Source organism: Rhodococcus sp. 14-2496-1d (assembly GCF_002259365.1).
Taxonomy (GTDB): Bacteria; Actinomycetota; Actinomycetes; order Mycobacteriales; family Mycobacteriaceae; genus Rhodococcoides.
This window is the reverse complement of sequence record NZ_NPFV01000016.1, coordinates 53030-110074: the sequence shown is the minus strand read 5'-3', so window position 1 is coordinate 110074 and position 57045 is coordinate 53030. Positions and strand designations below refer to the sequence as shown.

The window sequence follows — 57045 nt, the reverse complement described above, 5'->3', positions numbered from 1 at the left end:
GCGTGCACCAGGTGTGCGATTCCGAGCGATCGGCGACCTACATGCGCATCGGCCCCACCCGCTACCGCTGGGAATTCCGTCTGCACGACGACGAGACCATGGACGCCTTCACCGACCTGGCGTCGATCGGTCCACTGATCGCGCCGTGGCTGGAGTCTGTGGACGAGCCCGAGATGGAGCTGATTCGCTGCGCCGAGTACACCTTTCGGGCACAGGTGGCCGACCGGTGGCGTGATCGCCGGGTTTTCCTCCTGGGCGATTCCGCGCATCTGACGCCGCCCTTCATCGGGCAGGGGATGGGCGCTGGGCTCCGAGATGCGCGCAACCTGGTCTGGAAGATCGTCGGCGTGCTCGACGGGCATCTGAAGGAAACCTCGCTCGACAGCTACGAGACGGAACGAAAGACGCACGCCAAGCAGATGATCGAGTTGGCGGTCGCGATCGGATGGGCCATGACCGGCGGCAGCCGACTCACCGGCATCATGCGCACGAACATCGCACCCGCTCTGGGGTATCTGCCGTTCATCGGCGCGAAGGTCACCGCCAGCACCACGCCGTCACTCGGCCGATCGCAGTACGTGTTGCGTTCGCCCGTGCCGGTTCGCACTCTGGCCGGAAAGCTCTGCCCCAACAGCACATTGGACAATGGAATGCGCCTGGACGACCTCGCGCCCGGCCAATTCCTGTTCGTCTCGTCGACGCCCTTGTCCATCGGGCACCGTCGAGAGGTCGAACGTCGCGGAGCCGTCGTCGTCGAGGTGGCGGCGTCGTCGGATCTCGGGGCCTGGCTGCGCAGCGGGCATGCTGTCGCTGCCATAGTCCGACCGGACCGCACCGTCATGGCGTCGGGCACCTCGGTACCTTCCCTGCACACCAAGGTACCGACCACCGCTTTTCGTCGGCGAGACTGCCCGGCACACGTTGCGACGAAGCCGCGCCCTACCCGCACAGCAACAAAGAGGCGTAGATGAACACTGCACTTGTCACCGGAGCGACGTCGGGAATCGGCGAGGCCGTCGCCGAAACTCTCATCGCCCGCGGCTATCACGTCATCGGCACCAGCCGTAACAGCTCGAAGGTGGCCACCCCGATCCCGGGGGTCGACTACCGCGATCTGGACCTGACGGATCCGCAATCGATCCGTGCGTTCGTGGACGAACTCGGCGACTCCCCGATCGATGTGCTGATCAACAACGCAGGCGAAAGCCAGTGCGGCCCACTCGAAGAACTCCCCATCGAGGCGATCACTCGGTTGTTTCAGCTCAACGTGTTCGGCGCGATCGAGTTGACCCAGGCCGTATTGCCGGCCATGCGTGAGCGCGGCCGCGGCAGAATCGTCAACATCGGCTCGATGCTCGCGAGCTTCCCCCTGGCCTACCGTTCCTCGTACGCCGCAACCAAGGCCGCGATCAAGGGCTTCAGCACGGCGGCACGGTTCGAGCTCGAACCGTACGGAATCGACATCACCACAGTCGAACCCGGCTCGATCGCCACCGGCCTGTCCGCCCGTCGCACCAAGTACTGCGGACCGCATTCGCCCTACCTACGCGATTTCACCACGGTGATCGCGAAGCTCGACGCCAAGGAGGCACAGGGCATTACGGCCGAGACGGTCGCGAAGACCGTGCTGAGAGCGGTCGAGGACAAGAAGACCCTCCCGATCTACGCCGTCGGCAGCAATGCGCCCGCAGTGTTTCTCGCCAAGCGGTTGCTACCACGCACCGTGCTCGAGAAGTTCACGGCCCGCGCATACGGATTGCCCGGCAAACGCCCGGTCGGCTAGCGAAGCAGTCCTGCGACGAACGGGATCGTGTCGGCCTGTGACTGGACGAGGGCTCCACTGTGGTCGGTGTTGTAGGCCCGGAACGTCACCGGCTGACCGTTGGCGGTCAGACGCGCGACGTAGGCCGCGGTGGTCGGAAACGGAACGTCGATGTCCTGCAGACCGTTTCCCATGAAGAAGGGCTTGTCGAATCCTGTTTCGGGCATCGCCATGTAATCGTCGAGCACGGCCGTGAAATTGGGCAGGCTCGTCAGTGGCGCGGTGAAGAAGTCGCCGATCGTCACACCGTCGAGTTGTTCCTCGAAGTCCGATACGCACTCCGTCTCGGCCAGGTCTGCGTACTTCTTTCCGAGCGGGGTCAGGATGTTGTCCAGTCCGAGCTCGGGATGCGCGTAGCGCAGTGATGCGCCGATGTACGCGACGTAGGCGGTCAGTCCCGACGGCAGCTCCACCGGCGGAACGCCCGGTGCACCGATCGAGACCAATTTCTCGATGTACGCGGGAGTACCGGTGCCGACCGCCCCTCGGTAGTCGAGCTCGGGGCCGCCGAATTCCGTTGCGTACCGCGCGGTGTAGATCGCTGCTCCGCCGCCCTGCGATTGGCCGACGGCCACCCAGGATCGCGACAGGGCTTCGCTGTGGTTGCGGCCCGCCTTGACCATGTCCACGACGTTGTGTGCCGTGGTTCGACCGTCGAGATACGTCGGCAAGCCGGGTGTTCCGAGGCCGGCATAGTCGCTGGCCACGATGGCGTAACCCTGCGCGAGCCAGTTTCCCAGGTACGGCAGATCGCGCTCGGCGTACGCCGGACCGATCATCGACGGCGCACACGAATCCCCAAGACCGGATGTGCCGTGGGCCCACGAGATCACCGGCCAACCACCCGCGGGCGGCGTGCCGGGCGGCAGGAAGACGGTGCCGGTGCTCAGCGCTTTGTCGCCGAACGTGTCGGTGGTGACGTAGGTGAGCACTTCGGCCGAGGCCGCGCCGGGAACCCACAGTTCCTGCGGCAGATCACGAGTCGAGACGACGTCGCCGATCTCCTGAGTGATCGCCGGTGCTGCGGAAGCAGGTGCGGCCAGCAGCACCGTCACCATGCTCGACGCGACAGTCGCGGCAACTGCGAGAGCACCGATCCGACGACGAGAGGTCACTGGGTCTCCATTCCGTTCGAGTGCGCGAAGCCACCGCGTTCGTCGATGCGCGCCACCTTGTAATACACGACCGCACCGATCCACACGACGAAGAACGTGCCGACGACGAGTTGGCCGGCCAGATTGAGATCGATGACGGCCAGCGCGTCCCACAGGCCGCCGGTCAGCTCGAACTGCTCGGCGAGCAGCGACAACAACTGCACCGTGCCGATCACCAATGCCACGAAGACGGACAGTCCCGTCATCGTCATGTTGTAGTAGATCTTGCGCACCGGCGTCACGAACGCCCATCCGTACGCCTTGGACATGAAGATGCCGTCGATGGTGTCCATCGTGGTCATGCCCGCGGCGAACAGAACCGGCAGCGCGATGATCGCCATCGGCGGAAGTCCGCCTGCCATGGCCGTCGTGCCTGCGATCGCAAGCAGACCGACCTGAGTAGCGGTGTCGAATCCCAGCCCGAACAGCAGACCCAGCGGGTACATCTGCCACGAGTGGTTGATCAGCTTGTCGTAGCGGCCGCGGAACAGTCGATTCATCAGTCCACGCTTGGCCAGCAACTCGTCGAGGCCGGCTTCGGTGAACTCACCTCGTTTCGCGCGTCGCCAGACTCCGACGATTCCCGCGAGCACGGCGATGTTCAACGCTGCGATGAGATACAGGAACGTTCCGGACACGAGCGTGCCGATGATGCCGCCGACTCCGGCGAATGCGTCCTGGAACGCCGTGGCCTGGGACGCGACGAAGGCGATAGCGGCGACGAAGACGAACACGACCGTCGAATGACCGAGTGAGAAGAAGAGCCCGACGGCCAACGGCCGCTTGCCCTTCTGCAGCAGAAAGCGGGTGGTGTCGTCGATGGCCGCGATGTGATCGGCGTCGAAGGCGTGCCTGAGTCCGAGTGTGTACGCCAACACGCCTGCTCCGGCGTACACGAGGGTGCCGTCGGCCCCGGTGAGTCCATGGATGCTCGGGATGGAGTCGTAGTGCGTGAACAACCCCCATCCGATCACGTGCAGAGCGGCTACGAAGCCTGCCATCGCCAACAGGCGGGGAATCTCGTCGAGAGTGAATCGACTCTGCCGTCGGCCGACCTCGGCGCGCGAAAGCTCAATCGTCATGGAGACATTGTGGCCGACGACAACGAATTACTCTTCCTGCGCGGCCGCGGCCAGGACGCGTCGCGCATCGGGTTCGACGGACCAGTAGGCAAGGAGAGCCAAGATCCCGCCGACGGCCAACAGCGGTAGCAGCGGAACCAGGCCGACGGTGAGTGAATCGGCCGCGTCGGACACCACGCCGACCAGAAGCGGCCCGACGGCACCGCCCGCGGTCGCGGCGATCTGAAGCATGCCGAATCCCAGACCCCGATCCCGGGCCGGGACCACGTCGGCGACACATGCGGTGAGCGTGGGGAGGGCAAAAGCCGAGAAGAAGGCGAAGACGGTGAGAAGTACGACGAACACCACCATGGCGTTCATGCCGAGCGCAATCGACATGAACACACTGCCGAGGAGAATTCCGCCACCACCCAGCACTACTCGCCACTGGGCGAGGCTGGTCCCGATCACGGCCCTTCGGGTTGCCATCGCCGCGACGAGCGTGCCGAGAACGATTCCTACAAGCGTCATTCCACCGCCCGCCGTCGCGGCTGCCGATTCGGACAGGCCGTACCGGCGTTGCAGCAGACTCGGAAGCCAGAAGGTCAGGCCACCGATCGACAGGCTCATGACCGTCAGAGCCGCACCGGTGAACCACAGCGTTCGGATGGGCAGCAGTCGGCGGAGCTGGGCGGCAAGCGGGCCGGACGGCGTGGGAGCCTCCAGGCTCGGGTCCGCGCGGGCCGCCAACCTGTCGGCGTATCCGCGTTCCGGTTCCTTCAGACGTGAGACGAGCACTGCGACAAGCAGTCCCGGGATCGTCATGACCATGAACGCCCCGCGCCAGCCCAGCCAGTCCGCCAGCACACCACCCAGAACGATGCCGGCACCGCCCAGATACGCCGAGGTTCGCCACCAACCGAACGCGGTGGATCGTGTTGCGGGCGGATAGAAGTCGGCAAGCAGGCTCGCGCTCGCCGGGTTGTCCACCGCCTCCGCGGCGGCAAGACCGACCCGCACGAGGTAGAAGATCAGGAACGTGGGCGCAAGCGCGGAACCCAGCGTCGCCAGAGACCACAGAACGACCACCCAGGTCACGATCCTGCCGCGATCGTGACGATCGGCGAAATACGCAGCCGGTATCGCCAGAACGCCCGCGGCGATCGCAGATGCACTGGGCAGCGATCCCGCCACTGCGTCGCCGAAACCCCATTCGGCCTGAAGCTGAGGGAGAACGGCGGCAACGAGGCTGAATTCGATCCGGTCCACGAAGGCCACGAGGACCAACACGATCGCCGGTCCCCAGCCGAAGGGAAGAAGAGCAGACCCGGGCCCGGACCGCAGCGTCCCGATGGTTCGCCAACGGCTGCCGCGATCGACCACTGGGCCTGGATCGATACCGGTCGCCATGCGTCGTCCCTCGATTCAGCGTCGTTCGAAACCAGTGTGCACCGCCGGGCACAATCTCAACATCGGTTGATGTCTCTGTCATTTCCCTCGAACGTGCTGACAGGTCACAACGCGGAAGCGGACATTCGACGCTTTCGTCACGGCAGGATGAGAAGGCCGAAGTCGAAAACAGTGGGGACGAAGTTCATGTCACGGGTGAGAATCGCGATGTGCCTGCTCGCAGGTCTGGGATCCTTCGCGATCGTCGTTGCGCTTCTGCTGCCCACCCTCGTGTACGACCGTCTGGCGGTCACTCCCCTCGACATCGCCGCCACGACAGTGGCCACCACGGCAGACGGAGCGGGCGGCGAGGTCCTCGACTCGAAGACGATCGCCGGCCCGGGGCCCTTGTCGATCGCAACCGATGTTCCCCTCGTTCTCCAGCGGTACATCACCGTGGAGGATCCCTCCGACGCAGACCGCGTCACCTTCCAGGTCGGAGCCACGGTGCGACGCGCCGACCGGGGCGGCGATGAAGGCCTGCTGACCGCCTCGGTGGATCGAGTGACCAGCGACCGACGCACCGGCCTACCCGTCGAGCCGGCGGGGTCATTGCAGACCACCGTCGATTCACCCGCTATTCCGCTGCCGCGCAGGGGGTTACAGCATCGATTCCCCTTCGATACCCAGCCGATCACGTACACGGTCTACGACTCGACGGCGTGGACGAGCTTCGAGGCGAACTTCGTCGAGGAGATCACCATGGAAGGTCTGCCGATCTATCACTTCCGATCGATCGTGACCGAAGCCGACCTGTCGACCACGACACAGTCACCGATCAACTCGGTGACCCTCCCGGCATCGAAGTGGGGACTGGGCGACGGGGACGAACCGATCACGATGAAGCGGTGGTACTCCAACGTTCGCGACATCTACGTCGAACCCAGAAGCGGAAGTCTGGTGTGGGGCAGAGAAACCCCGTACCAGTACTTCGCGAGAGATCCGCAGGTCCCCGAGGTCACCATCTTCAAGGCGTCACTCGCTCTGAACGAGACGGGTCGCCTGGAGCAGGTGAACTCCGCACGCGACGCTGCGAACAGCCTGGCCTGGTTGACGTCTCGCGGACCACTCCTGGGATACGCGGTCGGTGGAGCCTGTCTCGTCGGTGCCGTCGCCGCCGGAGTGATCGGATCCCGTCGCGCGCGTTCGCCCGAGCCCACCCCACAGCGAGCGGACGAATCCGAGCGCGCGTCGGTGTAGGTGCGCTCGGCGTCCACTATTCGGATCCGCAAGCGGGATCGCGATCGTGTGGGCACGTTGTGGACACTCAGGTCGGTGCGTCAGGCAGGAAGCCCCAACGCCCTCAGCGCCATTGCTCGCAAGACGGGCCTGGCAGTACGTGACGGACTGCGCCCCGCGCTGTAAGGCGTCGAATTGATCAGACCGAACACGCCGTGTGCCGCAGTGCGAGCGTCGGCTTCGTTCGACGTCGGGTCGACGGCGCACAGGACCTCGACCCACAGTTCGACGTACTCGCGCTGCATTCGGCGTACCTTGCGTCGAGCGCCCTCGGGCAGACTCTGCAGGTCGCGATCCTGGATTCTGATGAAGGCCGGTGTGTCGAAGGCGAAGTCGAGGTGGAACTCGACCAACGCGGACAACGCGTCCACGGCAGCCCCACCACGATCGACCACCGCACGGCCACCGTCGAGCAGATACCCCGAGATCCCGACCATCAGCTCGACGAGCACGGCCTCCTTGTTCGGGAAGTGACGGTAGACGGCGGGTCCGCTGACACCGACTGCCGCGCCCAGATCCTCGAGGCGCACCGAGGTGAATCCGCGTTCGGCGAACAGTGACGCCGCGGCGTCGAGCAACTGCTGCCGACGCTCGGCCTTGCGCTGCTCACGCACCGTGGTGGGCTTCGCCTCCAACTCCTGCACTGACTCCCCCTCGACCCTGGACTCTCGGTTAATCGTAGTTTACTATGATGTCAGTTATCAACCATTAACTGAACTCCTGTGACACCGGCGTCCAACCCCTAAGGCGTGCACCTCATGGCAATCGATATTGCTGCCAACCGGGCAGATCACGAGCTGCTCACCAGCGAGCTGGCCGCACGGCTCGCCGCGGCGGCGCTCGGCGGTAGCGAGAAATCCCGGGAACGACACATCGCGCGCGGCAAACTGCTCCCCCGCGACCGCGTCGACGAGCTGCTCGATCCAGGCAGCCCGTTCCTGGAGATAGCACCACTGGCTGCCAACGGTCTCTACGACGACGAGTGCCCCGGCGCGGGAGTGATCGCCGGCATCGGACGCGTTTCCGGTCGCGAATGCGTGATCGTCGCCAACGACGCCACCGTCAAGGGCGGCACCTACTACCCCATGACGGTGAAGAAGCACCTGCGCGCGCAGGAGATCGCCCTACAGAACACCCTGCCGTGCATCTACCTCGTCGACTCGGGCGGCGCGTTCCTGCCACGCCAGGACGAGGTGTTCCCCGATCGCGATCACTTCGGCCGCATCTTCTTCAACCAGGCGACCATGAGCGCCAAAGGAATTGCGCAGATCGCCGCCGTCATGGGCTCGTGTACAGCAGGCGGCGCCTACGTGCCGGCGATGAGCGACGAGGCCATCATCGTCAAGAACCAGGGCACCATCTTCCTCGGCGGACCGCCACTGGTGAAGGCAGCGACCGGCGAGGTCGTCACGGCAGAAGAACTCGGCGGTGGTGATCTCCATTCGAAGATCTCGGGCGTCACCGACCACCTCGCCGAGGACGACCGAGACGCATTGCATCGCGTACGCCGCATCGTCTCCACGCTCGGGCCCCGCACACCCCGGCCGTGGGACGTCGTCACGACGCGTGACCCGGTAGCCGACCAGACCGAGCTCTACGACGTCGTACCCACCGATCCTCGCACGCCGTACGACGTGCGTGAGGTGATCACCCGGGTGGTCGACGGCGGCGAATTCGACGAGTTCAAGGCCGAATACGGCAAGACACTCGTCACCGGGTTCGCCCACCTTCACGGTCATCCCGTCGGCATCATCGCCAACAACGGTGTGCTGTTCGCCGAATCTGCCATGAAGGGCGCACATTTCATCGAACTGTGCGACAAGCGCAGTATCCCGCTCGTCTTCCTGCAGAACATCTCGGGCTTCATGGTCGGCCGCGACTACGAGGCAGGCGGCATCGCAAAACACGGCGCGAAGATGGTCACCGCGGTGGCGTGTGCCCGCGTCCCCAAGATCACCGTCGTCATCGGCGGTTCCTACGGTGCAGGGAACTACTCGATGTGCGGCAGAGCGTATTCACCGCGCTTTCTGTTCATGTGGCCCAACGCGCGAATCTCGGTGATGGGCGGCGAGCAGGCGGCGTCGGTGCTCGCGACGGTGCGCAGCGAACAACTCGATGCGGCGGGAAAACCGTGGAGCGACGAGGACCAGGAATCGTTCAAGGCTCCGATTCGCGAGCAGTACGAGAGCCAGGGCAACCCCTACTATTCGACGGCCCGCCTGTGGGACGACGGCATCATCGACCCGGCCGATACCAGGCAGGTACTCGGACTGGCCCTCGCAGCGTGCGCCAATGCACCGCTCGAGCCGGTCTCCTACGGCGTTTTCAGGATGTGACGGACATGACCACGATAGACACCGTTCTGATCGCCAATCGCGGCGAGATCGCCGTGCGGGTGGCGCGAACGCTGCGCCGCATGGGGATTCGCACCGTTGCCGTCTACAGCGACGCCGACGTCGACGCCCGCCACGTCCACGAGGCCGATACCGCGGTACGCCTCGGTCCCGCCAACGCCCGCGAGAGCTACCTCGACATCGCCAAGGTGATCGCGGCCGCGAAAGCCACAGGAGCGCAGGGCATTCATCCGGGATACGGATTTCTCTCCGAGAACTCCGAGTTCGCATCCGCCTGTGCCGAAGCCGGAATCGCCTTTCTGGGGCCGCCGGCGAAAGCCATCGAAGTGATGGGCGACAAGATCGCCGCCAAGGCCGCGGTCAGCGCCTTCGGGGTCCCCGTCGTCCCCGGTATCTCCCGTCCCGGCCTCACCGACGCCGACCTCATCGCCGGCGCTCCCGACGTCGGATTCCCGGTGCTGGTCAAACCCTCCGCAGGGGGCGGCGGAAAGGGTATGCGTCTGGTCGAGCGCGCCGAGGACCTACCCGCCGCGTTGACCAGCGCCCGCAGGGAAGCGGCCTCGTCGTTCGGAGACGACACACTCTTCCTCGAGCGATTCGTGTTGCGGCCCCGGCACATCGAGGTGCAGATTCTCGCCGACGAACACGGCAACGTCATCCACCTCGGTGAACGCGAATGCAGCCTGCAGCGCAGGCACCAGAAGGTCATCGAGGAGGCACCGTCCCCCTTGCTCGACGAAGCAGCCCGTGCACGCATCGGCGAGGCGGCCTGCAACACCGCCCGCAGTGTCGACTACTCCGGTGCAGGCACAGTCGAATTCATCGTCTCGGCCGACCGCCCCGACGAGTTCTTCTTCATGGAGATGAACACTCGCCTGCAGGTCGAGCACCCGGTCACCGAGATGGTCACCGGCCTCGACCTCGTCGAATGGCAGGTACGGGTGGCGTCGGGCGAGCCCCTGACTCTCGCGCAGGACGAGATCACGCTCACCGGACATGCGATCGAGGCCCGCGTCTACGCCGAGGATCCCGGCCGCGGATTCCTCCCCACCGGCGGCACCGTTGTCGGACTGCGCGAGCCATCGGCGCCGGGGATTCGAGTCGACTCCGGTCTTGCCGTCGGCACGGAGGTGGGTAGCAACTACGACCCCATGCTCTCGAAGGTCATCGCTCACGGACCCGATCGAGCAGCCGCACTGCGCACTCTCGATCGTGCACTGGCCGACACCGCGGTACTCGGAGTCGTCACCAATATCGAGTTCGCCCGGTTCCTGCTCGCCGACAACGATGTTCGTGCCGGCAATCTCGACACCGGACTGCTCGACCGTCGCGTCGAGGACTTCGCAGCGGCCGAGGCGACCGACGAGGCGCTGATCGCCGCCACCGCCGTGCAGTGGCTCGACGCGTGGCAGGCTGCGGGACAGGATATCTGGGCAACACCATCGGGTTGGAGAGTCGGCGCGAAGGCTTCGTTCCACCGTCGCGTCGCGTCCGGAGGTCGGACGGCGCACGTGTCCATCGCCGGATCACTCGACGCGGCGACGGTCGTCGTCGACGACGGATTGCCGCGCACCCTCCGGGCAACGGCCACCGAGGATTCCGTGAATCTGGCGATCGACGGTCTACGCGAGTCGATGACCTTCGCCCGAAGCGGCTCGGCCACCTGGATTTCCAGTTCTCGCGGCACCTGGCGCATCGATCGGATTGCCGAGGCGAGCGTCCGCGAGGACGATGCGCACTCCGGTGACGCCGAAATCCTCTCGCCGATGCCGGGTTCGATCATCGCGATCGGAACGACCACCGGCAGTGCGGTCACCGCGGGCACCGCCGTGGTCGTCGTCGAGGCGATGAAGATGGAACACACTCTGACCACCCCGATCGACGGCACGGTCGAACTCACTGTTGCAGTGGGCGATCAGGTCCGCGTCGATCAGATCCTCGCCCGAATCGTTCCCACACCCACCGAAGAGGACCAGCCATGACCGATCACCTGTCATCCGCGAATCTGCCCGACGAGTACCAGCAACTGGTGAAGTCCGTCGCCGACTTCACCCGGACGGTCGTGGCCCCGGTCTCGGCGAAACACGATGCCGAGCACTCTTTCCCGTACGAGGTCGTCGCCGGGATGGCCGAGATGGGCCTGTTCGGTCTGCCGTTTCCCGAGGAGTACGGCGGAATGGGCGGCGACTACTTCGCCCTCTGCCTGGCCCTCGAGGAGCTCGGCAAGGTCGACCAGAGCGTCGCGATGACGCTCGAAGCCGGCGTCTCGCTCGGTGCCATGCCGGTGTACCGCTTCGGCAACGACGCGCAGAAGGAGCAGTGGCTGCCCAAGCTCACCGCAGGCAAGGCCTTGGCCGCGTTCGGTCTGACCGAGCCGGGTGCCGGCAGCGACGCGGGCGGCACCAAGACCACCGCCAAGCGTGACGGCGGCGACTGGATCATCAACGGCAGCAAGCAATTCATCACCAACTCCGGCACCGATATCACCGAGCTCGTCACCGTCACCGCGGTGACCGGCGTCGACGAGGCGACCGGACGCAAGCAGATCTCGTCGATCCTCGTTCCCACGAACACCCCCGGGTTCGTCGCCGAAGCGGCATACAACAAGGTCGGCTGGAACGCCTCCGACACGCATCCGCTGAGCTTCACCGATGTGCGCGTACCCCAGGAGAACCTGCTGGGCCAGGAGGGTCGCGGGTACGCGAACTTCCTGCACATCCTCGACGAGGGTCGCATCGCGATCGCCGCGGTATCGGTCGGTGCCGCGCAGGGCTGCGTCGACGAGAGCGTGAAGTACGCCAAGGAACGTGAGGCGTTCGGCGCTCCGATCGCGCGCAATCAGGCGATCTCGTTCAAGATCGCCCGCATGGAGGCACGCGCCCACACCGCGCGCACCGCGTACTACGACGCGGCAGCACTGATGTTGGCGGGCAAGCCGTTCAAGAAGGCCGCATCCATCGCCAAGCTCGTCGCCTCCGAAGCGGCCATGGACAACGCGCGCGACGCCACGCAGATCCACGGCGGCTACGGTTTCATGAACGAATACGTCGTCGCCCGTCACTACCGCGACAGCAAGATCCTCGAAATCGGTGAGGGCACAACCGAGGTGCAGCTGATGCTGATCGCCCGGAGCCTGGGACTGTGAGCGACAAGCGGATTCGCCAGCGCGGCCTGTGGTTCGACGAGATGGAGCTCGGCACCGTCTACGAGCACCGGCCGGGCCGCACCATTACCGAGGCCGACAACACCCTGTTCACCACGCAGACGATGAACACTCAGGCCCTGCACCTCGACGCCGCCTACAGCGAGACGACAGCGTTCGGCCAGCGTCTGGTGAATTCGATGTTCACCGTCTCCACCCTTGTCGGACTGTCGGTGACGCAGTTGACCCAGGGCACCATCGTGGCGAACCTCGGCTTCTCGGAGGTGTCGTTTCCCAAGCCCCTGTTCCACGGCGACACCCTGTACGCCGAGACCGTGATCTCGGACAAACGCGAATCGAAGTCCCGACCCGGCGAGGGCATCGTGACGTTCACGCACACCGGCCGTAATCAGCACGGGGACATCGTCGCAGTGGCGGTGCGCAAGACGCTCGTCCGCATGCAACCACCGGAGGACGCGTCGTGAGCTGGGTTCCGCCGGGGCCGGCGTGGCTGTTCTGCCCGGCCGACCGTCCCGAGCGCTACGAGAAGGCCGCAGCGCGAGCAGATGTGGTCATTCTCGATCTGGAGGATGCCGTCGGTGCAGCGGACAAAGCGGGTGCTCGTGAGTCCGTGGCCACTACCCCACTGGACCCGTCGCGCACTATCGTTCGAGTCAACGCACACGGCACCGACGAACAGGCTGCGGACCTCGAGGCGCTGACGCGCACCGGATACACGACCGTCATGCTCCCCAAATGTGAATCGGCCGAACAGATCGCGGCCCTGGCTCCGCTGAATGTCGTCGCGCTCATCGAGTCCCCGCTCGGTGCGATGACGGTGTTCGACGCCCTCTCCGCCGACAATGCGATCGGTGTCATGTGGGGTGCCGAGGATCTGGTGGCCGCCATGGGCGGTAACTCGAGCAGGCAGGCCGACGGCTCGTACCGCGATGTCGCACAGCATGTTCGGTCGCAAACGCTACTGGCCGCGAAGGCACGCGGGGTGTTCGCGCTCGATTCGGTGTTCCTCGACATCCCCGACCTCAACGGGGTGCGCGCGGAGGCCGACGACGCCGTTGCCGTCGGCTTCGACGGAAAGGTGGCCATTCATCCGAGCCACATCCCCGTCATTCGCCAGGCCCATGCACCCACTGCTGAGGAACTCGACTGGGCCACCGCCGTGCTCGACGCCGTCTCGCACAATCGCGGAGTGTTCACCTTTCGTGGTCAGATGGTCGATGCCCCGGTACTGGCGCATGCTCGACGCATCGTCGCGCGCAGTTCCCTCTCCTAGCCGAGTACTTGCACGCGCCGTTAATTGCCGGCGCGGTATGGTGGGTGGTCACGAGTACAGGTACCGAGAGGCACGACACATGAGCGCACACGACCCCGCCCTGACTGCCCTTGCGCAGAATTGGCTTGCGCTTTCCGTCCTGCACGGACGTATCGAAAGCCGCATCGAGCGTGCGCTACAGACCAACCACAATCTCAGCGCGCGTGAGTACTGGCTGCTCGACGTCCTGGGCAGGCAGCACGACGGGGTCGGCGGCCACCTGCAAATGAAGCAGGTGGCCGATGCCGTCGTACTGAGCCAGAGCGCCACGACTCGCCTCGTCACTCGCCTCGAGGATCGGGGGCTGCTCACGCGATACCTGTGCCCCACCGATCGACGCGGCATCTACACCGACGTCAGCGAAGAAGGCCTGGCCCTGCTCGAGGCCGCGCGGCCGACCAACGATGCGGCGTTGCGCGAGGCTCTCGACGACGCATCCGACGAGCCGGATCTCGTTCCGTTGGTCGACGCCGTTCGACGCGCAGCAAGCTGATTCACTCCACCTGTTGCACGGCTGCTCTGGTCGCGTCGGCCACCAAGGGATTCATGGCAGGCGAGTCTTCCACCCCGGACGTGGTCGCACTGAGCACGACCAGCAGGATCCTCTGCCCGTCCGGCCCGAGCAGCAGTCCGGCGTCGTTGGATACGCCGTAGCTTCCGGTGCCGGTCTTGTCGGCCGAAGTCCATTGTGGCGCAATGCCCGCCCGGAACCGGGCGGCGGACGTCTCGGTGTCGCCCATCCACTCGAGCAGCTGCTTGCGCGAGGCCTCGGTCAGAACGTCGCCGTCGAGCAGGGTTCGGTAGCCGGCGGCCAGCGAGTCGGGTGTTGTGGTGTCCCGTGGATCACCCGGGATCGCCGTGTTCAATTCCGGCTCGATGCGGTCGAGGCGAAACTCGGTGTCACCGAGTGATCGTGCGAAGTCGGTGAGCGCCGCGGTGCCGCCTGCCTCGCGAATCAAGAGATTGCCGGATGTGTTGTCACTCTTGGTCAGTGCGGCCACTGCCAAGTCTGCGATGGTGACGACCGAGCCAGGCTCCCAATCGACCGCGGATTCGGGCACCTTGTCCTCGGCGGTGATCGTTCGGGTATCGGTGAGCTGCAACCTGCCTGCATCGACGGCGGCGAGTACGGCACCGACGGCATACACCTTGAAGGTGGAGCAGAACGCGAAACGTTCGCCCCCGCGGTAACTCTGCGTGGAACCGGTCTCGAGATCGAGCACACTGACGCCGAGCCGCGCGGTATCCCTGGCCTCGAGCTCGAGATACGCCTGCTCGGCACTGGGCTGTTCGCTCGTGGACTGGGCACTGCCCGTGTCGGATCGCGGCGGTTCGGTGGAGGCCGTCGAGGAACAGGCCACGCCGGCGGTCAGCGTCGCCGCCGCAATCACGGTGATCAGTCGGGTGGATGTCGAGGTACGCATGGGGTCATGCGATCACACCCTCTTGCCTCCGGGCCAAGTCCCGAGGCATGGCATCGTCATTCCTCTTCGGTATCGCGGCTGGTGGACGTGTTTCAATAGGTCGATGGATCTTGTTCGCCATCTCGAGTATTTTGTCGCCGTCGCCGAGGAACGCCACTTCGGCCGCGCAGCTGCGACTCTGCGGGTGACGCAGCCACCCGTGTCTCGGGCGATCAAGACCTTGGAGAAGCACCTCGGTCTCGTACTCGTAGAGCGAACACCCGACGGTGCAGCCATCACCGAACACGGGGCTGCACTGTTGCCACGGGCTCGCTTGATCGTCGACGATGCACGCCGATTGACCACCACGGCGGAGTCGCTCACCGCGTCCGAGACGGTCCGCATCGGCCTCATTCCCCAACTGGACGATGCACTGGCCGCACGTATCGCCGCGTCCGTCGGAGTCCAAGCGCGGGTGGAGACAGGCGGAGCAGTGTCCTTGCTGGACCGTGTCAGATCACACGAACTCGATGTTGCCGTGATCGATCACCCGGTGGTACTCGATCGACTGGTGGCCGGACCAGTGATTGCGCTACCCCGGCGGGTCAGCGTTCCAGTCGGTCACAGGTCGGCCCGAGCGGCGCGGCCGCGACTGACCATGTTGTCCGACCTCGCCTTCGCCACCACACCGCGGGCTGCGAATCCACCTGCACACGACCTGCTGCTCGATGCGTTTCGGCGCCACGCCCTCGATCCAGAGGTGTTCGTTGCGAACACCTTTCGCGCCGCCACGATCGGGGTTGCGTCAGGTCGATGTTTCGGGCTCGTACCTGCCGCGAGTCCGGTACTGCCTGGCACCGAACATCTCGACCTCTCTTCCGACGACGTTGCCCTGCGGGTGCGTATCGTGCGCCGCAACGATGAGGCCGAGTCTCTGGTGAATCTCATCGACCGAATCCTGTTGCAGGCCGGCAAGTGACTACGACCGACGAACAGCTGCGCGCCATATTCGCCGACGCAGGCTGTCGTGGTTGGGTGCGCGCCGAGCGGATCGACGGCACGGGCACGGTCGTCGACTACGAGGGAGACGACCCCGTCGTCGCCGCGTCGGTGTGGAAGATCGTGCTGCTCGTTGCCACGGCGCGCGCATTCGACGAAGGATCCTTGACTGCAACCGATTCGGTGCGACTCGTTCCGGCACAGTGCAGTCCCGGGCCGACCGGTATCGCAAGTTTCGCGGATCCGGTGAGCATGAGTTGGCGAGACATCGCACGCTCGATGATCACCGTCTCCGACAACGCCGCTGCCGACGCACTTCTCGGCGCAGTGGGGCTCGATGCAGTTGCCCGAGTGATCGACGATCTCGGACTCGAACACACGCGCATCGTCGGTGGCACGAAACAACTGGGTGATCAGATCGTCCGTGATACCGGCCGGTTGAACGCGGACGAAGCGGTGGGTCTACTGGCCAGCAATTACACAGTGGTCGACAGCTCGGGCTTCGATCCGGCGTACACCTCCTGCACCACACCCCGTGACAGCAACACCGTTCTGCGCTCGGTCTGGCTGGGCACCGCGGCATCGCCGGCGCAGTGCCGGTGCATGAAGGAGGTTCTGTCTCAGCAGGTATGGCCGCACAGGATTCGTAGCGGAATCCCGTACCCGGATGTGCAGGTCGCGGGCAAGACCGGCACCATCGGGCCCATTCGCAACGAGGTCGCCGTGGTGTCGTTTCCAGGCGAGACGCCCGTCGCGGTGTCGGTGTTCACCAGGGCAGCGCGGATGGACCTGAACCTCCCGCTGGTCGATCAGGCCATCGGCCATGCGGCCAGAATCGCAGTGACAGCAGTACGTCAGGCTTCGCGCTGAGTAGACCCCAGTGGTTCGCGGGTCCGAGCGGTCACTGCGCGGTCCAGGTCGGATCGCGTTTCTGCAGGAATGCGGTGATTCCTTCGATGACGTCCTTCGTGGTGGCGAGTCGATCCAATTCCCGACGGTTCTGCGCCCACGATTCTTCCTCGTGCGCGATGGTGCCGTCGGAGATACGTCGAGCGAGCCGCTTGGATGCGCGCACCGCGAGCGGCGCACCCTCCGTGCACAGGTGAGCGAGACCGAGTGCCGTATCGAGGACGTCGTCGGGCGCGGCAACCCGGTTGACCAATCCCCATCGTGCAGCCTCCTGCGCGGAGATCGGCTGGCCCGTCAGGATCATCTCCAACGCAATGTGTTCCGGCACCGCAGTCATGAGCCTGAAGGCTCCCCCAGCACCGGCGACGAGTCCGCGGCGAATCTCGGGTAGGCCGAATACTGCCGTGTCCGAGGCGACGACCATATCCGAGGCCAGAGCGATCTCGGTTCCACCTCCCATCGCCGACCCGTTCACCGCCGAGATGATCGGAACCGAAATCGGGTGTTGGACAATCCCGGCGAACCCCCAATGCTCGGTCTCGGGCGGGGTCACGGCGCCGGGGCCTCCGGCGCCGAGGGCTTTCAGATCGGCACCCCCGCAGAAGGTCGCCGATCCCGCACCGGTCAAGACGATGGCACGGATGTCGCGGTCGGCCTCGGCCGACTCCCAGGCCTGCCCGAGCAGCGTGTGCACGCGTGCGTCGATGCTGTTGGCAGCTTTCGGTCGGTTGATCGTGACGACGAGAACATGACCTTCACGCCTCGCCAGTACAACAGGTTCGATGCTATCGGCCTCGGACACGAATGTTCCCCTCGTTCGACTCGACACTGACTGTTGCTCCGATGATTTCGCGTGCAGGTTCGCTTCGATAGAGGGACAACGCATGCGCACTGGCCGTGTCTCCGGGTGCCGTCTGCGCGGCAACGCGTCGTCCGCGCTCGTCCCTCCCGACGAGGAAGGCCTGGTTCGGTTCCTGCTGCCGTGAATGCTCGACGGAGACAGTCTCCACCACGAGATCCCCGTCCTCGACAGGTGCTCGCGCTGGCGGATCCGAGTTCAGCACTGCAGGTTCGGGATTTCCGGTGTAGCCGAGCGGATGTTGGTCGCCGGCCAACAGCACGGAGTGGTGGTACGTCAGATAGCCGCCGTTCGCGTGCACCAGCGCAAGGCTCTTCCCGCCACGAATCTCCCGAACCGATGCGGTGATCGAATGCAGCGAATGACTACTGAGCGGCCCGCCGAAAGAGGAGTGCCCGCCGGTCACGCTGGGAATCAACGACTTCGGCGTCCCGAGGTGGCGTGTTGCGAGGGTCGGCACGATCGGGAAGCAGCTGTAGACGTCCAACACGTCCAGTAGCTCGACCCCGATCTCCGCGCCGTGCAACGCCCGATCCATCGTATCTTCCATCGCTGGGGACCGGCCGAAACTACTGCGGTCGAGAATGTCGACCGTGTCCTCGGCACCGGCACCGCCCCAGACGTAGACGATGTCGCTCTCGGGCACGCCACGTTCGCGGGCTTCGGCCAAGCTCGTCACAACGATGCACGCCGCCTGGTCGACGAACGGCATGGCGTTCATCGACAGCGGATACGGCTCGCACACGATGCGGTTCTTCGGCGACGGCGCTCCGATGTCCGCAGCCGTCCTCGCTCTTCCGTTCCACGAGTACGGATTCTTCTCGGAGACAACGGAGAATGTCGCATACAGCTCGCTGCACTCGGCCTGCCGCGTTACCGGATCCACGCCGGACTCGAAGCGAAATCGACTCTCGAACAACGGATAGATCCGGACCGGTGAGATCAGACCGGCTTCTTGCATTGCAGCGCTGCCGAGTTGATCGAGGTCGAAGGTGGGCGGACCGCCCGGATCGGTGCTCCACCCGCCGTCGTCGACGGGGTCTCGACCTGCCTTGACCAGTGCGCTCACCGAGGCCTGGGCTTCACCGCCTGCGATCACTGCCACCGTCGACTCTCCGGAAGCGATGCGTGCAGCCGCGCGATCGAGGAGTCGGGCCGGCCATTGTCCACCGATCGGAGCGTCGAACACGTCTGCTGGTGTGGCATCGAAGATACGTGCCAGCGCCGCGGCGGGACTGGCGTAGGCCCAGCTGGCGATATGGCAGAACGCGATGCTGTCCGCGCGGCGAAGCCACGGCTCCGAGGTCGGCGAGTCCTGGACTGCCGCAGTCGCAGCGAGCGTGATCAGTTCCATGGGTTCGACGCCCACGGGTTCGCCGCGGCCGCTTGTCTCACCGACAGCCACGATCACCGGAATACGCGTCGGATCCACCGTCGACGCCTCCTGGCGTACAGCACTCATGGACGCAAACCTATTACAGACAGAGATTGTCCGCAATGCCACCAGGTGCGACAATCCGGGGGTGACCGACGAAGCCAAGAGCCGACGAGGACGTCCTCGCGATCCGCATCTGGAAGACCGCGTCTACGACGCGGTGCTCGAGGTGTACTGGGAAAAGGGTTGGTCCGGTTTCACACTCGACGCCGTTGCCCGCCGTGCTTCGGTCGGTCGAGCCGCGCTCTATCGTCGCTGGGAATCCAAGGGGGCCTTGGTCGTCGATGCGCTGGAAGCCAGGAGTCCACTCGCGACGCCGATCGATCTCGGTACGCTGCGGGCGGATCTCGTCGAACTGGCAGTGCAGCTTCTGCACGGTTACAGAGGGACAGCTGGTCTGGTCAGTCTGAGGGTCGCCCTCGATGCGCGGGTGCACCCCGATCTTCTCGGACACATGATCGACACTCTCAATCGGAGCCGACTGGTCGCAGCGCGCCTCATCGTTCATCGAGCTCAGGCTAGAGGTGAACTACCGGAGTCCGCCGATACCACCCGAATCCTCGAACTGGTGACCGGAGCGGTATTCAGCCATGTCATCTTCTCGCATCGCTCCGATGCCGACAGAGCCGAGACCGACCGCGCCTACGCCGAAAACCTGGTCGACGCGGTCCTGGATGGCATCGGCACGACATGACACGTACGGCCGCCGAGTCCGGTGGACTCGGCGGCAGCACATAAGCTGGTCTACTACTCGTTGTAACCGAAGATCGCGTTCCAGGCCTCCTGGTCGTCGGCGGAGTTCTCGATCGACTCGGACTGCGTGATTCGGTTGACCTTGGGGTCGGTGAACTTCGGCAGTTCGATTCCGCGGATCACCGGCGGGTCGATATCGTTGCGCACGGAGTACTCACCGAGATCACTGAAGACCTGCTGTCCCCTCTTGGAGAGGTTCCAGTTCATGAAGACCTGCGCGGCCGCAATGTTTTTCGCTGTGGATGCAACCCCGGTGTAGTAGTCGTAGGCGGTCAGTCCCTCCTCCGGTACCACGAAGTTGACCGGCGCATTCTCGTTGTTGGCGATGTTGACGCTGCTCACCACGACGGTCCCTGCTTCGATCTCACCGCGGGCGAGCGCATCGAGCTGAGCTCCGATGGAGTCGAACACCCTTGCCTCCGAGGAGTACTCGCGGAGGTAGTCGTCGCCGAGTACCTCGCGCTGGAACCGAGTCAGCGCCAGTGCACTACCGCCGGCTCCGGCCTGAGCGATACCCAGATTGCCCTTCCACCGGTCGTCGAGAAGATCTGCCCAGGACGCCGGCCTGTCGTCGCCCTCGATGAGCGCACTGTTGTAGCCCATCGTGTAGATCGGATCGAAGGTGCGGTAGTAGTTGCCACCGTCGAACACCACGTCGTCCTGCAGCTCGCCGGCCGTGGGCGGTGTGTACGGCTGGAACACACCACGCTCGCTGAGTCCGCTGACGAAGCCGGCGTCGGAAATCCTGACGACGTCCGCATCGAGGCGACCGGCACCGTACTCGGCCACCAGGCGCTCGTAGAGCCGGTTAGGGGTGAGGCGCACGAGCTTGACGTCGAGTCCGGTGTCCTTCTCGAAGTTCTTCAGCACCGTGGCCTCGGTGACCGCGGTGTAGCCGCTGTACAGGGTGATGCCACCCTCGGCCTGGGCCCGCGTCCACAGATCCGGATCGGCGATCTGTTCGCCGTCGATCACGAGGCCGTTGTCGGTGACGATCTCCTCCGCCGCTCGAGCCAGAGCGGGGCGTTCGGGTGGCGGTGAGCAGGCCGTGGCCGTTGCCACTGCGATACCCAACGCGATTGCTGAAACCAATTTTCTCATCAGACAGTTTCCTTGGATCCGAAGCGACGCGAGAGGACGGCGAGCACACCGATCACGACGCAGTACAGCAGGCTCAACTCGGCAGCCGACTGGAACGAGCCATTGTCGTAGGCGTCGAAGATCGCGATCGACAGCAGCCTGGTGTCGGAGGTGAACAGGAACAGCGCGGCGGTGAGCTCACGCATGGACAGCATCAGCAGCAGCAGGAAGGTCGAGGACAGACCGACCTTGAGCAACGGAGCGGTGACGAACGAGATCGCCCGGTGCCGCCGTGCACCCAACATGACGGCACTGTCCTCCAAGTCCTTGTCCAACTGAATGATCGACGCGGAGACACCGCGGTACCCCTGCGGGATCGTCACTGCCACGAACGCGATCACCAGCACCGCAAGCGTTCCGTAGATCGGCAGTGGAAGCGCCAGCCACGTCCACAGCAGACCCAGGCCGAGCACGATGGCAGGAACAGCCAGCGGCAACATCGCCAGGTACTCCAACAGCTTTCGGCCCGGAGCGTTCGTGCGGTACCTCGTGTACGCCAAGGCGAAGCAGAACGCGGTACCGATCGCGGCGGTCGCGACACCGACGATCACGCTGTTGGTCATCACGCTGTGAAAGTCGGCACTGCGCAACGTTTCTCCCAGTCCCCAGAACGACAGCGCTCCCGAGTCGAAGAGCTGACCGATGTTCGCGACGTACGGGCTGGTCTGCAGGGCCGCCAACACCAGGGCGACGAGCGGCAGGAGAACGGCGAGGGTGAAGTACACCCACGCGAACACGGCAGCCGGGATACGCCATGCCCGCAGCGGAACCTGACGCGCCCGAACACCTTTGCCGCTGACTGTGGTGTATTCCTTGCTGCTCATCGCGCGCTGCTGGAACGCGACGACGGCGACCAACAGGACTGTGAGAACCACTGCGACAGCGGCGGCGTCGTTACCGCGGGCAGGCGATGCGTTCATCAATCGGTAGATCAGGGTCGGCAGTGTGTCGACTCCGCCGGGCACACCGATCACCTGTGCCACCGGGAAGTTCTCCACGGTGAGCGCGAAAACCAGTATTCCCGAGCCGATCACGGCAGGCATGACGAGCGGGAACGTGATCTTGCTCAGCATCTTCGTCAACTTCGCACCGTGCAGACTGGCGGCGTCCTCGAGGTCCGGATTCATCAACGAGAGCGCAGAGTGGACCATCAGGAACGGATACGGCGCGTAGTAGATGCCGAGGATGAAGATCATTCCGCCGAAGCTGTAGATGTCGATGAAGCCGGGCAGACCGATGGCAGTCAGAATCAGGTTGATGTAACCGGTGGCCGGGCCGGCCAGCAGTGCCCAGGCAAGTGCCCCGACGAGCGCCGGGAGAAACAACGGCGCAATACCGATGCCGTAGATCATCTTTCGACCCGGAACGTTGGTCCGTGCTGCGAGGAAGGCGAGCGTGCACCCGATCGCCAGCGCGACGATGGATGACCCGATACCCACCAGTGCCGAATTCCACAGGGCACTGCGTGCCGTCGAGGATCCGAGCAGTGCGAAGTTGTCGAGGGTGAAGTTACCGAAGTCGAACAGCGATGTGCGCTCGGCGTTGTCGGTGAATGCGCCCATCACGATGAAGAACATCGGGAACAGCACGATCACGGTGAGCAGAGCCAACTGCAGAAGCGTCGGAATCCACTTCTTCGGACCCGGCCTGCGTTGGGGTGTCGGGGTGTCGACCGGCGCCTTCGTCGTGGTGACGGGCCGATTGTCGGTGGGGGCGCTCATACCGGCACCGCCTCGGAGGCGACGCGATCGTCGACGAGAACCTGAGCTCCGCCGGCTACTGCTGTGACCCGTGCGCGTTCTCCCATTCCCAGGATTCGGCTGGCGTGTCCGGTGGCGACGGCTTCGATCTCGGGGCCGTCGTCCAGTGTGACGCGGTATCGAATGGACGCACCCTGGTAGCTGGCGACATCGACTGTGCCCATCCAGGACTGGCCCTCGGGCTCGGCATCGTCCAGCGGGGTGACCAACAGATCCTCGGGCCGCAGGCACACCACGACGGGCCCGTCGGACGCCGACGCTGCATCGACCGACACTGCAATCTGCCCGAAGTCCGTCAGCTCCATCGTCGAGCGCGGGCCCGAGGCAGGCGTGGCGCGGAAGATGTTGCCGACACCGAGGAACTCGGCCACCGAGGCGGACATCGGCGAGGTGTAGATGTCCTCGGGGGTACCGATCTGCACGATTCGGCCGTTCTGCATCAACGCGATTCGGTCGGCAAGGGCGAACGCCTCGACCTGATCGTGCGTGACGTAGACGGTGGTCAGTCCGAGTCGGAGCTGAAGCTCTCGCAATTCCATCCGAAGTCGTTCGCGCAGTCGGGCATCGAGGTTCGACAGCGGCTCGTCGAGCAGGAGCACGCTGGGGCGCATCACCAAGGACCGAGCCAGCGCCACCCGCTGCATCTGACCACCACTGAGCAAGCTCGCTCCGCGGTGGGCCATTTCACCCAACCCGACGAGGTCGAGGGCCTCGAGAACGCGCTGGTTCATCTCGGTCTTGTTGACCTTCTGCATCTTCAAGGAGAACGACACGTTGTCGAACACGGTCCGGTGCGGCCACACTGCGTAGGACTGAAAGACCATACCCACGTTGCGTTTGTGCGGCGGGATCGTCTTGTTCTTGTCGGAGTCGTGGACGACGCGGTCACCGATGGTGATGCGGCCGGCACTTGGGGTCTCGAGCCCTGCCACACAGCGCATCGTGCTGGTTTTACCGCAGCCGGACTGCCCCAGCAGCACCAGGGATTCTCCGTCGGCGATCTCCAGGTCGAGGTCGCGGACAACAGTGTTTCCCGAGTAAGCGAGGCTCAGATTCTCGATGCTAACCTTCATGATCTTCCTTTTCTTCAGTCGTCGAAGCCGTGTTTACAGGTCGAGCTATCCGATCGAAAGTGCTCTTGCCGCAGCGGAAACGAACAATTCTGCTGTCGCGATACGTCGTGCAGCGCGGTGCAGGGTCACGCTGGTGAGGTTGCCGTCCGCAGCGATGTCGACATCGACGGCCAACACACCTGCCGGCGTCCCCAGTCGCAGCGTCGAGGTGACCGCACCGCGGACGACCCGATCCACCACACTGCCGCGCACGGTTGCGGCAGCGGCCACCGCGACCGCCGACGTCAGGCCGATGGACGGATGCGGTGCCATCATCGAGAGCATGCGCACGCACACGTCGTACTCGCCGGCCGAGACGAGCGTTCCGTCTTCGAGGTGGTAATCCACCGGAGGCGCGATAATGCCGACCTTGGGCACTGCGTGCGTGATCGGATCCTGCGGGCGCGACAGCCCCATGAGCAGTGCTGCACTACGGCGCAATTCGACCAGTAGCGGAACACGTTCGGTCAGTTCGGCGGCGGTCTCGGCTCCGGTCATACCCAGGTCGGATGCATCGAACAACGCAGCGGGAGCGCCGGCGACCACCATGGTGCCGCGGTACTGCGATCCATGTAGCTCCACGGTGTCCTCCACCGCCCCGGTGGGGAGCAGCCGAGTGCGATCGGCACCCAGGTCGATGAACGTCAGTCCGACGGGAACGCCGAGGGCCGATGTTCCGGCAACCTGGGCCGACCCCTCGGTCGGAACCACGCCGCCCGGGGTATCGATCTCGGTTCGCAGCACCGCACCGGTGTTGCGGTTACGAAGCCGTACGACGGTGGTGATCGGATCGATCGGCACCAGTCCTTGCTGCAGTGCGTACAGGCCGATCGCGGTGGCACAGTTGCCACAGTTACTTCCCCACTCCACCTTTCGGTCACCGATGGCAACCTGAGCGAAGAGGTAGTCCACGTCGATTCCGTCCTCGGAGGACCTGCTGACGATGGCCGCCTTCGAAGTGGTCGAGCTGCCGCCGCCGACGCCGTCGAGCTGGCGGGGGTCGCCGGATCCGAAGGCGGAGACCAGAATCTCGTCCAGAGATCCTGCTTGTTCGATCAATGGCTCGACGTCGACGGAGCTGAAGAGCCAGCATTTGCTGGTCCCGCCCCTCATCCACGTGCCACGCAGTGAATACATCCTCGGATACCTTCCGATCGTTACTCTCGAAAACGTTCTTGGAGTTGAACATTCGAGGGAGCCTTGCGGTCATGTGACGCAGCTCTCGTGCGGTTGCTGTTCATAGCCTGCATCACACAGCCGTCGAGTACAATTACGAAAAAGTCGAGATACCTTAACTTTCACTTAAAGGTGGTTCGATCATGTTCGACACCCGACGCCTGCTGCTTCTGGTGGAGGTCGTGCGAACCGGATCCATCACGGCGGCCGCAACTCGCTTGAGCTTCACCACATCTGCGGTCTCGCAGCAGTTGAGCAAGCTCGAGATCGAAGCCGGGCAACCACTGCTCGAGCGCCACGCCAGGGGAGTTCGACTGACCGAGGCGGGTGAGGTTCTGGTGCGTCATGCAGAACGAATCGAGACGCAATTACTCGCTGCACGAAACGAACTCGAAGACCTCTCCGGCCTGCGCGCCGGGACGCTGCGAATAGGAACCTTCCCCACCGCAGGGGCCAGTCTGCTACCGCCCGTGGTGAAGCTGTTCAAATCTCGTCATCCTGCGGTGGCACTGACGGTGCGCAGCTCGCGATTCGCCGGGCTCCGGGGAATGCTCGACACCCGTGAGGTGGAGCTGTCCCTACTCTGGGACTACGAGTGGGCCAGAATCACAGACTCGGACCTGACGGTGCACCAACTCATGATCGACCCACCCATGCTCGTCGTATCCGTCAATCATCATCTGGCCGAGCGTAGTTCGATCCACATGAACGAGCTGGAACACGAGCAGTGGATCACCAGAGAGGACACTCATCCGGTGGGTGCAGCGCTCGAACGGGCATGCCATGCTGCCGGGTTCTCGCCGTCGGTGTCGTTCGCAGCGAACGACTATCAGGAGGCTCAGGCCATGGTGGCGGTGGACCTCGGCGTGTCGTTCGCACCCCGGATGGCTCTGTCCAATATTCGAGACGATGTGCGATTGGTCCCGTTGACGGGCGCACCGTCGCGTCGAATCTTGCTGGCCCACTTGGCGGAACAGAAGCTCTCGCCGAGTGCGACCGTGCTACTGAAGATGTTCGAGGACGTCGCCGCCCGATTCTGAGAAGCGATGTCGCTCAGCCCTAGTGCGCACCGACGAGAGTGGGCATGGGCACGACGAACAGATCGGCGGTGGCGATACGACGCACCGCTCGATGAAGGGTGACCGAGTGTAGAAATCCGTCCCGATCCGTGACGTAGTCGACGTCCAGCACACCTGCCGCTGTGCCGATGCGGAGTGATCCGGGCCAGCCGATGCGGGCGTTGGCAATGACCACACCACCCGTGACCGTGGCAGCCGCTGCGACAGCAACCGCCGACGTCAGTCCTATCGCCGGGTGCGGTGCCATCATGGAGAGCATGCGCACCGAGATGTCGTAGTCCGCGGCGGCGACGCGCTCACCGGTGGTCGTGGTGTAGCCCACCGGAGGTCCGATGATTCCGACCTTCGGAACGGCATGCGAGACGGGCTCTTCGGGCTTGCTCAGTCCCATTCTCAGCGCTGCCAGCCGACGCAGCGCAATGAGTGTGGGGACGTGCGCGGCGACGACATCGTTGCTTTCCGAACCGTCCAGCCCGAAATCGGCAGCATCGAAGAACGCGGCGGGTGCACCGGCACGAACGAATGTTCCTCGGAACTCACAGTCGCCGAGCGTAACTCGATCGATCTCTGCGCCTGTCGGAAGCATCGTCGGTCGGTCGGGGGCAGGGTCGGTGAAGGTGAGCCCCACCGGCACACCGAGGGCAGTGGTTCCGGGGACAGCCGCGCCGCCCTCGGCGGGAATGCGTCCGCCCGGGGTCGAGATCTCCGCGGTGAGAATTGCACCGGTGTTCTCGTTGCGCATGCGCACCACGGTGACGCGATCGTCGACGGCGACGAGACCGGTCTGCACGGCGTACAGCCCGATCGCCGTCGCACAGTTTCCGCAGTTGCTGCCCCACTCGACCGTGCGGTTCTCGATGGCGACCTGAGCGAAGAGGTAATCGACGTCGATACCCGGAGCGCTGGAGCGACGAACGATCGCGGCCTTGGAGGTCGTCGAACTGCCCCCACCCACTCCGTCGAGTTGCCGTGGATCGCCGGAACCGAACGCGGCAGTGAGGATGTTGTCGAGCCCGCCGGCCTCGGCGACGTACGGGTCGATATCGACCGCGTTGAACAACCAGCACTTGCTGGTCCCCCCACGCATCCAGGTTCCACGAAGAGTGAACATCTGCTGTGCCTTCCGATCAGGATCCGATGCTTCCACCCTGGGCCAGAGGATGATCAAGCACAATTACGAAATATGTTCATGCCGTGCAGCAACACTTAACGCACTGGTACCGGTTCAGAACAGGGCGGGGACGACAACCAGGATCAGCCAGCACAGAGCCGGCGCGATGGCCACGACGACTCCGGCATTGAGCAGCAACTGGCGATAGAAGCGTGGGCGTTCGATGTTCTGCGCGTTGGCCAGCACGAGCGCACCGTTGGTCGAGAAGGGCGAGACGTCGACGACGGTGGCCGAGATGGCCAGAGCAGCGACGACACCGACGACCGGCAGTGCACCGGTTCCGAGCAAGGGCATGGCCAGCGGAATGACCGCGGCCAGCAGGGCGGTGGAGGACGCGAATGCCGAGGTGATGCCGATGACGTAGCAGAGCACCACAGCCACGATGATCGGAGCGCCGATAGTGATCGCCATCTCGGCGAGATGGTCGATGGTGCCTACCTCCTGCAGGATCGAGATGTAGGTGACCATGCCCGCGACCAGCAGAACCGTCGACCAACTGATGTCTGCGATGGCCTCGTTCTGCTTCTTCAGATCCGTGAATGCAAGCACAGCTCCGGCGGCGATGGCGATGAAGCTGATCGGCAGGTGCAACACCAGAACGAGCACCAGAAGCGCGCCGATGAGGAACAGAGTGAGCTTCTGTACGAACGTGACCGGGGCGGGAGCGTCGACCAGCGTGGTTGTGGTCGGGCGAGTGAGCACCGCAGTGCTGCCGCCTGCCGTGCTGCCACCGCCGGTGCTTCCGGTGCTGCCACCGGTGGGGACGGACGCCCCGATCGGTGATCCGCCCACCGGGCCGCTGCCGGGTGCGGGATCGGTGGATCCTGTTGCGGTGTACTCGAAGCCCTTCATCCGGGCCAGGGCCGCGTAGCCCGTCACTGTGAGAACCGAGAGCAGCAGGTTGATGCCGTAACTGGCGAAGAACAGCGTCCACGGGTCGAGCGCGAGTCCGTTGTTCTCGACGATGTCACGAACCAGAACGCCGGAAACGGAGATCGGGGAGAACGCCCCAGCGTGCGCACCGTTGATCACCATGATGCCCATGACCAGGGGACTCATGCCGGTTCGTGCTGCGAACGCCATGGCTGCAGGCACGATCAATGCGACCGCGGCGGGGCTGAATGTGCCGAGCGCCGTCAAGACCGAGGCGACGAAGAAGAACACCCAGGGCACCACCGTCACCCGACCGTGCACCGCCCTGATGCAACTGTTCACCAGCAGATCGATGGTGCCGTTGCGTTTGGCCATACCGAAGAAGTAGGTAACGCCGACGATGGTCAACACGATCGAGCTGGGGAACTCGTTCAAGATTTCCTTGTCGTCGAATCCCAGCGCGAAGTATCCGACCACGAAGGCACCGATGAATCCGAGGATGCCGATATTGATCGGAAAAAAGGTTGCGATCACGAACATCGCAACCAACGCGATGAGCGGGAGGATCTCGATGGAAGTCATGGGCGTCTTTCGGGTGGCTGGGTAAGTGCTCGGTTACATCCGCACTCGAACGTTGTCCCTGTCACATTATTGACGCGACACTTTTAGGACAATATCGTTTTGCTACCCGGTCGTTTAGCTGAGCTGAAAGATGTGCGCATGAACCACACGTTCGACGTCGTGACGTTGTTCCTTCTGCTCGACATCGCCGAGGCCGGCTCCCTGACCGCAGGTGCCGAGCGAGCGAACATGACTCCCTCGGCAGCGTCCCAACGCATCAGCAAACTCGAACACGGCATCAAACAGCCGGTCCTCACTCGCCTGCCGCGCGGCGTACAGCTCACCGAGGCCGGCGAGATCCTGACCAGCCGGGCCCGCCTGTTTCGCCGCGAGATGCGTGCCGCGAGCGGCGACCTGGAGGCCATCCGGGGCCTCGAACGTGGATCGGTCCGGCTCGGCTCGTTTCCCACGGTCAGTGCGTCGCTGCTCTCCGACGCGTTGAAGGACTATCACTCGCGATGGCCGGGGGTGGACGTTCGTGTTCGGTCGGCCGTTCGACCGCAATTGCTGGACATGCTCCATTCGAGCGAGATCGACCTGGCACTGCTGTGGAGCTACGCCTGGACGGAAGAGGCAGAACGATCGCTGTCACTCGAGCCACTGATGGAAGACCAGACCGTGCTGCTGCTTCCGATAGACGACGATCGCCGGGGACGGGATGTGTCCTTGCACGACCTCCGAGGCGCGCGGTGGATCATTCGGAGCAACGACCACCCGGCAGCGGAGGTTCTCTATCGCAGTTGCCGCGTAGCAGGATTCGAGCCCGACGTCGTGTACGAAGCCCACGACTACCAGGAAATCGAGGCCATGGTGGCCGCAGGCGTCGGCATCGCCATGGTCCCCCGACTGTCGGTGGTCCACCACCGACCCGACGTCACCACCATCGCTTTCCTCGACACCGATCGTGTTCCGACCCGGGTCATATACATCGCCTCACTCGCGCGGCGCCAGTACACCCCGGCTATGTACGCGATCTCGAACGCTTTACGCGGTGCTGCCGAACGCAGTGCGCAGACGCCCGCGGGGTCGGATCGAACAGCTGTCGGCACAGCAGACAAGGATCAAAGAAGTTCCAGCACCAGAGCTCGGTGATCGGACACTTCCGGCGCGGCGACGATCTCGAAGCTTCGTACGGCGGTCGGTGACGACACCAACACGTAGCTGGCACTGCGAATTGCTTTGGTGTAGATGGATGTTCGAGTGTCGGCGTCTCCCACGAGGTCGGTCATCCCATGTTCGGCCAGCAGTGCGAACGTCTCGCTGGTCGGCAGCAGGTTCAGATCGCCACAGAGCACAACGACGTCAACCGACGGACGAACACGCTCGACCATCTCCGCCAATTTCCTGGCCTGCTCCAGCCGAATGGGACTGTCGCCCTTACCTGCTGGATCGCGCAGACCGTGACATTGGATGACGGATACGGACTTACCTGCGACGCGATCCCGAACGGTGACCGCCAGAGCAGCTCGTGGACGGTCATCCACATCCCAGACCGTGTGATCGACGAACCGGGAATGGACGAACCGCGCGTCGAGCCCTACGACGGGAACGTCGTCACGCACCCAGGTCGCGATCCCGAAGTCCTGACGCAATTCGACGCCCTCACCGTCGGTGACAGGTCCGGTGTCGTTGGCGACGAAATACGGCGTGTACCCGGGGAGCGCGGCCGACACGTCGTCGAACAGGTTGAGCCGCTGCGGCAGTGTGCGCTCACCGTCGGCGAACGTTGCCCAGCCCGATCGATTCGGAGTACGCGTGACTTCCTGAAGGCAAATGATCTCGGCATCAACGAATTTCAGCCATCCCACGAGTTCGTCGTACATGGCACCGCCCCATGCATTGATCGAGATGATCTTCACAGCACGATGATGTCAGACGTGGCGTGACTCGCGCGCTTCATTTTCGGCTGCGCCGAGTGGACCCCTGGCTCGACTGCCGGACGGACCGGACGTAACGTCATCGGCAATACGCACTGTCCGTGCGAATAGCGCACCGAAGGAGACGCCGATGCCCGATCCCGACGCGGCAACCGTTGCCGAGATTCAACTCCTGTACGGCAGGCAGAGCCACGCAATCGATTCCGGACGCGCAAGGGAATGGGCAGGGACCTTCACCGCGGACGGTGTCTTCGATTCACCGAGTTACCCCGAACCCGAGGCGGGGAGGGACCGGCTGATCGCCTTTGCGCAGCGCTTCTTCGACAGCGCGGCCGACGCGAACGAGCGGCGTCGGCACGTGATCACGAACATTGCCGTCGATCTCGTGAGCGTCGATGAACTCGCAGTCGACTGTTACCTCCAGATCATGGCGACATCACGCGGCGGCGAAACGCGCCTCGTCAGATTCACGTCGGTCCGGGATCGTGTTGTGCGAGTCGATGATCAGTGGCGCATCCAGCACAGGACCGTGACCCGCGACGACGCCTGACACGACCCGTCGTCGCTGACTAGCGCAGCAAACGCCCCAACCGCGCCGCTGCAGCGACGACGGCCGCACCGAGCTGTTCTTCGTCGTCGATCTCGAACACCGACGCACCCAAGCTCGCCATCGCGTCTCCGCGGCGACCCGGCACGACGGCGGACACTCCGCCGACCGATGGAATCACTTCGCCGTGGGTGACCGCGTATCCAACGCTTCGCGCCCGCGCCACTTCCGCACGTTCGCCATCTTCCGGGGGCAAGGACGCGAGCATTGCCAGGCCTGCAGACCCCCGGTCGATCGGGTCGACCTGCCCTCCACGAAATGCCACGTGGACCTTCGCCCCTCGTGGCTCGACAACCATCAAAGCCCTTACTTCCCTTGAATTCTCGCGAACGACGAGATGGACGGTCGCGCCCAGTTGATCCGCCAGTTCTTCGAGTACCGGGCGTGCCACGGTTCGCAGATCCTGCTCGACGGGTTCGGCGAGTGCCACCAGCCCGGCACCGAGGGCAATTCGCTTGAACTCGTCTCGCCGACACAGATGATGAGCCTCGAGCGTGCGAACCAGCCGATGCGCAACGGTGCGGTGCACACCGATCCCGACGGCGATCTCTGTGATCGACAAGCCGTTCGGATGCTCGGCCAACAGCTCGAGCACGACGAGGCCGTGATGCAGCGTTTTGGACATCCCCGAATCGATGGACACCGTGGTTTTTCCGTCGGTCATGCGCTGCCCCCTGTTGACGACTGTGAGGTGGGCCACCTACAGTTCGATCTGAATCGCACACTGCGTGCGATTATCGCACATAGTCGAGGTCGGTGCAAACGGACCCGGCCGAGATCTTTTGCACGAGGAGAGCGCCATGAACAACCCCAATCCAGGACGCGTCGTCGATCGCACGATGACTGCGGTGTACCCCGAACTGGCGGGCAAGGTTGCCGTCGTCACCGGGGCCGCCCAGGGCATGGGATCGGTGTTCGCCAAGGGACTTGCGGCGCGCGGCGTACACGTCGTCGGTGCCGACATCAACGACGCCCGGATGAAAGAGACGGCCGAGCAACTGAATACGGAGCTGAGCACCGACTCACTGGTCGAACGACCCGGGACGATCATCGGCGCTCGAGCCGACGTCACCGTCGCCGATGATCACGAGGCTCTCGCCCGGACGGCCCTGGCCGAATTCGGCCGGATCGACTTCTGGATCAACAACGCGGGAATCTTCCCGTTCGCCTACGCCGCGGACATCACCCCCGAGCAGATGGGTGCCACGCTCGGCGTGAACGTCGAAGGCGTTCTGTACGGCTCGCAAGCAGCGGGTCGTCACATGCGCGAAGGCGGCGCGATCGTCAACATGTCCTCGGTATCCGCACTTCGTGTCCGTAAGGGCCGCGGTGCCTACTGCACGTCCAAAGCAGCCGTCGCCCACCTGACGGAATCCCTTGCCGTCGAGTTCGGAGATATCGGTATTCGCGTCAATTCCATTGCACCCGGCTACATCGACACCGAAATGACGCGGTGGGTGCAGGAAGATCCCGAAGCGCTTGCCAAAGCTCTGGATTCGGTCCCTCTGCACAGACTCGGAGCACCGGAAGAAGTCTTCGGGCCTCTTCTGTTCTTGCTGTCGGACAGTGCTCGCTACGTGACCGGGCACAGTATCGCGGTGGACGGCGGGTCGCGTCATGTCTGACACCGATTACGACGTCATTGTCATCGGTGGCGGTGGAGCTGGGCTGGCGGCGGCGGTGACGGCGGCCGAGAACGGTGCGTCCGTGATTCTCTTCGAGGCGCGCAAAGAACTGGGTGGATCGACGGCCCTGTCGGCCGGATTGTTCACCGCTGCAGCGACGAGCGTTCAGCGCGACCTCGGAATCGACGACAGCGCAGAGAAGTACTTCCAGCATTACATGGATCTCAACCAGTGGATGCTCAAGCCCGGCCTGATCAGGACCTTCTGCGAGCAGGCCGGACCGACACTGGAGTGGCTTCTCGGACTCGGATTGAACGTTCCCGCAAAGATTTCCGGTAACGCGCATCAACCGGGACTGAGCCAGGCCGGCGTCGAGGACGTCTGGAGGGGTCACGTCCCTAAGGACCAGGGATACGGACTCGTCCAGGTTCTGGACGCAGCGCGCCGCAGGCACGGAATCGAGGTCGTTCTCGACACTCGCGTGCAAGCGCTCCTCACCGAGGGCGACCGGGTCGTGGGAGTCGTAGCCGACGATGTCGAACTCCGTTCTGCAGCAGTCGTCGTGGCCTCCGGTGGTTTCGCCCGAGATCCCGAGCTGGTCGATCTTCATTTTCCGGCAGCCAACCGAGCCGGCTCCGCTGCCTTCGTCGTTGCTGCCGAGGGCAGTCGCGGCGACCACCTGCGCTACGCACCGTCGGTGGAGGCGTCCATAACCGGTGACGGGTGGGGACTCATGCTGCCCACCGCCTACTTTCAGCGATACCACCACTGGCAGTCCGGGTTCCCCCCGAAATCACGTATTCACGTCAACGCTGCGGGGCGTCGATTCATGGACGAGGACGCCTCGTACGCCGTCTCGACCGGAATCATCGACGGTCAGGGTGGCTCCGCCTGGATGATCTTCGACGACAACGCTCGACAGAATCTGCCTGCGGGATATGCCGATTGGGCACCCGATCGCATCGAGGACGAGGCAGACGCCGGCCGGACGCTTCGCGCATCATCCCTCGCGGAGCTGGCCGTACTCATGGCGGTGCCCGCCGCGGCCCTCGATTCCACGGTCGAGCGATGGAACGCGCATCTGCCCCACGGCGAGGACCCCGACTTCCTTCGCCACCGAACACTCGCCAACAAGGACAGTACGTCGAATCCCGAACCCATCGACACCGCCCCCTTCTATGCCGCACGAATCTTCCCCGCCGAATTGGTCTGCACACATGCAGGTTTGGAGATCGATTCCGATTCCGCCGTGCTCACGACACGAGGCACCCGCGTACCCGGCCTGTTCGCTGCAGGCGAGGCAGGAGCGGGAGTTCTCGGGCAGCGCTACGTCGGTGGCGGCAACGCTGTGGCCAATGCACTCACCATGGGCCGGATCGCCGGTCGAAACGCCGCCCTCCACTCCGTCGATGCACAGCCACTGACGGCCTGACCACCCTGACCTCGAGGACACCGATGACTACGAACGAACCTGCCGTGCAGCCCGACTCGGACGCACACACACACGGGACGAACCCGAAGCAATCCCCCCTGACAGTAATCCGTGCCGCCGTCGTCGGAACCGTCGTCGAGTACTACGACTTCGGTATCTACGGCTACATGGCCACCACCATCGCCGCGCTGTTCTTCGTGTCCGACGATCCGACGGCCGCGCTTCTCGGCACGTTCGCCGCGTTCGCCGTCGCCTTCTTCCTGCGAGTTCCGGGCGGCATCTTCTTCGGACACATCGGCGACAAGTACGGCCGAAAGAACGCGCTGTCCTGGACCATCCTGCTGATGGTGATCGCCACCGCCGGAATCGGATTGCTCCCGACGTACGTCACTCTGGGAGTGTGGGCCACCTCGGTTCTTGTCCTGTGCAGATGCCTGCAGGGCTTCGCTGCAGGTGGCGAACTAGGAGGAGCCAACGCGTTCGTATCCGAGTCCGCGCCGACGCGGTGGCGCGCGACCCAGACATCGATGGTCAACACCGGTACCTACATCGGATCGTTGCTCGCCTCGCTGTGCGCACTGGCACTGAACTCGGTGTTCACCGACGAACAGATCCTCTCCTGGGCGTGGCGGATCCCGTTCCTGCTGAGCCTGGTGATCGGCGGTGTCGGCATCTGGATCAGGAACCGCCTGGACGACACCCCAGAATTCAAGGAACTCGAGAACAAGGGAGAGACGAAGAAGCTTCCCCTCTCGGAGCTCTTGAGCACGTCCGGCGGCAGTGTCGTGAAGATCATCCTGCTCGGCGCGCTCATCACCGGTGGTTACTACATCGCATCGGTCTACGCGGCCACGTACCTCAGGACCGAGGGCGGCCAGACCTCTCAGGCAGCGTTCCTGTCGACCTCGCTTGCCTTGGTTCTCGGAGTGATCACCCTCCCCATCTCGGGCTACATGGCCGACAGGTACGGCCGAAAGCCCGTGCTGTTCGCAGGCAGCTTCGCAGCCATCGTTCTCGGTGTCCCGATGTTCATGATGATGGCCGGCGGCACTCTGTGGCAGGCCGTCGTCGGACAGTCGGTGTTGTTCATCGCGGTGTCCGTGGTGAACGGGGCCTCGTACGTGACATACGTGGAGATGCTCAAGACCTCGGTGCGGTACACCGGCCTGGCCCTGGGGAACAACACCACGAACATGTTGCTCGGTGGCACAGCGCCTTTCATCGCCACCTACCTGATCTCGCTCACCGGTAATCCGCTCGCACCGGCCGGCTACTTCGTGTTCTGCGCCGTCGTCACCTTCGCTACGGTCTTCTTCGTGACCGAGACGAAGGGCACCGAACTGAAGACCGAGTGAGAGGCCCCTGACATGAACTTCGAGAACAAGACGATCGTCGTCACAGGCGCAGGAAGTGGCATGGGCCGAGTCGAATCGGAGATGCTGGCAGGCCGGGGAGCGAAGGTCTGGGTCACCGACATCTCGACGGCCACAGGTGAAGCCGTCGTGGCCGACATCCTCGATGCGGGCGGCCGGGCAGAGTTCTTCCAGCTCGATGTCACCGCACCGCAATCGTGGACGGCGCTGGCGAAGGCAATCGAGTCAACGGACGGTCACCTCGACGGACTGGTGAACAACGCCGGGGTCAGCCACCGAGCGGGTATCGAGGACACGACCGTCGACGACTGGCACCGCGTCATGAACATCAATCTGAGCTCGGTGTTTTACGGTATGAAATCCTGTGCGCCACTTCTGAAACAAGGTGGCGGCGGTTCGATCGTCAACGTGTCCTCCATCGCCGGGATGCTCGGCTACTTCGCGGCAGGATACGGTGCCAGCAAATGGGGAGTGCGTGGTCTGTCCAAGGTGGGCGCGCTCGAATTCGCCGAGTACGGGGTCCGAGTCAATTCGATCCACCCCGGCCTGGTCGATACTCCCCTACTGCATTCCGGCTCATCGGCTTTCGTGGAGACCAGTCTGCAATCGGTACCCGCGGGGCGCGTCGCGGACGCCGAAGAGATCGCAGAATCGGTCGCGTTCCTGCTGTCGGATTCATCGCGGTACATCACCGGCACCGAAATCGTCATCGACGGTGGACTGACGTCGGGCGGCATCTATCACCGCATCACCGACGAGTTGAAGGCGACCATTTGACACCTGCCACGCCGCGGCCGCTATGCGCGCAGCATCGCCCACACTTCGGGTCCTCCGTCGGGGAGTTGCACAGACGCGGTCACCCGGAATCCCAACCCTTCGTACAAGGCGAGGTTCGCTGTCGACGACGTCTCCAGGTAGGCCGGACAACCGTGCTCGCGGGCCTGCTGAAGACCGGGTTCGAGGACGGCGCGCCCCAAGCCCTGCCCTTGCACGGATGGATCGACGCCTACCGTCGCCAACAGCCACACCGACTCCGACGGCTTCAACGATTCGGTGGCTTCGTCTGCTCTTCGCGCGATATCGATGCGGTCACCATGCAATTGCTCGATGCGTTCGGCGACAGACTCGAATGCGTGTACTACGCCAACCGAAGACGGGGTGAGCCATACCGCCACCGCCGCAACATCATCGGAGACCCACACTCGGCCGCATCGCAAGCCGATCGTATCGAGATAGATGCGTTGCAGCGATGTCACCCGCTCGTGGTGATCATCGGCCGCGACGGTGTGCCGAGTGAACGGATAGTCCGAGAAAGCAAGGCCCAGTGACTTGGCAGCACGGTCCACGTCTGCCGGAACTGCAGGACGAATTGTCGGTTTCGCATTCACATGCGACAACTCTAGCTACAACCCGATGCGTTGCATCGATGCGCCGTCCCACGCGCCGTTGAAGAGCCGAAGTATGTCTCGGGCCCTGTGCTGTGTCTCCACCGGAACGCCAGGTTGCCTCCCCTTCACCTCGCATGTATGAAGGTGTGGCGATGGAACCCATGCCACCGATCGACTACGTGGAGCAGTCGACTTCGGGAGCGGAAAAGCGCAAGCAGCGTTGGTGGCGAGTGTTTTTCGGATGCATGATGATCTATCAGTTCATTGCCTTCGTCGTGTGAAACGTCGGGTTCTGGTGGGTGGCTCTGACGAGTGTTGCCCTGTGCGGATTGTACGAACTCCTGTGGGCCGTGCTCAACCGCTCCAATTCCCGCAGGAGGTAGCCGTTGAGTACGGCCGATCGAATTGCAGGAAGTCAGCGCTTGGATCGCTCGCCGATCACGGACGCGGCTGCCCCCACGACGAATACGAGCGCCGTCAGCAGGATGTTCGACCACAAGCTGAAGCGGCTGTCGAATGTAAGCGTTTGTGGCACAAGATTCTCCACGTTGTGGAGGTTCGACACCAGACTCGCCGCGACGGCCGCGACTCCTACTGCGACCACTCCTCGCGACCGCAGAGCAACTCCCCAGACCAACACCGCTACCGACATGGTCAACAGCGGAAGAAGTCCACGAATCGTCAAGTTGCCCATGTAGAACAGCAGTCCGCCCTGCACGACAACGACCGTGGCAACGCACAATCCAACACTGACCGCGAGCCAGACACGAACGCGCAGTTCGGTGCCCAATCTACGTTCACTCCATGTGCTGTAGAGAGCGACTGCCCCGATGCACACCGGCAGTGCAATCAGCCAATACGGACCCGCTGCCGGTGATGCGAGATACGCAGATCCGCCGAACCACATCGGACTCGATACCGACTCCCCGGAACCGAACGGCTGCCGAACGTAGAACGGCAGCGCGCCGATGAACGTCACCGCGATGATCAACAGCGGGACGGACAACCGCGCGGGCACGGCATGCGGTCGAGGATCGGCCCCGACCCCGCCCAGCCGACCGCGTTCTCTCGAGATTCTGTCCGGTCGATCGCTCACGCGCCCTCCCTCGAAGGTCTCAGCAAACCCTACGCCCGGTTTGTTTCGATTGTCCAAGTATCTGCCGAGTCGGCCGCACACGCCGCGCACAACGACAGAGCCCCGAACCGCATCGCTGCAGTTCGGGCCTCGTCGTCCCTACGCCGAAGGGATTGAGATCTCGAGCGGCCCCTAAGCCACCCTGTCTTTCTTGCGGTGAGGTGGCGGGTTCAGAATCATCGGATCGTTACTGAGGTCCCGGTACAACGAGACACACAGCCCGATCATGACGACCACGAAGGGTGCCGCTGCAATGATGGTCATCGTTTGGAGGCCGTTGAGCGCGTCGGAGCCTCCGGTCCACAGGATGATCGCCGCCGTTGCGCCGGTCAACGTGCCCCAGAACACCACAACCCACTTGCTCGGCTCGAGCGTTCCGCGCTGCGACAGCGATCCCATCACCATCGACGCGGCGTCGGCACCGGACACGAAGAAGATACCGACGAGCACCATGACGAGAACGGTCGAAATGCCGAACAGGGGCAGGTTTTCGAGCATTCCGAACAGCTGCGACTCGGTGCTGTCGCGGGTCGCGAGGTCGATGCCGTCCTGCTGTTCACCGATACCGGCACCGCCGAAGATCGCGAACCACACCAGTGACACAGCACTCGGGATCAGGATGACACCGACGATGAATTCACGAATGGTGCGGCCACGGCTGATGCGCGCCAGGAACATTCCGACGAACGGGGTCCACGAGATCCACCACGCCCAGTAGAAGATGGTCCACGACGAGAGCCACGAAGCCGTCTCGGGATCCGAGTTCGCCGCCGACCGGGCGGACATGTCGAACAGTTGAGACGCGTAGTCGCCGATACTCGTCGGAATGATGTTGAGGATGAACACAGTCGGGCCGACGACGAACACGAAGATGGCAAGGACCAACGCAAGCACCATGTTGGTGTTGGAGAGCCACTGAATGCCCTTGGAGACGCCGGACACCGCCGATGCCACGAACGCCAGCGTCAACAACGCGACGATGGCGACGAGCAACAGTGTGCCGCTCTCACCGATCCAGCCGACCACCTCGAATCCGGAACCGATTTGCAGCGCACCGAGTCCCAGCGATGCTGCAGTACCGAACAGCGTCGCGAAGATGGCCAGGATGTCGATGATCTTGCCGATCGGGCCTTCGGCGCGGCGACCTATCAAAGGAATGAACGCAGAGCTGATGAGTTGCTTGCGACCGCGGCGATACGTGCCGTACGCGATGGCCAGGCCCATCACCGCGTAAATGGACCACGGGTGCAAACTCCAATGGAACATGGTGGTGGCCATGGCAGTTCCGACGCCACCGCCCGTTCCCGGAGGCGGTGTGACGAAGTGAGTCAGTGGCTCGGAGACACCGTAGAACATCAGGCCGATGCCCATGCCTGCACTGAACATCATCGCGATCCAGCTGACGGTCTTGAATTCGGGCTTCTCGCCGTCTGCACCCAGCGGGATACGTCCGAACTTGGACACCGCCAGATAAAGCGAGAAGATCACGAACCCGGTGGCGGCGAGGATGAAGAGCCAGCCGAGGTTGGTCACGAGCCAGTTCAGTGTCGAGGACGAGACGGACTCGAGATTGTCCGGCACCACCAGGCCCCACACGATGATGGCAACCACAACGACGGCTGCAACACCGAAGACCACTCTGTCGAGTCGAGGCGGGCGGATGGCGGAGGTCGACGTCCCGTTCTGCCCGGCGTCGACCTCGTGACGGTCAGGGTCGGAAGAGCCGACCGGGATGTGAGTTCGGGAAGTCATAGATGCCCAGGTAACGCCGTATTTCGTCTGTTGGCAACTCGGAACACCAAGTCGTACCTGGGACGTGCCGCGACCACGCCGACGAAAAAGCCCCGAACCGCATCGCTGCAGTTCGGGACTTTTTCTTCTGTGCGCCCGAAGGGATTCGAACCCCTAACCTCTTGGTCAGAACTTTCGCCCTGGTCAGAGGATAGCGTGGTGGTTCCATTGAAGCGGGCCGCGTGATGACCCGTCAGAATTCTTGCACTGGCGTCCCAAAACAATTCTTCGGTCCGTTATGACCGGAAGGCGAAAATCACAAGCCGGTAATTCGGTACTTCTTAAGAGCATGACGTACACACCCGGGGGGATAGCCAAGTCGCTATCCGAAGAATGGTCAGTTCTTCTGTCGCAGTACATGATCAGCGAGCGCGCAGCGGGCAGACCGTGGACCACGATCGCGACTCGTAAGAGTCACATCTCGCGAATGGCACGTTGTTTGGACGTGGCACCCGAACAAGTGTCCGGCCCCATGCTCAAAGATTGGTTTGGCACGCAGGATCAGTGGAAGAACGAGACCCGTCGCGGCTACAGAAACAGCATGCGGAGCTTTTTCCGGTGGGCCTACAGGGAGCGACACGTCACGACGAATCCCGCGAAGGCGTTGCCCAAAGTCGCAGCGAAGAAGGCCAAGGCGAAGCCTGCCCCGGACCGCGTGTGGCTCGAATCGCTCATGGCGGCAGACATGCGCGAAGAGATGATGCTCGAGCTCGCGTGTCATGCCGGGTTCAGGCGAGGCGAGGTCGCAGTGTGCAGCACCGAAGACGTCCATGAAGAGTTCGACGGCTGGATGATCACCGCCCACGGCAAGGGCGGGAAGCAGCGCGAGGTTCCGATTTCCCCCGAGCTCGCAGCCCTCCTACTGAAGGGTGCGGCTTACCACACGCCAGGAGCTCCGAAGACGGGATACCTGTTTCCAGGTGACGACAACGGCCATCTTTCGCCGCGATGGGTGGGCACACTGTGCTCGCGCGTAATGCCCGGGATCTGGACCATGCACAAGCTCCGCCACAGATACGGAACTCGCGCTCTCCGTGGAACCGGGAATCTGCGCGCCGTGCAAGAGCTGCTCGGACACGAGTCCGTGGCCACCACCGAGATCTACACCGAGGTCGGCGGCGAAGAACGACGTGCCGCGGCCGCTGCCGCCGTCTACAGGGACGCTGCTTGATGTGCGTCCATCAAAACATCGAAGGGGAAGTCATGCCGATTTACACCGAGGTTGCTCTACTGCTCGGGCACATCAGTTCGACGTCGACCGAGGCGTACCTGGCAATGAGCTCGGAGGACAAATGACACGCTCGCAGACAGCCGTACTCATCGCGGCCGTCACAATCGCCGTGCTGGTGGCCACCGGCTCGTCCGTCCTATCCTTCACCGCTCTCGCAGACCTGGCCGCGAACAATGAGGTTCCGGCGTCGCTGGCCTGGATCGTCCCGCTCATCGTCGACGCGACGGTGCTTGGCTCGACGCTAGCCGTGGTGGTGCTGGTCGAGGGCAAGGCCTACGCCTGGTCGCTGCTGGCACTGTCGGCCGCGCTCTCGATCTCCGGGAACGTCGCGCACGTGTGGAACTCGGGCCCGATCGCCGTTGCGATCGCCGCGGTTCCGCCGGTGCTGCTGCTCGCGACGACCCACCTCGTGGTGCTGCTGGCGAAGAAATCGGCGCCGGTCAACGTCGAGCACGAGCTGTGCAAGCCGGTGCCGCTGTGGCCGGCCGATGTGAAGAATCACCAGTCGTCGGTACCCGACCTCGCGGGCAGCTGGAAAATGTCACGAGAACAGGAGAGCGCCGCCGCCTGATCTGGTACACATCGTGAGTGAAATCGACAGCAGCCGTCCTGCTTGCAGCGGTCTTACTCTGCGTCGGGTGTAGCAGTCAGACCGACGGTACGGCTCGATCGGACTCGGATCAGGCAGTGATCGACGCGGCCGAGAGCGGAGGCCTGTCGGGTTCGGCTGACGATCAGATCGCGGTCGGCCATCGGATCTGCAAGAGCATCACCACCGATGGGATGAGCGTCAACCAATCCCTCGGTGTCCTGATCGGAAACGGTATGTCCTCACAGGATGCCTCGACGATGCTCACGACCAGCGTGCGGGAGTACTGCCCGGATCAGTTACCGGACGTGCTCGAGGAGCTCGGGAACTAGCGACCGAAACGCGAAAACCGCCCCACCTCGGAGATAGCGAGGTGGGGCGGTTTGTGTGCGCCGGGGGGACGCTGCGATCGATCCTAGATCAGCGCGGCCACAGGGTCGGAAGAATCGCGTCGGATACCGATCGAGCTCCGGCGATCTTGAAGTGCACGCCGTCTCCGACGAACAGTCCTTCACCGCCGGGAGGTGTCGTGTACTGGGTGTCGACGACGAGGCTGCCGGCCGCGGTGCTCGCCGCATTGGCGATCGCCGTGCGGTAGTCGGCCCAGGTGATCGGCGGAGTCGCACCGGTGTAGTCGTATTGCATTGCCACGAACAGGAACTCCGAGTCCGGAGTCTGGGCGTTGACGTGGGTCGCGATGGTGACGAGGTCCGCTTCGAGCTGTGCCGCGGTACGGCCCTGCTCTGCGTCGTTACCGCCGAGCGCGATGATCACCAGATCCGGCTCGAGCGCGGCGAGCAGCTCGGGCAGCACGGTGCCGAGACTGATGTCGGTGTACTGCGCGAAGTCCGCCGCGGGCTTTCCTGCGAATCCGAAGTTGTAGACCTCGATACCGGTACGGTCGTCGACGTCGACGCTGCTGGTCTGACGCTCCAGCACGCCGAGCACCTGGATACCGCTCACGGCATTGTGGACCTTCACCGATGCGATTCCCTTGGCGTCGGTGTACGAGAACACTTCGACGTGCGTCGTCGGCGTGACCGTGTGGTGCACGAGCGTGTTGTCGCCGAGGGTGAGCGAGATCGTCACGGCCCCGGTGCCGTACTCGGGGTAGCCGCCGAGGAAGACGTCGATCGCGTACGTGTCGCGGAGCTCCCAAGTCAGTGACTTCGTCTGTCCTGCAGTGTTGCTTTCGTTGAGCCAGACCGAACCCGGGACGCCGTTGGTGTCGCCGGTGCGGTCAGCGGTGGTCGAGCCGTCGAACGAGGTGGGACGGAAGTTGTAGTTCCAGTGGTCGGCGTTCGGGGTGTCGGCCTGCAGCCACAGGCTCGCACGTACTCCGGCCTTGCGCGCGAAGTCCTCGGCGAGCAGTGCCGGCCACGTCTTGCGGACGTCGGGCACCCCGTCTGTGTATCCGGCCGCGAAGCCTTCGGCCTGGGAGTCGGACAGGACAGCGAGGCGGATCGCGCGCGCGTCGCGTCGGACGAGACGGTTGACCCAGTGTGGTGTGACGAGTTCGGGCATACGAGTGGAACCTTTCCGAAGGTGGTGGTGGATGCGAGGGGGCTCAGGTGTAGCTGGCCGAGAGCTGAATGCCGGCCGCGATTGCTGCGGTGTCGGTCGCAGCCGCGGCCGCGGTGAGCGCAGAGGCGATGCCGGTGCCGAGGCGCTTTCCGACCGCGCCGAATTGGAGCTGCGCGAGAGCGCCGGCCGCGACGGGCACGGTGAGAATCGGGACGTCGGTTCCGACGGTGGGAGCGGTTGCTTTGTTGTAGATCTTCCAGAACACCGCTGCGGCCGACGGATTGAAGCAGCTCATCTCGAAGAGGTTTCCGCCGGAGGCCTTCACCACCGCGGCATTCGTCGTCGCGGCCGTCGTGAGCAGGTACTGAGTCGGCGTGACCGGCGTCGTGGTGAATACTCCGGACTGAGAGACCGCGTGCGCCTGGATCGCGGGAGCGGGCTCGGTGGCGTAGAGGCCGCGCAGGACCGTCCATGCCGCGACGGAACCGGCGGTGACGGCCGTGGTGCAGCGGATGCGAATGTACTTGTAGGCGTTGACCGATGTCTCCCACGCGTTGCCCGCTCCCGCTCCCGCTGCGACCGCAGGGTTGGTGACGCCGGACTCGACCGTGTTGCTGTTGCTGCGGGCGGCGAAGATCTGAAACCACGTGCCGTCGGTCCCGTTGGTGGAATCGATCGAGCCCTCGAACGCGAATACACCGGCGGCCATGGCTGTGCCGCCGGTGTTCTTGAAGTGCATGACGACGTTGGACGCGCGGGAGACCTCGACGACGAGAGCGTCGTTGGCGGCTGCGAGAGCGCCTGCGCTGGGCGAGAATGCGGCGACTGCGGCTGCGAGTGCCGCGTTGCTGTTTTCGAGGTTCTGGAAGGCGCTGGGCATGGTCAGTTCTTTCCTGTGTGTAGGTCGATGAAGTTTCCGTTGCCGTCGGTCTCGATCCAGGCGTACTCACCGGGCGCGGTCGGAGCAGTAGGGCCGGCCACGGCAAACGAATTGCCCGCCTGCGGTGCGTCGATGGTCCGCTTCGGGATACGCGCGACGCCAAGACCGGCCCAGACGTGGGTGAACGCGGTGACATCGTCGGTGTCCCCGCCAGGCTGGAAGCCCTCGAAGAAGCCGAAGTTCGCTCCGTACGAACCGATCCGAGAATCGGCTACCGAGCGTCGGGTGCCGTCCGGCAGATCGAAGACTGCGGTCGTGCCGTTGAGCCAGCACTGCATCTCGTATTCGGTTGCGTAGTCGGTCAGCAGCGGGGTTGCGTAGTCTCCGGTCGCGAGCACCACCTGCCCTACACCTTCGGTCCAGACCGTGTAGTACCAGGTTCGGGCCGTCGACAGAAAATGGCACGGCATCGACACGTTCACGCCTGAGCTCGAATCGATGAGATCGTCCGCGATACCGAGGCACACCGTCCCGCCCGTTGTGCGAGTGCCGGTACCGGGAAGCATGCGGAACCGACCACCGATGCGAGTGATTCGCTCTCCCATATTCGGCGTGCGGGCATACATCGCTCGCGGACCCGACCCGACGCCGAGGAGTGTTCCGCCCGCCACCACCGGAGAGGCACTGCCGGAGAACGACATCGCGTGATTCGAGTCGAATTTCTCGGGCGGGGTGTACACGTTCGGCTTGTTCCCGAAGTACGAGAACAGTGCCGGAATCACGTCACCTCGGTCCGCGAAATTCACGGCCTGCGTGGGCGGATAGCGTCCGTCGAGCTCACCCTTGAGCCTCGTCCTCACCGGATCCGGCAGATTGGATTGGTCGTCGACCGTGACGAAGGCGCGAGCCATGTCAGACACCTACTCTCATGTAGTCGAGCACCAGTTCGGCCATAGCGTCTTCGCCGGCCTCGTTGAAGTGGACACCGTCCGCGATGTACAAGCTCGGGCTGGTGAGCTGGCCGCGGAGGTCGAGCGAGCGAGCACTGAGAGTCGCTGCGGTGGAGACGATGTTGTTTCCGTACGCAGTCCACGCGGCATCGGAATCGGGGCGGACTATGAACACGATCTCCATCTGCGCCGAGACCGAGCGGAGCCGTTCCGCAATCGTGGTCATCGCCGAGGACATCTCGGCCTGTGTGCGTCCGGTGCTCTTGTCGTTCGATCCGAGCGTAATCAGGGCGACGTGCGGGTTGTACGCAGCGATCAGGGGCAAGGTCGACTTGTCGGAACCTGTCAGCCACCCTGCTACCTCGAAGGCGCGGACCGAGGCCTGGGAGAGGTTGACCTGCGTGACGCCAGCGCCCTCGTCGCCGACGTGCTCGATGATGCCGAGGATGGCGAGACCGACCCCGACGTCGCCGCGGATCGACAGAGTCGCGCCGGGGTTGGTGATTCTGGTGATGACCCGATCGCCGACCGAGGACTTGGTGATCGACGAACCGGCGTTGGCTGCTGTGATGATCATGTTGCCGCTGTAGCCGGTCGTGAGAACGTCGACCGCCGTCACCCCGGCCGAGAGTGTGTACGACACTTCGTCCGCGTTGCTGGCGTGGCCACGCTGCAGCCATAGCGACCCGGGGATGCCGGTCTGGAAGGTCGGCACGTTCAGTGCGTCGAGGCTGCGGCCCGCGGGGAGCTGCTGTGCGGTGTTGAACGAGTAACTGGCGGGGCCGACGGGTGGCGACGGAGGCACCCATCCGCGGCCACCGGCCGGACGGCCGAGCTGTGCGCGGAGCAGCTCGGCAAGGCGCTGCGGCCAGACTTTCGCCCACGAGCTCGGGCCACCCGGTGCGCCGAAACCGTCGTTGGTCGAGTCGCCGAGGGTGAGCAGCTTGAGCCGGGTCGTGCCGGACGCGAGCGCCGCGGTCTTGTAGTAGCTGCTCGCCGTCGCCAGTGCGCCGTCCGGGTTGGCCACGGGTACGTCCGTCGAGAGGTAGAACAGGCCCGCCCGGGCGGTGTCCTCCACGAACGAGATCGGCGGTGTGGACGCAAGGTACGCGGTCACTGCTCGGGCGATGAGATCGGCCGGAGTGTCGTCGGGAATGAGCAGCGCCGCGGTGATGACGTCCATCACTCGACCGTCCGTCGCAGGAATGATGCAGCGGCCCTCGATCGATTGCCGCATTGCGCCGAGCTTGAGTCGGAAAAAGGCCGGCCCCGGCACGAGATCGGGCGTCGTGATGCCGGTCGATGTGATCGGGACGTGCACGGGCTTGTCGGTGAGGATGCCGTCGGCACCGCCGTCGCGGATGCTCGTCCACACGTCGAGGTATCCGGAGCCGTCGAAGTCGGCGATCTTGGCCAGGTTCTTGACCGGGTCGCTGAGTACGGTCATGATTCCTCCGATTCTTCGTCGTCGTTCGCGGGCTCGGGCTCGGGCTCGACGATCGGTTCCGTCTGCACGACGTCTGCGGGCTCCGGCTCGAGGACTCCGACAAACACGCTTCCGATCGAGCGCGTTTCGGATCCGATACTGAGATTCCCGTCGCTGAGGGTGAAGTACAGCTCCTCGGGATGATCATCGAAATTGACAGTGACGGTCTGCATTTGGTGGAGCCTCTCTATTCCGGGTCGGGCCGGTCTTGTGCGCGGAAGTAGGCCCAGCCGCCGGAATTGACACCTGGGAAGGCGCGGCTCGCAGACAGCCGGACCAGCCGGTTGTTGGAGCCCTTTGCGATCGCGTTGCCGGAGTCGATGTACTTGCAGACCTCCGACACGAAGGTTTCGCCGTTCATCTTGTTGACGGTGAACACATTTCCGTCGGCGGTCAGGCGATACGCCTCACCGACGGCCAGGGTGGCCGCACCCGATGCGAGGACCGTCCCGGAGCTACCGAGCTGGATCGAGACACCGGTGTTGTTCACCTTCATCGCCACATTGCTTCGGACGTACAACCTTTGAGGCTGCGACGTGACCGGTGTTGCGATTGCCGATTCGACGAAATGGTCGTCGCGGTTCATCGTCGTCGTGGCGGTGTAGAGCGCCTCACCGTCGGTCGTCCCCGAGAACACGAAATTGCCGTCGACGATCTTCGCGGGCTGGCCCAGGAAATACTTCTGGAGAGTCGGCGGCATCACCCCGTCGTCGAACGGCTCGAAGATCTGAACCAGGCCGGGCAGTGGAATGTTGAGGGACGGACCGATCCCCAGCCATGGTTTGAACGTGGTGTCGAACAGGAGGCTGCCCGCCGTCACAACCTGTCCTTCAGTGAGTTTGGTGGACAACCCGAATCGGGCCATCGACTTCGCTGGATACAGCAGCCCCTGTCGATCAGGTCCGCCGATGTTCACGCCCCAGACCTGTCGGGCATTGCCCGTTCCGTACTGGTGAATGATGACGAACAGGTCGGCACGGTCGGGAACGATGATGCCCTCGGGGATCTCGGGAGTGAACTCCCCCGGGGTGTTGCCGATGATCGGCGTCTGGTCCGGTGATGCCCACAGAACAGTCACATCACCCGCGCTGCCAGCGTCACGGCTCATGCGCAGCACTGCGACCTCGAGCGAGCACGGGCTCGACCCCGGTCCTACCGCGTAGGTGAACGATTCCCGCAGGCCACCCCACGATGTCAGAATGAACCCGCCGTACACGACGTCTTTCGACACCGACACAAGCTGGCCGATCTGAAAGACGTGCTCGTGAGAACGAGAAGTGATCGGGTGAACGTGGTTAGCGACAGCCGATCCCGTGGGGTTGCTCGTGTTGGCCGCCGCACCGTTCGCCGAGGCTGTGGAATCGATGACAAACCAATCTCGGTCGAATGTCATCTCCGAGTTGGTCATCGAATGCGAGCGCTTCTGGAGCGGTAGACCGTCCTGGAAGCTGATCATCGACGCCTTCACGGCCTCGACCTTGACGCCCTGCGCCGCCACAGCCGCGGCGGCGGCCTGCGCCGCAGACACCGCCGCCGCTGCGGTGCCCGCAACACCGTTCGCCGTAGCTTGCGCATTGGCAGCAGCGGTCTTCGTGCCGCGGAGCTCGTCGGCGAGATCGTCGAGATTGAAGATTCCGTGCGTAACCCCGTCGAGGCCGTCGAGGATCGCGCCGGCCACGAACCCGAGAATGCCGTTCGGAAAGAGGTTCAGTTGACCAGCATTGCCCCGCGGAGTGCGATCCGGGACGCGAAACGGCATGTCAGCAGCTCGAACTGGAGTACGGCGTTGCGGCGCGCTCGCGGGCGTTCTCCTCGGCCCGCGCCTGGAACTTGGCTATGAGATCGGCTCGCTCGGCGTCGGTCAGCGGAGGGTCTGTTGCGATGTCGTTGGAGATGTCGGTGAAGAGCTGGACGACGTTGGCATTGTCGCTGCGCTGGATCGCCGACCGAGCTTCGAGCGTCTGCCGGAAGTCGGCGTTGCACTTGCCCTGCTCGTAGTTGTAGTAGGTCCCCTGGCCCAGGGTCACGACGGCCATCAGAACCAGGAACGCACCGAAATAGCGCTTCCGCGTGACATTGTCGGCGATCGCCGGTGTGATCACCGTCTTCCCGTCGCCGTTGACGGATCGACGCCATGCCGTCGCCTGCCCAACCAGGAATCCGGCCAGGAAGGCGACGGCTGCGAGCGCCGTCGAGTACAGAAGATCACTGGTCGACATCAGATTCGCCGTCCTTCATCTTGTCCTCGGGCTTTTTCGCTTTCACGTACGAGCCGGTCAGGAATCCGACCAGCGCCAGCATGATCACGTTGACCTCCGGGGGTACGTGGGCATCGGGAACGAACAGCACCACCAGCACTGTCGTTGCCCACACCAGCGTCACGACGGTGATCAATATCGTGAGCAGGCGGGAGACTGTCTTCTCGTCCACTGCTACATAGCCTTTCGCTCACAACCGTCCCCGTCCTCCGCGGTGGCCACCGGTAGATCAGTACTCGATTACGCGGTGACGCCCGGCGTATTGCTCGATCTCGACCACTTGCTTCTCGGTCACGCCATTCGGGGTGAACCGGATTCCGACCGTGGCGAGCGTCTGGATCGTGATCGCGATGCCGCCGAGCACGGGCAGCGGGATCTCGACGCCGAGCCCGACGAGCAGCCAGATCACATTGATGGCCAGGCCGATGAGCGAGGTGACGGTGTTGCTGTACCGCTTGACGAGCGGCTGTTCGGCCAGGATGTCGCGCAGTACTTCGAGGCCTGCATTGGGAGTAGTCATGGTTCTCTTCTTTCGTTTTGTGGTTCAGGACTTTTCGTCGTACAGATCGGCGTCGGACTGGATGTCGACGGCGAGGACGTAGGCGATCGCGGCCGCGCCGGCCGAGAGGATCACCGCAGCGACGAGGAACGGCCAGCGGTAGTTCACAGGCCGAGGGCCTTCCAGGTGGCGGGTCCGACGATGCCGTCGACGGCGAGACTGCGGCGACTCTGGAAGTTGCGGACGACGGATTCGGTTGCGGGCCCGAAGTCGCCGTCGACCGCGAGGCGCGAGTAGGCGGGGTAAACCCGGTTGAGGAATTCCTGCAGGAAGCGGACGTGCTCGCCGGTCGAGCCGCGCTGGATCGTCGGCCGACCGGTCGATGGTGCCGGACTCGGTGCCGGCGGAAGCGTCGGGATGCCTGCGCCCCTGATACGCGCTACACCGGCGTCGTTGCGCGGGTCGCCTTCCCGATAGCGCATCTGAAAGTGCATCTCGTCGGGCTTGCCCCACGCCGCGCCCCAGAACACCTCCGGAAAGGCCTGCAACGCTCGATTGACAGCATCGATCTCGTTGCGCGGCATGGTGCGTAATCCCCACGGCCGGATCGGTGCCCACGCATCGAACGAGGTTCCCGCCAGGTGGTTGGAATTCTTGACCAAGTTATCCCTCGACCACCCCCAGACAGGCGACGTGAAGTTGCGGACCGTCCGATGCAGCACTCCGGCGAATGCACCGAGGATGATCGCCGGTGCACCCCTGCGAAGTGGCGCGGTATCCATGAACGGGGCGGTATCGACGATCACGCATTCGTCTCGGTTGCACATGCGCCAACCGTTCTCCGACCAGTCGTTCCCGTAGACAGTTCTGAATGACATCACGCCTCCTAGACGCTGTTGGAATTGCCGCGCGAGTAGCTCGCGAGGTTCTGTTGCCCGACGACGAGCCGTTCGTAGATTCCGCGAATGCGGTTGCCCTCACCGAGCACTGGACGCTCGACGATTCGACCGTCGCGCTTGTCGGTGACGGTCACGCTCGAGATGTACTGCTCGATCGTGGTTCCCTGGTCGTAGAAGGTGTGAATGTCACCGAGCTGGTAGCGGCGTCCGGAGCCGTCGTCGACTCCGAAGCTCATGCCGCGCCCGTCTGCACCGCCCGACTGGACGGTGAGTTCTATTGCCTCGCTGCCGGAATGCTCTTTGAGAGCACCTTGCGCGGTGGCGTACGCGTCGAGGCTGTACGCGGCGGTGTTGTCGGCGAAAATGTCGGCGAATGCGTCGTCGATTCCGATCTCGGCTTCGAGGTCGTAGTCGATGAACTGCTGGTACGCGAAGAAGATGTTGTCGAACAGGTCTCCGACGACCAGTCCGAGACCAAGTCCGGGAGCAATTGCGTTGAGCAGCAATTGAATCGCGAAGTTCGCACCCCACTCGATCACCTGGTTCAAAATCTCAGGTGCCTTGCCGCCGACCACGGCCCTCGTGGCGGTCGCGTGCGAGCTGTCGTAGTTCATCTCGAGCACCTGCGTGCCGTCGGTGCTCCATTGCACCTGACGCATGTCTTTCTTCGCGATGGTGTCGAATACGTAACCGGCCCTCGGCATCCGGCCCCAACTGCTCGGATCTGTCAGCCCGAGGTAGTTGTTGGGGTTGGTGAAGTTCAGGAAGTTGTCGCTCGTGACGTCGAGGATCGACTGGAGCTGCGAGAGCGTCGTGGCGTTGAACACCTTCGGCGACGGGCCGATACCGTCCCACAGGTCGAGCTTCCACCCGAAATCGAGGCGATCGCGGGTGAGCGAGAATCCGTCGTTGAGCTGGGTGAAACGCATCGAGATCACCGCGAGCTCCTCGATCGCGTTACCGACCAGATCGAGTAGCGAGCTGAGCGAGTTGAACGAGGCGAGGTTCGGATAGTCGCTGGTCACGGTGTGCAGCGGCATCGCCGCGCAGATCGGCCGGCGCGTCCGGACCCACGTCTTCGTCCCGAAGTACTTGAGCACGAAATCCGGGTTTCCGAACATGACGTCCTGCTTGCCCGTGAGGCCGATCTGGAACTCCGGAGGGAACATGGAATTGACCCAGGCGAGACCGCGCTGCAGCCAGAACTTGTAGTCCACCCCGGTGAATCGGATCGTCGGATTGCGCGGATTGCCGGACGTGTTGTGCGTCATCAGACGTCCGGTCCACGGGATACCGTTGCGGATCACGCGAATGTGAATCGCTTTGCGCCGCAGTGCGCGTAGACGTGGAATGAGTCGGTGACCCGGCTTGAGCTCGAAACTGATGGTGCCCGGGAGATACCAGTGATACATGATCTCGGCCTGGGTGTACGAGCCGAGCGGTGTCCACTCGATGATCGATCCGGAGCGCGTGCCGAGCTCGATGTTGAGTATGTCGACGTCGACGGTGTTCGGCCGCGCCCAACCCGGGAGGCTCATGCCGCCTCGTGGTAGAGCTGCGGCAGAACGACTTTCAAGCGCGTTGCTGCACTGGTACCGGATCCGGTGATCGTCACCGGAACGGGAACGGGATTCTTCGGATCGCTGGCAGGAGCTCGCTTGTACCAGCGCCGCCCGATCGCGGACCGCTCGACGCCGAGGTGGTCGCGGATCTCGAACCAATCCGGATCGGTCTCGATCGTCCACTTCTGGCCCGCACCGATATTCGGGAGTGCGACCGCCTCGCCGTCGAGTCCGAGTTTCGGATTGGTGATCGGTCCGGTGAGCTCGAAGTACGGCCACACGCGCTCGTCGGAGATGTTCACAACCGCGGCCCCGGCGAACTGCGCCGCGGTGAAGGTGCGCTCGTAGGGCAGGGTGCGCCACCACGACTCGTCCGAGCGCAGCATGACGCCCTCGTACTCGAAGCAGCCGAGGTAGCGCGTACGGGTGTAGTCCGGACTGGGGAGTAGCTTCGCCTTGCGGACGAGCTGGAAGCGTTCCTCGACCGTGCCGTCGGCGCGAGGAGAGCGCGCGGTGAACCGGCCCAGATTCTTGCCGTTGCCGATCGCGCGACGGAAGGCCTTCTCAACTTCCACTGCGAGCTCGCCCGGATAGAGCTGTGAGCGTACGAACATGGTGACGAAGTTCGGGTCGTACATCGTCGCGTTCCACGTCACGCCGTGCTCGTCGACGTTCTGGACGTCCGCGTGGGTGAACTCCGCGCCGCCGAGTCCGTCGATCGTCACGATGCGCATGCGAGCGATCGGGTCGCCGAGACCACCGAACGGCCAGGCCGAGCCGTCCACGCCGGTGAACTCGTACTCGATCGACTTCACGCGAAACCGGCCTTCATCAGCGCCAGATCGGCTGCGCCGGAGTTGGTGTCGAGATCGATCTTGGCCTGCACCAATCCACCTGCCTGCAGCGTCTTGATCATCTCCTGCTGTTGCTCGACGAGCTGATTGAGCGCGCCGATGATTGCCTCGCCGCCGGGAATGGTGTTCGAGCTCGTGTCGAACTCGGGCTTGACGAGCTGGCCGAGATCCCACTGACCGGACTGGGCCATGCCGATGAGGCCGCTCGCTCCGGACAGCGCTGCGAAGCCCATGCCGATGCCGAGCGACGCTGCCTCGTAGATGTTCCGGGGCTTCATCGAGTCAGACCTGTCCGGGCCGCTGTAGCCGCCGAAGCCCGGGCTCACGCCGCCGTTGGCGAATGCGGTCAGCCCGTAGCGCTCGCGTGCGCTCTTCGCGTCGACGAGAGTCAGGCCGCGACGTCGTGCCCATTCGGCGCCGATTGCGACGTGTTGCCGCTGGTCGGTGTCGGGGATGAAGAACTCGTCGTTCTGCTGCCGGTCGCCGACGACGCGCCAGGTGTTCGGCGGCACGACTTTTGCGTCCCGTCCGGACATGGGCGAGAGTCCGCCGGCGGCGTACGCGCGAATGATGTTGCCGTTCGCGTTCGCGGCGAACTGTTGCTGCAGGCTGGCGTACGCGGCATCGTCCATGCCGAGCTGAGTGCGAAACCTCCGCTCCTCGACCGTCACCGTGTGCGTGGAGCTCGTGTTGAGACCGTTGAGCCCGTCGACGCGGGCCCGGACGACGTCGGTGTTATCGGAGATCGCGAACGAGCCGTCAGGGAGCTGGGTGACGTGCGCACCGACCGCGATGAGCCGTTGGATCGTCTCCGGCGAGTTGTCGGTGACGACGATCTGCTTGTCGTTGTTGATCGTCGTCTCCACACCGACCTCGCGCAGCTTGTCCACGACCGCCTGTGCGCCCGGGGCGTCGACGGTGATGGCCTTGATCGGCGGCAGTCCGTCGATGGTGCCGCGGGCTGCGTCGAGAGCCTGCTGCGCAGCGATCGTGTTCGCCTCCAGCGTGAAGCCCTTGCCGTCGGGCAGCTCGGTGATCTCGAAGCCCATCGTCTGGAGATCCGCCCGGGCCTCGTCGGTCAGGGACTTCACCTCGATCGTCTTCGAATCGGGCATTCCGGTGATCGTGTCGCCGAGGGTGTCGAGCAGCTCCTGTGCTGCCATCACGGACTTCGTGTCGAGGTTGATCGCGACGTTCTCAGGGAGCAAACCCATCTGCAGCGCAACAGCTTCGGCCTGCGTGCGTGTTAGACCCATCGCCTCGGCGGTACGCAGGAACTCGTCGTACTGCGGCTGCATCGCGGCGCGCACAGCGTCCGACGAGTTGGTGACGGTGTACATCGCCGCAGCGAGTTGGTTGTAGCTGTCCGCGAACGAGCTCACCGAGTCCTGTGCCTTCGACCCGGCCTCGGTCTTGGTATCGATGTTCCCGCGGTCATCGACTCCGACGTCGCCGAGCGTGCCCTTGAGTCCGTCGAGGTCGCGCATCGAATCGTTCACGGCCTGTTGGGCTTCAGGTAGTGCGAGCTTGTCGTCCTTCAGTCCGGAAAGCGCCTTCGCAAGCGCGTCGACCTTGCTCGCAGCGCCGTCGGTCGACTTCGCGAATTCGTCCATCGCCTCGGCCATGGCACCGAGCTCGGCGGTGCCGTCGTTCGCGAATGCGACGTCTCCACCGGATGCTGCGATGCGCTTGAGCTCGGCCTGCTTGGCTGCGATCTCCGCGGTTGCCTTGTCGTACGCGTCCAGCATCTGGCCGGCCGGAGTGTCCTGGTCGGCGTTGTACTGACCGTCGCCCTCGAACAGTTCGCCGGAGAAGAACTTGCCGAAGTCACCCTTGACCTCGTCCCAGAACCCCATCTGCGAGACCTGCTCGTCGTGCATGCGCATGAGCTCTGCGCGCGTTGCCTTCGCGGCCGACTGCATCCCAGCGAGGCCCTTGGCTGCGCGGTCCGTGGAGATTCCTGCGTCGTCGAGTGCCTCGCCGAGCGACTTCGACCCGTCACGCAGCTTGATCGTTTCGAGCGCGGCAGCCGCGGCCTGCTGGCCCTGCGCAGTGAGCTTGCCGCCGGAGAGCTCGACCTGGGTGGCGGTGTCGACAACAGCGGTCTTGAGGTTCTCTGCGTAGCGCTTGGCCTCGGCGTTGTTCTGCATGAAGATCGCGAGACCTGCAGCGGCAGCGGCGAAGGCGACGCCCCAGGGGCCACCGAGAAAGCTCACGAGCGAGCCCGCACCGGCACGGAAGGCGGACATGCCCATCGTGCCGACGTTGCGCATGGTGCTGCCGAGGGTGGTGACGCCACCGTTGGCATTGCGAGTGGCCTGCTGCAGATAGCCGAACTGGGTGCGCATCGCGCTCACGGCGGAGGTGGTGGTGGTTCCCAGTCCGGCGATGGCGGCACGGCCCTGACCGATTCGCTGCACGAGACTCTGGCCGATCTGACTGCCGGCCAACATGGACGCGAGCTTGAGCGCCACGAGTGCGCCGATCGCGGCTTGAATCGGACCGGGCAGGCCTGCGAGGAAAGTGGCGAGGGCTCCGACGCCGTCTGCGAGCATGCCGACGACGGCCGAGGTTCCGGACAGCGCGGCCATGCCGGGGCCGGAGAGTAGCGAGACGAGCGCCTGGGCGGCAGGCATGAGCTTGTTGCCGACGGCGACGGACTGGGCCTCGAAGTCGGCGCGCAGGGTCTTGAGTCGGTTCGACAGCGATCCGGATGTCTTCTCGAAATCGCCCTGCATGTAGGCGGTTTGAGCGAGCACCTCGGCATAGGCGACCTGTACTCGGACGGCCGGTTCGAGCGCTTCGGAGGTGTTCTCGATCAGGCCCATTTTCATGGCCCGGGTCTTGAGAATTGTCTCGTTCATGATGACGCCGTACGCCTCGATCGGGTCCGACTCACCACGGAACGCCGCGCCGATGGCCTGGATCGCCTGCTCGGGGCTGGTGTTCTTGAAGCTGGCCATATCGCCTGCGAGCGTGGCCATCTGGACCGAGAACTTCGCGTTCTCCTCGGCGGCGAGGTTGGCCTGCTTGCCGTAGGTGCCGAACGTGGCCGCTGCCTCGCGAGCGGAGAGCTCGGTCATGCCGATGGCCTTGCCCGCGCCCTCGGCGAAGGTGTAGATCGTGCCGTTGGCGGTGCCGAAGATGGTGTCGATGGCGTTCATGGACTCGTCGAGATCCGATGCGGCCATGACCGACTCCTGGAAGAACGCCAGCAGGCCTGTAGCCGAGGCGGCCAGGCCCATTGCGCCGAGAGCTTCCTTCGCTCGATCGGCAGCCTGGGAGAGATCGGAGACGCCACCCTCGGCGACGTCGGCATCGTCGGCAGCCGATTCGAGTCCGGCCGAGACGCCGACCGTGGTGGCCACGAGATCGCCGAACGACGAGCCGGTCTGCGCCGCTTGCTGTTCGGCCTTCTCCCACTGAGAGGTGACCGAGCTCGTGGCGTCGCCCGCGCTGTTCATCGCGGTAGCGGCCGCTGCGGCGGACTGAGCGAAGTCGCTCATGTTCTTCGATGCGCCACCGGCTGCGCGTCCGGACGCGGTCAGTCCGCCGCCCGCTGCGACGCCGGCCGATCCGGACCCGGACAGCGTCGCGACCGCGTTCTGAGTGGCAGTCTGGAGCCCGGTCATCTCGCCCGCAGTGGACTTCGCAGCGGTGGCAGCGGTGGCGAGTCCCGAGCTCGCGCCCGCGGCCGCGGTACCGGCGTTCTTGACGTTGCCGGTGAACTGGAGAACCTTGCCACCGGCCTGCTCGAACCCGGTGCCCGCCGCTTTCGTGCTGCGCTGCGCCTGGCCCTCGAAGGTCTTGACGTCGGACTGGGCACGCGAGAGCGTGGACTTCCAATTCTTGTCTACGAGTTCGAGATTCGCGCGGATCGTGCCGACGTCGAGTGCGATGGGTCAGCCCTCCTTCCCGGCGGTCGCCTTGAGTACTCGGTGCAGCCGAGAGTCGGAGTTGGTGATGAGCCCGACGATGCGGGTCTGGAGCCAGCGCCAGGAACGCTGGTGGAGGATTCCGGAATCGAGATCGATCCCGTAGATGCTCTGATCCTGGAAGTCGAGCTCGACGGCGGTCCAGGCAGTGAAGACGTCGTGCCACGTCCACTTCTCCACGACCGCCGCCGGGCGTTTGTTCGGCTGTTTGCTCAGGTCGTGGTACCGGACTCGGACGCCGTACTCTTCGTCGAGCGGCCACCCGCCCGGGTCGTCGGGGCCGTACGTGCCCGGGGCGCACGTGAG

The 57045-nt window shown here is 64.2% G+C and carries 57 protein-coding genes (2 of these 57 only partly in view); 23 read left to right on the top strand and 34 right to left on the bottom strand.

Annotation, left to right across the window (positions count from 1 at the left end; genetic code table 11):
* On the top strand, positions 1-971 hold the 3' portion of the coding sequence (locus tag CH296_RS11535) for a bifunctional 3-(3-hydroxy-phenyl)propionate/3-hydroxycinnamic acid hydroxylase (protein WP_094684792.1). Its footprint begins 631 nt before the window's first position; the window shows 971 of its 1602 coding nt (coding positions 632-1602); the start codon falls outside the window, past its left edge; the stop codon is at positions 969-971.
* The gene (locus CH296_RS11530) at positions 968-1783 is read left to right on the top strand and encodes an SDR family oxidoreductase (protein WP_032395481.1); all 816 of its coding nucleotides are present in this window, start codon (positions 968-970) and stop codon (positions 1781-1783) included. Before CH296_RS11535 ends, CH296_RS11530 begins: the two co-directional genes overlap by 4 nt.
* Here the strand turns inward: CH296_RS11530 and CH296_RS11525 are convergent.
* The 3 genes from CH296_RS11525 to CH296_RS11515 are packed head-to-tail and all read right to left on the bottom strand — an operon-like array spanning position 1780 to position 5447.
* Positions 1780-2880: a lipase family protein gene (locus CH296_RS11525; RefSeq protein WP_094646589.1), complete on the bottom strand. Its 1101-nt coding sequence runs from the start codon at positions 2878-2880 to the stop codon at positions 1780-1782. The genes CH296_RS11530 and CH296_RS11525 overlap by 4 nt on opposite strands.
* Before the next feature lie 53 nt (positions 2881-2933).
* Positions 2934-4058: a HoxN/HupN/NixA family nickel/cobalt transporter gene (locus CH296_RS11520; protein WP_082073880.1), complete on the bottom strand. Its 1125-nt coding sequence runs from the start codon at positions 4056-4058 to the stop codon at positions 2934-2936.
* 27 nt (positions 4059-4085) lie between these two features.
* Positions 4086-5447, bottom strand: a complete 1362-nt coding sequence (locus CH296_RS11515) for an MFS transporter (RefSeq protein WP_094681646.1) — start codon at positions 5445-5447, stop codon at positions 4086-4088.
* 186 nt (positions 5448-5633) lie between these two features.
* On the opposite strand from CH296_RS11515, the gene CH296_RS11510 reads away from it, so the two are divergent.
* A complete protein-coding gene (locus CH296_RS11510) occupies positions 5634-6686 on the top strand; it encodes a DUF3068 domain-containing protein (protein WP_179277703.1) in 1053 nt (350 codons plus the stop codon).
* A gap of 80 nt (positions 6687-6766) precedes the next feature.
* Here the strand turns inward: CH296_RS11510 and CH296_RS11505 are convergent, their stop codons facing one another.
* Positions 6767-7369 carry a TetR/AcrR family transcriptional regulator gene (locus tag CH296_RS11505; RefSeq protein ID WP_094646502.1) on the bottom strand — a complete coding sequence of 201 codons (603 nt, stop codon included), beginning with the start codon at positions 7367-7369 and terminating at the stop codon, positions 6767-6769.
* Positions 7370-7483: 114 nt separating this feature from the next.
* Here CH296_RS11505 and CH296_RS11500 point away from each other — a divergent pair, with 114 nt between their 5' ends.
* The 6 genes from CH296_RS11500 to CH296_RS11475 all read left to right on the top strand — a co-directional run bounded on the left by CH296_RS11500 (position 7484) and on the right by CH296_RS11475 (position 14047).
* Positions 7484-9061 (top strand): carboxyl transferase domain-containing protein, encoded by a 1578-nt coding sequence (locus CH296_RS11500; protein WP_094646501.1) that lies wholly within the window; start codon positions 7484-7486, stop codon positions 9059-9061.
* Between the two features lie 5 nt (positions 9062-9066).
* Entirely contained in the window at positions 9067-11061 is a 1995-nt protein-coding gene (locus CH296_RS11495; RefSeq protein WP_094684855.1) for an acetyl/propionyl/methylcrotonyl-CoA carboxylase subunit alpha, read from the top strand.
* Positions 11058-12224: an acyl-CoA dehydrogenase family protein gene (locus CH296_RS11490; RefSeq protein ID WP_032395486.1), complete on the top strand. Its 1167-nt coding sequence runs from the start codon at positions 11058-11060 to the stop codon at positions 12222-12224. Before CH296_RS11495 ends, CH296_RS11490 begins: the two co-directional genes overlap by 4 nt.
* A 41-nt stretch (positions 12225-12265) precedes the next feature.
* Complete coding sequence (locus CH296_RS11485; protein WP_045200765.1) at positions 12266-12706, top strand: MaoC family dehydratase; 441 nt, start codon at positions 12266-12268, stop codon at positions 12704-12706.
* Positions 12703-13515 (top strand): CoA ester lyase, encoded by an 813-nt coding sequence (locus CH296_RS11480; RefSeq protein WP_094684790.1) that lies wholly within the window; start codon positions 12703-12705, stop codon positions 13513-13515. Before CH296_RS11485 ends, CH296_RS11480 begins: the two co-directional genes overlap by 4 nt.
* A 79-nt stretch (positions 13516-13594) precedes the next feature.
* Positions 13595-14047, top strand: coding sequence for a MarR family winged helix-turn-helix transcriptional regulator (locus CH296_RS11475; RefSeq protein ID WP_045198085.1), 453 nt, complete (start codon positions 13595-13597; stop codon positions 14045-14047).
* Position 14048: 1 nt separating this feature from the next.
* On the opposite strand, the gene bla is transcribed toward CH296_RS11475, so the two are convergent.
* Positions 14049-14978, bottom strand: coding sequence for a class A beta-lactamase (gene bla, locus CH296_RS11470; RefSeq protein WP_094684789.1), 930 nt, complete (start codon positions 14976-14978; stop codon positions 14049-14051).
* A gap of 103 nt (positions 14979-15081) precedes the next feature.
* Here bla and CH296_RS11465 point away from each other — a divergent pair, with 103 nt between their 5' ends.
* Both CH296_RS11465 and CH296_RS11460 read left to right on the top strand, forming a co-directional pair.
* Positions 15082-15936: a LysR family transcriptional regulator gene (locus CH296_RS11465; RefSeq protein WP_179277702.1), complete on the top strand. Its 855-nt coding sequence runs from the start codon at positions 15082-15084 to the stop codon at positions 15934-15936.
* A complete protein-coding gene (locus tag CH296_RS11460; protein WP_094684787.1) occupies positions 15933-16826 on the top strand; it encodes a serine hydrolase in 894 nt (297 codons plus the stop codon). Before CH296_RS11465 ends, CH296_RS11460 begins: the two co-directional genes overlap by 4 nt.
* Before the next feature lie 31 nt (positions 16827-16857).
* On the opposite strand, the gene CH296_RS11455 is transcribed toward CH296_RS11460, so the two are convergent.
* Positions 16858-17667: an enoyl-CoA hydratase-related protein gene (locus CH296_RS11455; protein WP_256980420.1), complete on the bottom strand. Its 810-nt coding sequence runs from the start codon at positions 17665-17667 to the stop codon at positions 16858-16860.
* Positions 17651-19186 (bottom strand): acetyl-CoA acetyltransferase, encoded by a 1536-nt coding sequence (locus CH296_RS11450; protein ID WP_256980419.1) that lies wholly within the window; start codon positions 19184-19186, stop codon positions 17651-17653. Before CH296_RS11450 ends, CH296_RS11455 begins: the two co-directional genes overlap by 17 nt.
* A 61-nt stretch (positions 19187-19247) precedes the next feature.
* Here CH296_RS11450 and CH296_RS11445 point away from each other — a divergent pair, with 61 nt between their 5' ends.
* Complete coding sequence (locus tag CH296_RS11445) at positions 19248-19853, top strand: TetR/AcrR family transcriptional regulator (RefSeq protein ID WP_032395631.1); 606 nt, start codon at positions 19248-19250, stop codon at positions 19851-19853.
* A 53-nt stretch (positions 19854-19906) separates the two neighbouring features.
* On the opposite strand, the gene CH296_RS11440 is transcribed toward CH296_RS11445, so the two are convergent.
* Genes CH296_RS11440 through CH296_RS11425 form a run of 4 tightly spaced genes read right to left on the bottom strand, consistent with a single transcriptional unit; the run spans position 19907 to position 25061 of the window.
* Positions 19907-21013, bottom strand: a complete 1107-nt coding sequence (locus CH296_RS11440; RefSeq protein WP_094646494.1) for an ABC transporter substrate-binding protein — start codon at positions 21011-21013, stop codon at positions 19907-19909.
* A complete protein-coding gene (locus CH296_RS11435; protein WP_094684784.1) occupies positions 21013-22773 on the bottom strand; it encodes an iron ABC transporter permease in 1761 nt (586 codons plus the stop codon). Before CH296_RS11435 ends, CH296_RS11440 begins: the two co-directional genes overlap by 1 nt.
* Positions 22770-23885 (bottom strand): ABC transporter ATP-binding protein, encoded by a 1116-nt coding sequence (locus tag CH296_RS11430; RefSeq protein WP_094681635.1) that lies wholly within the window; start codon positions 23883-23885, stop codon positions 22770-22772. Before CH296_RS11430 ends, CH296_RS11435 begins: the two co-directional genes overlap by 4 nt.
* A gap of 45 nt (positions 23886-23930) precedes the next feature.
* Entirely contained in the window at positions 23931-25061 is a 1131-nt protein-coding gene (locus CH296_RS11425) for a PrpF domain-containing protein (protein WP_094684783.1), read from the bottom strand.
* Between the two features lie 182 nt (positions 25062-25243).
* Between CH296_RS11425 and CH296_RS11420 the strand changes: the two genes are divergently transcribed.
* A complete protein-coding gene (locus CH296_RS11420) occupies positions 25244-26140 on the top strand; it encodes a LysR family transcriptional regulator (RefSeq protein WP_032395496.1) in 897 nt (298 codons plus the stop codon).
* Positions 26141-26159: 19 nt separating this feature from the next.
* Here CH296_RS11420 and CH296_RS11415 read toward each other — a convergent pair whose 3' ends face one another.
* Together CH296_RS11415 and CH296_RS11410 are read right to left on the bottom strand one after the other, a co-directional pair.
* A complete protein-coding gene (locus CH296_RS11415; RefSeq protein WP_094684854.1) occupies positions 26160-27290 on the bottom strand; it encodes a PrpF domain-containing protein in 1131 nt (376 codons plus the stop codon).
* 114 nt (positions 27291-27404) lie between these two features.
* Entirely contained in the window at positions 27405-28805 is a 1401-nt protein-coding gene (locus CH296_RS11410; RefSeq protein ID WP_094631911.1) for an SLC13 family permease, read from the bottom strand.
* A gap of 138 nt (positions 28806-28943) precedes the next feature.
* On the opposite strand from CH296_RS11410, the gene CH296_RS11405 reads away from it, so the two are divergent.
* Entirely contained in the window at positions 28944-29936 is a 993-nt protein-coding gene (locus tag CH296_RS11405; RefSeq protein WP_094646584.1) for a LysR family transcriptional regulator, read from the top strand.
* Here CH296_RS11405 and CH296_RS11400 read toward each other — a convergent pair.
* Positions 29906-30703, bottom strand: coding sequence for an endonuclease/exonuclease/phosphatase family protein (locus CH296_RS11400; protein ID WP_094684782.1), 798 nt, complete (start codon positions 30701-30703; stop codon positions 29906-29908). The genes CH296_RS11405 and CH296_RS11400 overlap by 31 nt on opposite strands.
* A 148-nt stretch (positions 30704-30851) precedes the next feature.
* Here CH296_RS11400 and CH296_RS11395 point away from each other — a divergent pair, with 148 nt between their 5' ends.
* Positions 30852-31271, top strand: coding sequence for a nuclear transport factor 2 family protein (locus CH296_RS11395; RefSeq protein ID WP_094684781.1), 420 nt, complete (start codon positions 30852-30854; stop codon positions 31269-31271).
* 19 nt (positions 31272-31290) lie between these two features.
* Here CH296_RS11395 and CH296_RS11390 read toward each other — a convergent pair whose 3' ends face one another.
* Positions 31291-31953, bottom strand: a complete 663-nt coding sequence (locus CH296_RS11390; protein WP_179277707.1) for an IclR family transcriptional regulator — start codon at positions 31951-31953, stop codon at positions 31291-31293.
* Between the two features lie 175 nt (positions 31954-32128).
* On the opposite strand from CH296_RS11390, the gene CH296_RS11385 reads away from it, so the two are divergent.
* Genes CH296_RS11385 through CH296_RS11370 form a run of 4 tightly spaced genes read left to right on the top strand, consistent with a single transcriptional unit; the run spans position 32129 to position 36535 of the window.
* Complete coding sequence (locus CH296_RS11385) at positions 32129-32953, top strand: SDR family NAD(P)-dependent oxidoreductase (RefSeq protein WP_254924417.1); 825 nt, start codon at positions 32129-32131, stop codon at positions 32951-32953.
* The gene (locus CH296_RS11380; RefSeq protein WP_094684780.1) at positions 32946-34385 is read left to right on the top strand and encodes an FAD-dependent oxidoreductase; all 1440 of its coding nucleotides are present in this window, start codon (positions 32946-32948) and stop codon (positions 34383-34385) included. Before CH296_RS11385 ends, CH296_RS11380 begins: the two co-directional genes overlap by 8 nt.
* A gap of 23 nt (positions 34386-34408) precedes the next feature.
* The gene (locus CH296_RS11375) at positions 34409-35740 is read left to right on the top strand and encodes an MFS transporter (protein ID WP_094684779.1); all 1332 of its coding nucleotides are present in this window, start codon (positions 34409-34411) and stop codon (positions 35738-35740) included.
* 12 nt (positions 35741-35752) lie between these two features.
* Positions 35753-36535, top strand: a complete 783-nt coding sequence (locus tag CH296_RS11370) for an SDR family NAD(P)-dependent oxidoreductase (RefSeq protein ID WP_094684778.1) — start codon at positions 35753-35755, stop codon at positions 36533-36535.
* Between the two features lie 20 nt (positions 36536-36555).
* On the opposite strand, the gene CH296_RS11365 is transcribed toward CH296_RS11370, so the two are convergent.
* Positions 36556-37146, bottom strand: coding sequence for a GNAT family N-acetyltransferase (locus tag CH296_RS11365; protein ID WP_094684777.1), 591 nt, complete (start codon positions 37144-37146; stop codon positions 36556-36558).
* Between the two features lie 152 nt (positions 37147-37298).
* On the opposite strand from CH296_RS11365, the gene CH296_RS29535 reads away from it, so the two are divergent.
* Entirely contained in the window at positions 37299-37427 is a 129-nt protein-coding gene (locus CH296_RS29535) for a hypothetical protein (protein WP_256980418.1), read from the top strand.
* Between the two features lie 134 nt (positions 37428-37561).
* Here CH296_RS29535 and CH296_RS11360 read toward each other — a convergent pair whose 3' ends face one another.
* Both CH296_RS11360 and CH296_RS11355 read right to left on the bottom strand, forming a co-directional pair.
* Positions 37562-38242 (bottom strand): hypothetical protein, encoded by a 681-nt coding sequence (locus tag CH296_RS11360; protein WP_094684776.1) that lies wholly within the window; start codon positions 38240-38242, stop codon positions 37562-37564.
* 171 nt (positions 38243-38413) lie between these two features.
* Positions 38414-40033 (bottom strand): BCCT family transporter, encoded by a 1620-nt coding sequence (locus CH296_RS11355; RefSeq protein ID WP_094631904.1) that lies wholly within the window; start codon positions 40031-40033, stop codon positions 38414-38416.
* Between the two features lie 580 nt (positions 40034-40613).
* Between CH296_RS11355 and CH296_RS11350 the strand changes: the two genes are divergently transcribed.
* From CH296_RS11350 to CH296_RS11340, 3 genes are all read left to right on the top strand, one after another.
* Positions 40614-41243, top strand: a complete 630-nt coding sequence (locus CH296_RS11350) for a tyrosine-type recombinase/integrase (RefSeq protein ID WP_256980417.1) — start codon at positions 40614-40616, stop codon at positions 41241-41243.
* A 121-nt stretch (positions 41244-41364) separates the two neighbouring features.
* A complete protein-coding gene (locus tag CH296_RS11345; RefSeq protein ID WP_094684774.1) occupies positions 41365-41874 on the top strand; it encodes a DUF2637 domain-containing protein in 510 nt (169 codons plus the stop codon).
* Between the two features lie 17 nt (positions 41875-41891).
* Positions 41892-42224 carry a DUF732 domain-containing protein gene (locus CH296_RS11340; protein ID WP_094684773.1) on the top strand — a complete coding sequence of 111 codons (333 nt, stop codon included), beginning with the start codon at positions 41892-41894 and terminating at the stop codon, positions 42222-42224.
* Positions 42225-42312: 88 nt separating this feature from the next.
* Here CH296_RS11340 and CH296_RS11335 read toward each other — a convergent pair whose 3' ends face one another.
* From CH296_RS11335 to CH296_RS11265, 16 genes are all read right to left on the bottom strand, one after another.
* On the bottom strand, positions 42313-43416 hold the full coding sequence (locus CH296_RS11335) for an SGNH/GDSL hydrolase family protein (protein ID WP_094684772.1): 1104 nt from the start codon (positions 43414-43416) through the stop codon (positions 42313-42315).
* Between the two features lie 43 nt (positions 43417-43459).
* The gene (locus CH296_RS11330) at positions 43460-44296 is read right to left on the bottom strand and encodes a hypothetical protein (protein WP_094684771.1); all 837 of its coding nucleotides are present in this window, start codon (positions 44294-44296) and stop codon (positions 43460-43462) included.
* Between the two features lie 2 nt (positions 44297-44298).
* Positions 44299-45207 (bottom strand): hypothetical protein, encoded by a 909-nt coding sequence (locus CH296_RS11325; protein WP_094684770.1) that lies wholly within the window; start codon positions 45205-45207, stop codon positions 44299-44301.
* Between the two features lies 1 nt (position 45208).
* Positions 45209-46693: a hypothetical protein gene (locus CH296_RS11320; RefSeq protein ID WP_094684769.1), complete on the bottom strand. Its 1485-nt coding sequence runs from the start codon at positions 46691-46693 to the stop codon at positions 45209-45211.
* Complete coding sequence (locus CH296_RS11315) at positions 46690-46905, bottom strand: hypothetical protein (protein ID WP_094684768.1); 216 nt, start codon at positions 46903-46905, stop codon at positions 46690-46692. The genes CH296_RS11320 and CH296_RS11315 overlap by 4 nt, the downstream gene beginning before the upstream one ends.
* 14 nt (positions 46906-46919) lie before the next feature.
* A complete protein-coding gene (locus CH296_RS11310; RefSeq protein WP_094684767.1) occupies positions 46920-48491 on the bottom strand; it encodes a hypothetical protein in 1572 nt (523 codons plus the stop codon).
* Between the two features lies 1 nt (position 48492).
* Positions 48493-48951 (bottom strand): hypothetical protein, encoded by a 459-nt coding sequence (locus tag CH296_RS11305; protein ID WP_094684766.1) that lies wholly within the window; start codon positions 48949-48951, stop codon positions 48493-48495.
* Positions 48938-49162 carry a hypothetical protein gene (locus CH296_RS11300; RefSeq protein ID WP_094684765.1) on the bottom strand — a complete coding sequence of 75 codons (225 nt, stop codon included), beginning with the start codon at positions 49160-49162 and terminating at the stop codon, positions 48938-48940. Before CH296_RS11300 ends, CH296_RS11305 begins: the two co-directional genes overlap by 14 nt.
* A 57-nt stretch (positions 49163-49219) precedes the next feature.
* Positions 49220-49510, bottom strand: a complete 291-nt coding sequence (locus CH296_RS11295) for a hypothetical protein (protein ID WP_094684764.1) — start codon at positions 49508-49510, stop codon at positions 49220-49222.
* Between the two features lie 24 nt (positions 49511-49534).
* Complete coding sequence (locus CH296_RS29530; RefSeq protein WP_256980416.1) at positions 49535-49657, bottom strand: hypothetical protein; 123 nt, start codon at positions 49655-49657, stop codon at positions 49535-49537.
* The gene (locus tag CH296_RS29315) at positions 49654-50367 is read right to left on the bottom strand and encodes a peptidoglycan-binding protein (protein WP_094684763.1); all 714 of its coding nucleotides are present in this window, start codon (positions 50365-50367) and stop codon (positions 49654-49656) included. The genes CH296_RS29530 and CH296_RS29315 overlap by 4 nt, the downstream gene beginning before the upstream one ends.
* An 8-nt stretch (positions 50368-50375) precedes the next feature.
* A complete protein-coding gene (locus tag CH296_RS11285; protein WP_094684762.1) occupies positions 50376-51926 on the bottom strand; it encodes a hypothetical protein in 1551 nt (516 codons plus the stop codon).
* Positions 51923-52765 carry a hypothetical protein gene (locus CH296_RS11280; RefSeq protein WP_094684761.1) on the bottom strand — a complete coding sequence of 281 codons (843 nt, stop codon included), beginning with the start codon at positions 52763-52765 and terminating at the stop codon, positions 51923-51925. Before CH296_RS11280 ends, CH296_RS11285 begins: the two co-directional genes overlap by 4 nt.
* Positions 52762-56436 carry a hypothetical protein gene (locus tag CH296_RS11275; RefSeq protein ID WP_094684760.1) on the bottom strand — a complete coding sequence of 1225 codons (3675 nt, stop codon included), beginning with the start codon at positions 56434-56436 and terminating at the stop codon, positions 52762-52764. The genes CH296_RS11280 and CH296_RS11275 overlap by 4 nt, the downstream gene beginning before the upstream one ends.
* A gap of 270 nt (positions 56437-56706) precedes the next feature.
* Positions 56707-56919: a hypothetical protein gene (locus CH296_RS11270; protein ID WP_094684759.1), complete on the bottom strand. Its 213-nt coding sequence runs from the start codon at positions 56917-56919 to the stop codon at positions 56707-56709.
* A gap of 32 nt (positions 56920-56951) precedes the next feature.
* On the bottom strand, positions 56952-57045 hold the end of the coding sequence (locus CH296_RS11265) for a hypothetical protein (RefSeq protein WP_094684758.1). Its footprint extends 440 nt past the window's final position; 94 of the gene's 534 nt are visible here — the last part of the coding sequence; its start codon lies beyond the right edge, outside the window; it ends in the stop codon at positions 56952-56954.

Excerpts from the sequence above, each read along its gene's own strand:
- CH296_RS11510 (WP_179277703.1), top strand. The coding sequence starts at position 5,634 with ATGTCACGGGTGAGAATCGCGATGTGCCTGCTCGCAGGTCTGGGATCC.
- CH296_RS11275 (WP_094684760.1), bottom strand. The coding sequence starts at position 56,436 with ATGACCGGGCTCCAGACTGCCACTCAGAACGCGGTCGCGACGCTGTCC.
- CH296_RS11380 (WP_094684780.1), top strand. The coding sequence starts at position 32,946 with ATGTCTGACACCGATTACGACGTCATTGTCATCGGTGGCGGTGGAGCT.
- CH296_RS11295 (WP_094684764.1), bottom strand. The coding sequence starts at position 49,510 with ATGACTACTCCCAATGCAGGCCTCGAAGTACTGCGCGACATCCTGGCC.
- CH296_RS11530 (WP_032395481.1), top strand. The coding sequence starts at position 968 with ATGAACACTGCACTTGTCACCGGAGCGACGTCGGGAATCGGCGAGGCC.
- CH296_RS11285 (WP_094684762.1), bottom strand. The coding sequence starts at position 51,926 with ATGAGCCTCCCGGGTTGGGCGCGGCCGAACACCGTCGACGTCGACATA.
- CH296_RS11515 (WP_094681646.1), bottom strand. The coding sequence starts at position 5,447 with ATGGCGACCGGTATCGATCCAGGCCCAGTGGTCGATCGCGGCAGCCGT.
- CH296_RS11405 (WP_094646584.1), top strand. The coding sequence starts at position 28,944 with ATGAACCACACGTTCGACGTCGTGACGTTGTTCCTTCTGCTCGACATC.
- CH296_RS11320 (WP_094684769.1), bottom strand. The coding sequence starts at position 46,693 with ATGACCGTACTCAGCGACCCGGTCAAGAACCTGGCCAAGATCGCCGAC.
- CH296_RS11525 (WP_094646589.1), bottom strand. The coding sequence starts at position 2,880 with ATGGTGACGGTGCTGCTGGCCGCACCTGCTTCCGCAGCACCGGCGATC.
- CH296_RS11335 (WP_094684772.1), bottom strand. The coding sequence starts at position 43,416 with ATGCCCGAACTCGTCACACCACACTGGGTCAACCGTCTCGTCCGACGC.
- CH296_RS11355 (WP_094631904.1), bottom strand. The coding sequence starts at position 40,033 with ATGACTTCCCGAACTCACATCCCGGTCGGCTCTTCCGACCCTGACCGT.
- CH296_RS11450 (WP_256980419.1), bottom strand. The coding sequence starts at position 19,186 with ATGAGTGCTGTACGCCAGGAGGCGTCGACGGTGGATCCGACGCGTATT.
- CH296_RS11375 (WP_094684779.1), top strand. The coding sequence starts at position 34,409 with ATGACTACGAACGAACCTGCCGTGCAGCCCGACTCGGACGCACACACA.
- CH296_RS11465 (WP_179277702.1), top strand. The coding sequence starts at position 15,082 with ATGGATCTTGTTCGCCATCTCGAGTATTTTGTCGCCGTCGCCGAGGAA.
- CH296_RS11435 (WP_094684784.1), bottom strand. The coding sequence starts at position 22,773 with ATGAGCGCCCCCACCGACAATCGGCCCGTCACCACGACGAAGGCGCCG.
- CH296_RS11350 (WP_256980417.1), top strand. The coding sequence starts at position 40,614 with ATGCGGAGCTTTTTCCGGTGGGCCTACAGGGAGCGACACGTCACGACG.
- CH296_RS11325 (WP_094684770.1), bottom strand. The coding sequence starts at position 45,207 with ATGGCTCGCGCCTTCGTCACGGTCGACGACCAATCCAATCTGCCGGAT.
- CH296_RS11430 (WP_094681635.1), bottom strand. The coding sequence starts at position 23,885 with ATGAAGGTTAGCATCGAGAATCTGAGCCTCGCTTACTCGGGAAACACT.
- CH296_RS11385 (WP_254924417.1), top strand. The coding sequence starts at position 32,129 with ATGAACAACCCCAATCCAGGACGCGTCGTCGATCGCACGATGACTGCG.
- CH296_RS11420 (WP_032395496.1), top strand. The coding sequence starts at position 25,244 with ATGTTCGACACCCGACGCCTGCTGCTTCTGGTGGAGGTCGTGCGAACC.
- CH296_RS11310 (WP_094684767.1), bottom strand. The coding sequence starts at position 48,491 with ATGCCGTTTCGCGTCCCGGATCGCACTCCGCGGGGCAATGCTGGTCAA.
- CH296_RS11425 (WP_094684783.1), bottom strand. The coding sequence starts at position 25,061 with ATGTATTCACTGCGTGGCACGTGGATGAGGGGCGGGACCAGCAAATGC.
- CH296_RS11475 (WP_045198085.1), top strand. The coding sequence starts at position 13,595 with ATGAGCGCACACGACCCCGCCCTGACTGCCCTTGCGCAGAATTGGCTT.
- CH296_RS11500 (WP_094646501.1), top strand. The coding sequence starts at position 7,484 with ATGGCAATCGATATTGCTGCCAACCGGGCAGATCACGAGCTGCTCACC.
- CH296_RS11305 (WP_094684766.1), bottom strand. The coding sequence starts at position 48,951 with ATGTCGACCAGTGATCTTCTGTACTCGACGGCGCTCGCAGCCGTCGCC.
- CH296_RS11410 (WP_094631911.1), bottom strand. The coding sequence starts at position 28,805 with ATGACTTCCATCGAGATCCTCCCGCTCATCGCGTTGGTTGCGATGTTC.
- CH296_RS11520 (WP_082073880.1), bottom strand. The coding sequence starts at position 4,058 with ATGACGATTGAGCTTTCGCGCGCCGAGGTCGGCCGACGGCAGAGTCGA.
- CH296_RS11345 (WP_094684774.1), top strand. The coding sequence starts at position 41,365 with ATGACACGCTCGCAGACAGCCGTACTCATCGCGGCCGTCACAATCGCC.
- CH296_RS29535 (WP_256980418.1), top strand. The coding sequence starts at position 37,299 with ATGGAACCCATGCCACCGATCGACTACGTGGAGCAGTCGACTTCGGGA.
- CH296_RS11390 (WP_179277707.1), bottom strand. The coding sequence starts at position 31,953 with ATGTCCAAAACGCTGCATCACGGCCTCGTCGTGCTCGAGCTGTTGGCC.
- CH296_RS11490 (WP_032395486.1), top strand. The coding sequence starts at position 11,058 with ATGACCGATCACCTGTCATCCGCGAATCTGCCCGACGAGTACCAGCAA.
- CH296_RS29315 (WP_094684763.1), bottom strand. The coding sequence starts at position 50,367 with ATGTCATTCAGAACTGTCTACGGGAACGACTGGTCGGAGAACGGTTGG.
- CH296_RS11370 (WP_094684778.1), top strand. The coding sequence starts at position 35,753 with ATGAACTTCGAGAACAAGACGATCGTCGTCACAGGCGCAGGAAGTGGC.
- CH296_RS11395 (WP_094684781.1), top strand. The coding sequence starts at position 30,852 with ATGCCCGATCCCGACGCGGCAACCGTTGCCGAGATTCAACTCCTGTAC.
- CH296_RS11415 (WP_094684854.1), bottom strand. The coding sequence starts at position 27,290 with ATGTTCACTCTTCGTGGAACCTGGATGCGTGGGGGGACCAGCAAGTGC.
- CH296_RS11495 (WP_094684855.1), top strand. The coding sequence starts at position 9,067 with ATGACCACGATAGACACCGTTCTGATCGCCAATCGCGGCGAGATCGCC.
- CH296_RS11330 (WP_094684771.1), bottom strand. The coding sequence starts at position 44,296 with ATGCCCAGCGCCTTCCAGAACCTCGAAAACAGCAACGCGGCACTCGCA.
- CH296_RS11485 (WP_045200765.1), top strand. The coding sequence starts at position 12,266 with ATGGAGCTCGGCACCGTCTACGAGCACCGGCCGGGCCGCACCATTACC.
- CH296_RS11315 (WP_094684768.1), bottom strand. The coding sequence starts at position 46,905 with ATGCAGACCGTCACTGTCAATTTCGATGATCATCCCGAGGAGCTGTAC.
- bla (WP_094684789.1), bottom strand. The coding sequence starts at position 14,978 with ATGCGTACCTCGACATCCACCCGACTGATCACCGTGATTGCGGCGGCG.
- CH296_RS11440 (WP_094646494.1), bottom strand. The coding sequence starts at position 21,013 with ATGAGAAAATTGGTTTCAGCAATCGCGTTGGGTATCGCAGTGGCAACG.